The following is a 54,751-nucleotide window of genomic DNA, read 5'->3' on the forward strand; positions in this document are numbered from 1 at the left end:
CAGAATCTTTTCAAAAGGCAAAAAAGAGAGCAAAGCCTTCACTGGCAGAATCGGGGCAACCCATGCTAGATATGGCCAAATGAAGCAGCCTGACCGCAATATAAGCGCCCCACGCCTCATCATTCGCCAACTTGACGATGCCGCGATCAACCGCATCGCCGCCGGTGAAGTGGTCGAACGCCCCGCTTCTGCGGTCAAGGAACTGGCGGAAAACGCGCTCGATGCCGGGGCGCGGCGGATTGACGTTTCCTATGCCGACGGCGGCAAAACCCTGATCCGGGTCAGCGACGATGGCTGCGGCATCGCGCCCGAGGATTTGCCACTGGCCCTATCGCGCCACGCCACCTCGAAAATCGACGGCTCGGACCTTCTCAACATCCACACCTTCGGCTTTCGTGGTGAAGCGTTGCCAAGCCTTGGCGCGGTCGGGCGCCTCACGATCACCTCCCGCGCCCAAGACCACGACGCCGCCGAAGTGACCGTCAGCGGCGGCGAGATGAGCGCCGTCAAACCCGCCGCCCTCAACAGCGGCACCATCGTCACTCTGCGCGATCTTTTTTATGCCACACCCGCGCGCCTGAAATTCATGCGAACCGACCGGGCCGAGGCACAGGCGATCACCGATGTGGTCAAGCGCCTCGCCATGGCCGAGCCTTTCGTGGGCTTCACCCTGCGCGATGTCTCGGGCGGCGGCGAAGGGCGCGTGACCTTCCGCGCCGATCCTGAAACCGGCGATCTGTTCGACGCGCTGCATGGCCGCTTGGCCCGTATCTTGGGCGCGGAATTTGCCGAAAACGCCCTGCGCATCGACGCCACCCGCGAAGGCCTGCACATGCGCGGCTACGCCGCCCTGCCCACCTATTCGCGCGGCAGCTCCGTGGCGCAATACCTTTTCGTCAATGCCCGCCCGGTGCGTGATAAAATGCTCTACGGTGCCCTCCGCGCCGCCTATCACGACTTCCTCAGCCGAGACCGCCATCCAGCGGCCGCACTTTTCATCGAATGCGATCCCACCTTGGTGGACGTCAATGTGCACCCCGCCAAATCCGAGGTCCGCTTTCGCGATCCCGGCCTTGCCCGCGGCCTCATCGTGTCGGGCCTGCGCCATGCGCTGGCCGAGGCCGGGCACCGCGCCTCCACCACCGTCGCCGGGGCCACGCTTGGGGCCATGCGCCCCGAACCCACAGGCACGCCGCGCGTCTATCAGATGGACCGCCCCTCGGCCCAAGCCCGCGCTGCCAGCTATCAGGCCCAAGCGCCGGGGTTCGCCGATATGCAAGCCGAATGGTCCGCGCGGGTTGAGCCAGAGGTTGTGGAGAACCCCACGCCCGACACCCCGCCACGCGAAGACCTGCCGCTTGGCGCCGCCCGCGCGCAGGTGCATGAAAACTACATCGTCGCCCAAACCGCCGATGGCATGGTCATCGTCGACCAACACGCAGCACACGAACGTCTGGTCTATGAGAAGCTCAAACGCCAGATGGACGAAAACGGCGTCACCTCGCAGGCCCTCCTGATACCCGAAATCGTTGAAATGTCAGACGGCGACGCCGCCCGCCTGCTGGAACTGTCCGACGACCTCGCCCGCCTCGGCCTGCATATCGAAGGCTTCGGCCCCGGCACAATCGCCGTGAGGGAAACCCCGGCGATCCTTGGCCAATGCGATGCACGCGCGCTGGTGCTCGACATCCTCGATGAACTGGCCGACCAAGGCGATAGCCTCACCCTACGCGCCCGTATCGAAGCGATCCTGAGCCGCGTCGCCTGCCATGGCTCGATCCGCTCGGGCCGCCGCATGCAGGCCGAGGAAATGAACGCCCTTTTGCGTGAAATGGAGGCCACCCCCCACTCCGGCCAGTGCAACCATGGCCGCCCCACCTATGTCGAGCTCAAGCTCGCAGATATCGAAAGGCTCTTCGGTCGCACATGATCCAGATCGGCGAAAGCACCTATTCCTTGAGTGATCCGCTTGTCCTGCTTGCCCTTGCGGGCGCGGCGATTTTATTACTCATCGTGATCCTGCTGATCATGGCTGTCCGCGCCGCCGGGCGCAGCGCCAACATGACGGCCCCACTTGCCCGGCAAATGGGCGATTTAGGCCTTCGCGTTCAAAGCCTTAGCGACGGACAACAACAGCTTGCTGGCGGCCTCAACCACGTCTCCGAGGCACAGGCGGCGGCGCAATCCAACATGCTGCAATTGATGGAAAAGCGGCTCGCACAGGTCTCGGGCCAGATGAATGAAAACCTGCAAGGCTCCGCCCGACGGACGGCGCAAAGCCTTGGGGAATTGCAACAACGCCTCACCGCCATCGACAAGGCACAGGAGAACATCACCAAGCTGTCGGGCGATGTGCTGACGCTTCAGGACATCCTCAGCAACAAGCAAACCCGTGGCGCTTTTGGTGAGATTCAACTGCACGACATCGTGCAAAAGGCGCTGCCCTCGGACAGTTTCACACTCCAACATACGCTATCGAATGGTAAGCGCGCCGACTGCCTGATCCACCTGCCCAATCCCCCAGGCCCGATCTGCATCGACAGCAAGTTTCCGCTTGAGGCATATGAAGCTCTGCGCAACGCCAGTACCGATTGGGAGGTGAACGAGGCCGCCAAATTCCTGCGGACCTCCGTGAAAAAACACATCAAGGATATCTCCGAGAAATACATCCTCGACGGCGAAACCGCCGATGGCGCGCTGATGTTTCTGCCATCCGAAGCGGTCTATGCCGAACTGCACGCCAACTTCCCCGAACTGGTGCGCGAAGGGTTCAACGCGCGGGTCTGGATCGTGTCACCCACGACCTGCATGGCCACCCTCAACACCATGCGCGCCATCCTCAAAGACGCCCGCATGCGCGAACAGGCGGGCGCGATCCGGCGCGAATTGGGCCTGTTGTTCGCAGACGTCGACCGCCTCGGTACCCGCGTCGAAAACCTCGACCGACATTTCAATCAGGCCGCCAAGGATATCTCCGACATCAAGATTTCCGCCGACAAGGCCGGTCGCCGCGCCAAGCGGCTGGACAACTTCGATTTCGAAGAACTCGCGCCCGAAACCGAACCGACCATCGTGAAGCTGCCCAAGGGCAATTAACTCACATCGTCTCCAGACAATGCCGCCGGAACGCGCGTTTGAGCATATCCAACTCCTCGCGCAACAGGGTCATCTCGGCGCGGATGTCATGGCTCAGGGCCTCGCCCGCCAGCAGGGAAAAGCTATTCAAAACCTCACTGCTTTTCGCATCCTTGATCAAAAAGGTCTGCACCCCGTCGGCGATCATCTCCGCCGGGACAGGCACCCGCACCACCCAAAGGCTCTCCTCGGGTTTCTCGGTCACCTCCACGCCCGGCACGCGTTTCTCAAGATGCGTCACCTCGACCTGTGGCTGCGTATTGCCCTCGCCCGCACGGGTCAGGACACCCTCCCAGACCCCTTCGAACAGCCGGGTTTTCGTCAATGTGAATTCACTCATTGCTCATGCTCCGTCAAAACTCGGCTCTGGGGCGGCGGCTGAAGGTCAGGTCACGCAGGACAACCTGGCTCATCTGCGGGTTCTCGAAAATCAGGTCGATCCACGCCCGCTCGATCCGCTTTTCATTGAGGTTGGAATAAGCCAGATCGAACTCCACCATGATCTCATCGGAATGCAGCGGCAATTCCCGTACGATCTGTTCGGTGTTCGGCCCATGCTTGATGTTCAGCCGCGCGAAGATTTCCAGCGGTTTTTCCATCTCGACGATCGTGTCCATGCGAATGAGATGACGGCGGCTCAGCCCCTGCACCGCCTCGGGTGGCATATTCAACACCAAAGACAGAAACGACCCATCGAAATTGAAAACGTCCATCCGCAGACCGAAAGGTGCAAGGTCCGCCTCGCGCAGGTTGCGAAGTTGGCGCAGGGTCAATTCCGAATGTTGACAGTCGTGAAACAATGTCACTTCGCTGCCCAGCATGGATTTGCTTTGTACCGACGACATGCCCGGCACGGCCAATGGTTCGCGCCACAGGGCGGGCCGCCATGCCCAATCCGTGCCATGCGGTTTGGAAAACGTGTTGGACCCGATCATCGGCAGCGCCATCCGGCTATCCGCGACCGAGATCAATTCATTCAACCAATAGCGTAGCTTGCGGGCGCGCGCACGCTCGGAACGCAATTCGCTCATGCGCATGCCGTGAACAGACTGCGCGGCCTTTTTCCACCGGCGCAGTCCCCGCCGGTCCGAGGCCCATTTCAGTAGCGATTTGCGCGACTGCGGCATGCGTGATCCCTGTATTCCGATCTTATCCCTAGCGGATAAAAGTTAACGCCTCCATAGCATTAACCGGATTCCGGAAACAATCCACCCAAGAAACCCGCAAAGGCCTTTTGTCGTCTCCAAGCCTACTCGATCAAGGAGCGCGAGGAGACCTGAGAAGGCCTCGCTTCCATGCTGGCCTCGCGAAGGGATTCAGCCAAAGTCAAAAGCAGGCGCCGGCCGGCTGGTCCGGTCAAATCACTGCCCTTGGGCGCATAAACGGCTAGCCCGACAAGGTGGCCATTGATGACCATGGCCCCGCGCCAATGACGCGGGTCGCCTTCCGGCAATCGGCTCTGGCCTCCGTCAGATACCCGAACAAGCGCCACACCATCGCCATCCTCAACCGCTGTCACTTCGACAGGCGCAAACGTCGCGGCGAGGTCTGCCGCGCGCGGCTGTTCCGCCCGGCTACGTTTCGACAAAACGGATATGGTCATGAAGGCAGGTTGCACAGGGGAATAGCCTTCCCCGGTCAAGCTGCTGCAGGATGCCAACGGCGCAACCGTAGCCGCAGGGCGCCGCGTCACATGCGCCGTATCCACGCAATAGCCATTCGGCGCGCGCACCACGACGTCCCCACCATATAATGGCAATTCACGAATTGCCTCCGGTTTGTCGCTCTCTGCCTGCAAAAGGCCAAGAGCGCCGATACCACCTTCACTCATACAGGCAGATAGAAAAAACATGGCGACCAACGTGGTCGCCATGCGCATCCGCCCTCGAATGTCAGAGATCCATGTAGACATGACGCTCGGCCTTGCCGCCGGGATGGGTGACCGCCCCCTTATAGGTCTCGCCCACCAGCTTCGCGAACTTCCAGACAGCGCCGGTGGCATAGATCGTCTCGCGCGGGCCAGCCCAGTTTGCCTTGCGCTCGGCAAGCTCCTCATCGGAAAGGTCCACACTCAATTCCCCGGCAACCGCGTCAATCGTAACCATATCGCCGTTCTTCAACAAAGCGATCGGCCCACCATGTGCGGCTTCCGGGCCAACGTGCCCCACACAGAAACCCCGCGTCGCGCCCGAGAACCGGCCATCAGTGATCAGGGCCACTTTCTTGCCCATGCCTTGGCCCGACAGCGCGGCGGTGGTCGCCAGCATCTCGCGCATCCCCGGCCCACCGGCGGGGCCTTCGTTGCGGATGACGATCACTTCGCCTTCCTCATACCCACGTGCCTTCACGGCCTCAAAGGCCTCTTCCTCGCATTCGAACACGCGCGCCGGGCCGGTGAACCGCTGGTGCTGCGTCGGGATGCCAGCCACCTTCACGATGGCGCCATCGGGGGCAAGGTTGCCCTTCAGGCCAACGACACCGCCGGTTTTGGTCAAGGGCTGTTCGATGGGGTAGATCACCTTGCCATCCGCCTCACGGTCGATCAGGTCCAATTCCTCACCGATGCTGCGGCCCGAGGCGGTCACGCAATCCTCATGGATCAGGCCCGCCTTGCGCAACTCCTTCATCACCACGGGGATACCGCCCGCCTCGTACAAATCCTTGGCCACATAGGTGCCGCCGGGCTTGAGATCGACGAAATAGGGCGTCTCGCGGAAGATGTCGCAGACATCGCCAAGATAAAACTCGATCCCCGCCTCATGGGCAATCGCCGGAAGGTGCAGCCCCGCATTGGTCGACCCACCGGTGCAGGCCACAACGCGCGCCGCGTTCTCAAGGCTCTTGCGGGTGACAACGTCACGCGCCCGGATGTTTTTCTCCAAAAGCTGCATCACGGCCCGGCCCGAGGCCTCGCCATACTGGTCGCGGCTTTCATAAGGCGCGGGCATACCCGAGGAGTTCATCAGGGCAAGGCCAATCGCCTCGCTCACGCAAGCCATGGTATTCGCGGTAAACTGCCCGCCACAGGCCCCGGCCGAGGGGCAGGCCACACGCTCAAGCACATCCAGGGCCTTGTCTGACAACTCACCGTTCTGGTGCCGGCCCACGGCCTCGAACATATCCTGTACCGTCAGGTCACGGGTGCGGAAATCTTCCGGAATCTCGTCAATCTGCGGCGCTTTGCCGGGCAGGATCGAGCCACCGTAAACAAAGACCGACGGCACATTCAGGCGCACCATGGCCATCATCATGCCGGGCAGGGATTTGTCACAGCCCGCCAACCCCACAAGCGCGTCATAGCAATGGCCGCGCATGGTCAGCTCCACCGTGTCGGCAATCGCCTCACGGCTGGCAAGGCTCGAACGCATCCCCTCGTGGCCCATGGCGATCCCGTCGGTTACGGTGATCGTGGTGAATTCGCGTGGGGAGCCATGCGCCTCTTTCACACCGCCCTTCACCGCCTGCGCCTGACGGTTCAGCGCGATGTTACACGGCGCCGCCTCGTTCCAGCAGGTCGCGACACCCACCAAGGGCTGGTGAATCTCTTCCTCGGTCATGCCCATCGCATAGTAATAAGACCGATGCGGCGCACGCGCCGGGCCTTCGGTCACATAACGGCTGGGCAGCTTGGATTTGTCGAATTTGGTCATGATGGGCCTCCCCGGAAACATTCACCCCTTGGAATAGGCGAGCGGCGGGGCGGACACAAGCCACGCCCGCGCGACCAAACAGGTTTTTCGCATATCCCACAGGTTCCGATTGCAGTGTTCCGGCCCCACCCCTAGCTATGAGGCATGAGATACGACGCACATGAACGGCTTGTGGCTCCGGCCCGCGCGACCGCTCAACCGCTGCTCTTGCTGGTTGGGCTGGTCATGACGGCACTGGTATTCATGGCCCTCAATCTCGGCTATTCGGTTGTCCACAGCACCCTCATCGGACCCGAGGCATGGGAAAGGCTCGCACTGGAACTGGCCGATGGAAGCTCACCGCGTGCGGTGCTGATCAACCTGTTTCTCTTCGCCATGCTTATCGTCGCGCTTTCAGCCACGCTGCGCGCCCTGCACAACCGGGGCCTGCTTTCGGTCATTGGCCCGCCCGCACTCGCCATGCGCCAGTTCCGCCAAGTTGGCCTCGCCGTGCTCGCCCTCTATGCCCTTCTCAGCCTCCTGCCTTCCGGCGAAACGCTGGCTCCAACAGCCAACCTCGCGCCCGGCAAATGGCTGATGTTGCTCCCCCTCGCACTGCTTGCGCTCTTGATCCAAACCGGGGCCGAAGAACTGGTGTTTCGCGGCTACCTGCAATCGCAAATCGCCGCACGGTTTTCACACCCCGTGGTCTGGCTTTTCATTCCCTCGGCGGTGTTCGCCTCGCTGCATTTCGACCCCTCGATGCACGGCGCCAACACCTGGCTCGTGGTCGGCTGGGCCGGGCTTTTCGGGCTTGCCGCCGCCGATCTTACGGCACGTGCCGGCACGCTCGGCCCGGCCATCGCGCTGCATCTCATCAACAACTTCAGCGCCATCGTTCTGGTCGCACCCGAAGGAAATTTCGACGGTCTTGCCCTTTATACCTACCCATTCTCTCTCGATGACAGCAGTGCCATATGGGCCTGGGCGCCTGTCGATATCATGACACTGTTTTGCAGTTGGCTCGTGGCCCGCCTCGCCTTGCGTCGCTGATTGCAATTCCCGCCGCGTCACCTTATTTCGGGGCAGGCAACAATCAGGGACCAAAGCGGCATGAACTGGATCACCAACTACGTGCGCCCACGCATCAACTCGATCTTCTCGCGCCGCGAGATGCCCGAGAACCTTTGGTCCAAATGCGATGACTGCGGCACCATGCTGTTTCACCGCGAACTCAGCCAAAATCTGAACGTCTGCACCAACTGCGGGCATCACATGGCGATCACTCCGCGGGAACGCTTTACCGCCCTCTTCGACGGCGGCACATTCGCCGAGGTCAAAGTGCCCGCGCCCACGGCCGACCCGCTGCATTTCCGGGATCAGAAAAAATACCCCGACCGCATGAAAGCCGCGCAAAAATCCACCGGCGAGAAAGAGGCCATGCTCGTGGCCACCGGCGAAATGGGCCGCACCCCCATCGTCGCCGCCGCACAGGATTTCTCGTTCATGGGCGGCTCCATGGGCATGTATGTGGGCAATGCCATCATCGCCGCCGCCGAAGAGGCGGTGAAACTCAAACGCCCGCTTGTCCTGTTTTCCGCCGCCGGCGGTGCCCGCATGCAAGAGGGCATCCTCAGCCTGATGCAAATGCCCCGCACCACCGTAGCCATCCAGATGCTCAAAGAAGCGGGCCTGCCCTACATCGTCGTGCTCACCCACCCCACCACCGGCGGTGTCACGGCCTCTTACGCAATGCTGGGCGATGTGCATATCGCCGAACCCAATGCCCTGATCTGCTTCGCCGGGCCGCGCGTGATCGAACAAACCATTCGCGAAAAGCTGCCCGAAGGCTTCCAACGCGCCGAGTATCTGCTGGATCACGGCATGCTCGACCGCGTGACCCCGCGCACCGAAATGCGCAATGAATTGATCACCATCACCCGCATGCTGATGGGCATGCCACCCGCTGTGCGCGGTGACCTGCCCGCGCCCGACCCGTCAGAACTGGCCGAGGCAGGCAAGACCGACGCCTCCAAAGAAGACAGCAAGCCGGAATGAGCGGGCCAACATCGGACATCATCCTTGACCGGATGATGTCGCTCCACCCTAAAATCATCGACCTCACGCTCGATCGCGTCTGGCGGCTTCTTGAGGCATTGGGCAACCCGCAAGACGCCCTGCCGCCGGTGATCCATATCGCCGGCACCAACGGCAAGGGCAGCACCCAAGCGATGATCCGCGCCGGGCTTGAGGCGGCGGGCAAATCGGTCCACGCCTATACCTCACCGCACCTCGCACGCTTTCACGAACGTATCCGGCTGGCCGGTGAACTGATCTCGGAACCCGACCTGACCGCCGTCCTCGATGAATGCTATGCCGCCAACAACGGCGATGACATCACCTATTTCGAGATCACCACCTGCGCCGCGCTCCTCGCCATGAGCCGCGTGAGCGCGGATTACACCCTGCTCGAAGTTGGCCTTGGCGGGCGGCTCGACGCCACCAACGTCGTGGCCAATCCCGCCCTCACCATGATCACGCCCGTGTCCATGGACCACGAACAATTCTTGGGCAACACGCTGCCCAAGATTGCAGGCGAAAAGGCCGGGATCATCAAGCGCGGCGTCCCCTGCATCGTCGGCCCGCAAGAGGACGAGGCTATGGAGGTGATCGAGCAAACCGCCCGCCGCCTCGGTGCGCCAGTTTTCGCATATGGCCAGCACTGGCATGTCACACAGGAAAGGGGCCGCCTGATCTATCAGGATGAAACCGGTCTGCGCGACTTGCCGCTGCCCAACCTGCCCGGTGACCACCAAATCCAGAACGCAGGCGCAGCCATCGCCGCCCTGCGGTATCTTGAGATGGGCGATACCGCCGTCGAAGGGGCCGTCACCTCCGCCCAATGGCCCGCCCGTATGCAACGCCTAGCCACGGGCCCGCTGATCGAGGCCGCCCCGCAGGCCGAGCTTTGGCTGGATGGCGGCCACAACGCCGCCGCGGGTCAGGCGCTTGGCCGCCTGCTGGCCTCGCTGCCCAAACGCCCCACGCACCTGATCTGCGGGATGCTCAACACCAAGGACATCTCGGGTTACCTCGCCCCGCTCGCGGAACAGGCCGACAGCCTGACGGCCATTTCCATCCCCGGAGAGGCCAATACCCTGCCCGCCGAGGATACCGCCAAGGCCGCCCGCGCCGTTGGCCTGCCAGCACAAACCGCCAACACGGCGCTCGAGGCGATCACGGCGATCACCGCCGAAACACCCGCAGCGCGGGTGCTTATCTGCGGCTCACTCTATCTCGCCGGGGCGATCTTGCGAGAAAACGGATAATCGCCCTTTTGCCAAACCCTTGAAACGATTCGGAAAACTCTCATGCCCTTAAAAAACAGGGGCAAAAGCGGTGTTTTCCGAATCACTCTATATTGACGGGTTTGCCATTATTCGCCTATATCTTGAGTAATCATCTATAGCTTGTTGTCACATCGGGCAGTAATTCAGGTGTGTCAGGAGAAAACGCCGCAACGAAAACCGCACCGGTTTGCCATGCCACCCGCGGCGCCAACAACACCTCCGGCACCTGTTCGAATGTAAGGGCCATTGTCGCATGATCCGTATTGTCTTGATTTCCGCCGGGTTCATTAGCATCACCGTGGCACTCATCCTGATGCAGCCATCGACTCCGCGTCACGCCGCGAATGAGCCAGAGGCGGCACAGCACGACCCGGCTGTCACGCGACAAGACACCGATTTCGAGACCCTCACAGCTCTCGACATCACCACAGACCCGGGCACGGAAAAGATTGCACCTGAAGTTCCTGACACGGTCGCGCCAAAGGTCACGGATGACAGGCATCTCGAAACCATGATCCTTGGTGCCCTCAAGCAAGGCCAATCCGAGGAGTACATCGGCGCGCTGGTGAACGACGCCGCCGACAAGGGCAAGGTAAATCTCCCCGAAAGCCTGATTACCTCCGATGGCCGCGTGGATACGTCGGCCCTGCTCGCGACCCTCTCGCAACCGGTCGACCCCGGGCATTACACGCACACCGTCGCACCGGGCGATACTCTGGCCTCAATTTCCTACCGCTACTATGGCCGGACCGAGCATGGCACCGCGATTCTGGCCGCCAATACCGATACGCTTCCGACTGAAAGTCATCTGCGCGTCGGCCAGACGCTCGTTATCCCGAAACTCCAATAGAAATTCCAGTCAACTGGCAGGAGTGAATGAGGGGCCGGTGCAACGGCCCCCTTTCATTTGGGGTGCCCATACGGGCCAAGGCCTTCGCATTACGACAAAGATTGGCGGCCAAGCGGTTTCCAAACCGCTTGCACAAGGATTTTCGAAAATCCTTGGTCGCGCAAAACGTCAGCAGGCCCGGTCACACGGCATCAATCAGCCTCGAACGTCACGCATCAACGGCCTTCAACCATGCCGTACCAATCTACGACGCCACGGCACATGGAACGCCACAACGATCACCACATAACAAAAGGCCCGGATCACAGGGATCCGGGCCTTTTTATTCTGTACCGTTTGGGCTGGCTTAGTGCAACTTGGCGTCCACTTGGCTGATCGCGTCGTCAATCAGCTTGTTGCCTTCGGTCGCGGTCATCTGCTTGGCCACCACGTCCTTCGCGGCACCTACAGCAATCGCAACCGCCTTGTCGCGCACTTCCTTGACAGCATTGGCTTCAGCCGAGGCAATCTGGTCTTCGGCCGCCTGAATACGGCGCGCGATCGAGGTTTTCAGATCGGCCTTGGCCTGCTCAGCGGCTTCAGCGGCTTCATCCTTGGCATGGGCCACGATGCGGTCGGCCTGTTCCTGCACTTCCTTCTGCTTGCGCTCGTAGCTGGCCAGCAGGGTCTGTGCCTCTTCACGCAAGGCGCGGGCTTCGTCCAGTTCCGATTTGATGCCCTCGGCCCGCTCGTCCAGTTTCTGACCCAGAAGGCCAGGCACCTTGAAGTAGAAGATGACACCGATGAACACCAGGAAACCAAGAAGAACCACGAAATCGGTGTTGCCCAGCGAAAAGAACGGGCCTTTCGCGGCCATTGCGGGGCTGGCCATGGTCATGGCCGCGATGAATGCGATGTATCGTGCCATATCGGTTACCCCTTCATCCGTGCGTTGATCGCCGCGGTGATGGATTTCGCGTCGGCTTTGCCACCCATGACACTGACCAATTCCTTGGCGGTGTCCTTGGCAACGTCCTTGACGCTTTCCATGGCATTGGCACGGATCTCGGCGATTTTCTTTTCGCCTTCCGCAGCCTTGGCCGCGATTTCGGCATCGGCTTTCGCCGTTGCGTCGTCCAGTTCGGCTTTGATCTCGGCCTTGGTCTGGTTGATGATATCCTGCGCCTGCGCGCGGGCATCGGCCAGTGCCTTGTTATAGGCTTCCTCGGCCTCGACGGCTTTCGCCTTGAGGTCTTCGGCCGCGGCCAGATCATTGGTGATGGTTCCCTGACGCTCGGCCAGCACGGCAGCGATCCGTGGCAGCGCGATGCGCGACAGGAAGAAGAAGATCACGACGAGCGTGACAATGAGCCAGAAAATCTGGTTGGGCCACCAGTCAAAGCAAAGCTGCGGCATGCCAACGGCCGAGCCGTCGACGACACAGGTGCTTGTGCTAGCGGTGCCCGCTGTTGTTTCGGTCGCCATCGCGTCCTCCGTCGGAACTGTGTCTCACTATCGGGCGGCCCGTTGGGCAGGCCGCCCGCGCGTAAGGATAAGGTTCCGTAGGCTTAGACGGCGAACATCAGCAGCAGAGCAACGAGGAACGAGAAGATCCCCAGGGCTTCTGCGAAGGCGATGCCGATGAACAGGGTGGCGGTTTGACCGGCAGCCGCCGAGGGGTTGCGCAGGGCGCCCGACAGGAAGTTGCCTGCCACGGTGCCCACACCGATGGCCGCAGCGCCAGAACCGATTGCAGCCAGACCAGCGCCGATATGTGCGAGTTCGCCTTCCATGATGTATCTCCTTACGATTGGAAGTTAGTAATTCAGGGTGGTGTAGGGTGCGCATTCATTGCGCACCGCAGTTGCTACGACTTAGTGCGACGGATGCAGCGCATCCTTCAGGTACACACAGGTCAGAATGGTAAAGACATAGGCCTGGATGAAGGACACCAGCACCTCAAGGCCGTACATCGCGGTGATCGCCAGAACCGACACCGGGCTGACCACGGCAATCGCGGCAAAGCCTGCGAACACCTTGATCACCGCGTGACCGGCCATCAGGTTGCCCGCCAAACGAATGGAGTGGCTGACGGGGCGCACGAAGTAGGAAATGATTTCGATCACGGCCAGGATCGGGCGAAGCGCAAGCGGCGCGCTCGACACCCAGAAAAGGCCAAGGAATCCGGCACCGTTCTTCACGAAGCCCACGATCGTCACGGTCAGGAAGACCAGCAAGGCCAGAACCACGGTCACCGCGAAATGCGAGGTGGTGGTGAAGGACATCGGGATCAGGCCAAGGAAGTTGGCGAAGACGATGAACATGAACAGGGTCATGATATAGGGGAAGAAGCCCACGGCATCCTTGCCGGCCACGTCTTCCACCATCTTGTAAATAAAGCCGTAGGCCAGTTCACCCACCGACTGCATCCGCCCGGGGATGGTCGAACGCTTCGAGGTGCCCAGAACCATGAGCAGGACAACCGCAATCACGGTCAGCGCCATCCAAAGCGTCACGTTGGTGATCGTGAACAGGCCAACCGGCCCATCGCCAAACAAGGGTTTCACGATGAACTGATCCATCGGGTGGAATACCAGACCGCCTTCTTCGCCCTGCGCTTCAGTCGCCATCTTTCGTCCTCTCCTCGTCGCCCGTTTCGGGCGCTGTATCGTCCTCGGCCTTTTCGGCCATATTCGCCTTCTGCATCTCGGCGGCACTGCGCATCATCGTCTGCACACCGGCCGCAAGGCCCAGAAATGTAAACAGCACCAGGAAAATCGGGATCGTCCCGAACAGGCTGTCCAGCCCGTACCCAATGCCAAACCCGATCATCAGACCGGTCACAAGTTCGATCACCATCCGCCATGCTTGTTGCGCTTGGCTATAGTGCTCTTCTTGGTGGGCTTTGGGTTGCTCCTTGTGCTTGAGCTTCGCGATCCTGCCTTCAAGCTCCTCAAGGCGCTTGCGTTGGTCCGGATCGGTCACCTTTTGCCCCTCCAAAACGGTTGGCCATGTGCTATGCCGCAGCGCGCTTCGAGTCAAGCACGCCCGCCGCGGCGCGGAAAGCACTCCAAGTCATTGAAAATTAATGAATTTCAAAAGCTCAGGGATCCCGCGGTTATTCTGCCGCAGGCCCCAATCCCGCCCATTTCCGCCTTCGCGTCATATTCAACCAAATGGTTGAGAATAAAAATTGCGAGGGTGGGCTTTATCAAAGCATACGCTCCATTCTGCGCCAACAAAGCGCCGAACCCGCTCAATGCGGCACAGGCGATCGGCGTCAGGTCAGCGCGAAAACGGCCAGCCCACCCGCAAGCCAGACAAACGCCGCAAGCGCCAGCCAATACAGCACCTTATCAAGGAGTCCGCCGTGATCGTGGTCGTGGTCATGCCCACCATGCCCGTCCGACCCGCGCCACACGAGCCACCCGAAGACTGCGGTCATCCCAAGGAACAGCAAGTTCAACCAGAAAGTATAATCAACCTCGAACCGCGCCTCGGGGTCGATCAACCCTTTCGAGGCCGCCTGCGGATCAAGCCCCACAAACGCAAAGGCGTAATGGATCACCAGCGCCGTGATCACCAGCGCTGCAAGAAAGAGGGCCGCAATATAAAGCGCCATTTTCCAGCCGTAGAACCGCGCATGCACGCGGATGACGGGAAACACCACCAGATCCGAAAAAATGAAGGCCATGATCCCCGCCACACTGACGCCGTTGGCGAAAAGCAGACCAGCAAGGGGAATATTGCCCATCGACCCGATGAAAGTGAAAAATGCCGCGACCGGACCGATAAGCGTATGCGAAACAACCTCAGCAAAGCTCCGCGCCCCCTCTTCGCCGGTGCCGGGGAAGAGCCACGTGAAAAACTCCGTCGGAACGAAGGCCGCAATGATGCCGGCGACCGTGAAGCCCACGGTCACGTCCTTCCAGACCATGTGCCATTCCATCAGATAGGCATGTGCCAGTTTGCGCCATAGCGCCGGTTTCTCTAACAGGTCGCTGGGGTCTTCGGGATCATCGTCGTCCCCGGCTTCCAAAGAGTGGCGCACGCTTTCGATCAGGGGCTGCGGCCGCCAAAGCGCAACAAGCCCCCACATCACACCAATCAGGAATAGACCGCCAACATACTCGGCCACAACAAAGTGCCAGCTCAGGAAAACCGAAATAATGATCCCAAGCTCGATCACCAGATTGGTCGAGGCCAGCAAAAAGGCCATCGAAGACACGAAGCTGGCCCCCTTGGCAAACAAGGCCCGCGTCGACGCCAAAGCGGAAAAACTGCACGAGGACGACAAGAAACCGAAAAAACTGGCCAGCGACATGGACTTGAGGTCGCCGCCCCCCATCGCCTGCCGCATCCGGTCACGGCTGACGAACAGCTGAATTATCGCGCTGATAAGATAGCCCAGCCCGAAGGCCCAGAAGGCGACCCAGAAGAACCCGAGTGTCGTCAGGGCCGCCTCGGCCCAAGTTTGAGTGAAGTCCATGACCTGTCCTTTGGCGTTGCGATGTCAACGCAGCCCGACTGCGATCAGTTCCCTGAACTCTGTTCCAACCCCTTGCACGGGTGCCGTCCCGAAACGCCGAAACCAGAAGAATGACGCCCTCGCGCATCCTCGCGAGGGCGTCATTCTGTCCAAAGCCTTGATGCTCCGGACGCCCGGGTGGGCCTCAACACATCTGCAACAGGCACTGGCTATGCCAAGCCACAGCGCCTTGGCGCGCCGTTAGCCCCCTAGCGCACCACGAAAACCGAACATTTCGCATGCTGCGCGATGTAGCCACCGTGCGAACTGAATACATGCTCCAAAACCCCCGGCTCGTGGCTGGCCATGATCACCAGATCGGCGCCGGTGCGTTCGATCTCGCGCATCAAGGCACTGGTGGTCTCGATCTCGGGGTCGTGGCTGATCACCGGATCACCCTCCACCGGCACGCCAAACTTACCGGACAGTTCCTTGGCAAACCCCTTCACGGTCTCGCTGAACTCCTCCGGAGTATGGCCCAGCTTCCCCGGAAGCGCGCCGCCGACGCTGACCACCTCGATCGTGGCCCCATGCCGCTTGGCCATATCGCCCGCCACCTCAAGCGCTTTACTCAGGCTGTCTTTATGAACCAAATCCACCGGCACCATGATCTTGCTGAACATAAACTATCCTTTCGCGTTTCCAATTTTGATCGCGCATCCACCGTAAAAGGACGCGCAAGGCACGACCTTGCGGCAGATCAAACAGCCTAAAGCAGTTGACGCCACCGCAAACGCGCGGCTTAACAAGACCCATGGCCAATGACCTCGATACAGTCTTCCACGCGCTCGCCGATCCGACCCGGCGGGCCATTCTGGCCATGCTGCTTGAAGACGACATGGCCGTAACCGACGTGGCCGCCCCTTTCGATAAAAGCCTCGCCGCCATCTCCAAGCACCTCGGCATCCTCACCCGCGCAGGGCTCATCAGCCAAGAACAGCGCGGCCGCGTGAAATGGTGCAAGCTGGAACCCGACGCCCTGCGCGACGCCAGCATCTGGATGCAGGGCTTCGGGCAATTCGAGGCCGTGAACCTTGACGCCTTTGAGCGCTTCCTCGCCAAGGAACTGCCCGAGGATGGTTGATGCATTCGGCCCCCTGCCCGCCGCACAGGTGGAAACCCTGCAAGGCGCCACCGTTGTCCCGATGGGAGAAGGCCGCGAACAGGCCTGCGGCGTGCTGCGCGCCGATGGCTCGTTTTGCGAAATCTCCACCACCCGCCTCTCGGCGGGCCGAATGACAGGTATCCCACAAGCGCCCGCAACCGCCACAACCTTGCCCGGTCGTCACCTCTATGCCGGGCTGGGGCGGCATCACTTCGGTCATTTCCTCGTGGAAACCATCACCCGGCTCTGGGCTCTCGATCATCAGGCCACGCCCTGCGACGGTCTCGTCGTGATCCCCAAGCACGGCATTGATTTCGGCGCGGTGATGCGCCGCCGCTTGGGCGAATTCTTCGATCTGTTGTCTGGTGGCTTGCCGGTCCGCATTGCCGATACGCCCCTTCACGTCGAAACCCTTTACGTACCCACCCAAGGCTTTGGGCACATGAACTGGCTCACCGCGACGCCCCAGTTTCGCCAGCATATCCGCCAACGGCTCACCTCGCAGATCACCCCCGAAGGCCCTGAAAAACTCTATGTCGCGCGCACCGCCCTCAAGGATGCCGCCCAGGCCATGGATCAAGAAGATCGCGTCGTCACCCTGATGACGCGTGCCGGCTACACCATCTTCCACCCGCAAGATCACTCGCTCGCCGACCAGTGCAGCCGCTACATGGCCGCCAAACAGATCGTCGGCCCCGATGGATCGGCCTTCCACCTCGCGCCCTTCGTCTTGCAGAAAGGTACGCGAGTCGGCCTCATTCAACGCCGTCACCGGCAGGATGTCTTCGACGCGCTCGTTGCGCAAATCCACGCCTTCTGCGAGGCTGAGCTGGTCACGCTCAACCCCCTGTTGCCACCCGGCCAAGGGCGCGATCCGGACAAGCCCCAAGTCTTTTTCCGCCAGTTGAAACGCGGCCTGAGAAACTCAGGCTTCCTGTGATCCATGCTCATCCTTGAGCAACAAAGCCAAGGCCAAAAGGACGACGGCGATTCCGGGCAATAGCTTCAATGGCGGCAGGCCTTCGCCCAGCGCCGCCATCCAGACGATCACCCAAACCGGCGTAAGATAGATATAGGCCATGACCTTCGCACTCGGCAGGCGCAGCGAGGCATATTGCAACAACACGAAAGTTGCAGCCGTCGCCATGGCCGCGGTATAGCCAATCGCGATCCAGACAATGAGCGGCAGGTTCGCCCAATCGGTGGCGCGAATATCGCTCCAGCCGACCAGCAGGATCATCGCACTGGCCGCCACAAGCGCGCCGAAAGAAAAGGCAATCGGGCTTTCACCCCGGTTCAGGCGCGGCACCAAGGGCGTGTAAAGCGCATGCGCCACACAGCCTGCGAAATAAAGCGCCACCCCCGGTCCGATCTCGAACGCCAGAAACGCCTGCAAATCGGCCCGGAACACCACCCACACCGCACCCAGCGCGCCAATTGTCAGAGCCAGCGCCATCCGCCGCGTCATGATTTGCCGCAGCAGAATGTACCCAAACAGCCCCGAAATCGCCGGGGTCAGGGTAAAGACCGTCGAAAGGCTCACCGGCGGCGCGGTTTTGAGCCCCTCGAACATGGTGACGAAATAAAACCCCATCAGCCCGCCCAGAACCACGAAGCGCCAAGGCGCGCGAAACTGCGCGGGGTGCAAGCCCACGCGCAGATGCGCCGCCACCCCCAGAATGAGGGCCGCCAAGGCAAACCGCAGGGCGTTCATCGCGGTCGACGCGATATAAGGGCTCGCCAATGAGCTGAGCGCAAATGACCCCGCGATCAGCCCGGAAAACAGCAGCATCGCCAAATGGCCACGCGCCGCGTCGCTCATAGGGCGGCCCAATCCGCGGCGCGCTCCTTGAGGAAAGACAAGAAAGCCTGCACCTTGCTGGTGCGGTGCAAATCCATATGCGTGACCAACCACAGGGGGGCCGACCATTCTTCACGTGGCGGAACCACCTCGGTCAGCCCACCAATTTCAGCGGCGTGAAGCCGCGACATGAAGCCAATCCCCGCCCCCTCCTGAATGGCGCGGCGCTGTGCATGTACGTCCCCACTACGGAACACCACACGCTCATGCGGTATAGTTTCGCGCATCCACCGGAAAAAGGGCGCGCGCGAATTTGGATCATCAACGCCCACGAACCAATGGTCGGCCAAATCCGCCTCGCCCTCGGGCAGCCCGTGCCGCGCGATATAGCCGTCACTGGCAAACAGAGTAAATTCCTGCGTCACGAAGGGCTGCACCACGTTGTCGGGCTGATCCGGCGCGGCACCTGCCCGCACCGCCACATGCGCCTCGCCATATTCCAGCCGGAACAATCGGTCGCCCGTCAGGTAGCGCACCACGATCTCCGGATAGGCCTGCTGAAACTCGGTCAGCACCGGCACCAACAAATGACTTACGCTGCCCAATGAGGTCACCACCAGATCGCCGGACACGTCATTGCCGCGCCCCTTGATCCGCCCCGAAAGCTGCGCGAACTGGTCATCCGTCGCCTGCGCCACACGCATCAGGTCCTCGCCCGCCTCGGTCGGTGTGTACCCCCGCGCATGGCGTTGAAACAGCTTCACGCCCAACCGTTCCTCCAAGGCGTCGATATGGCGGATCACCGTCGCATGGTGCACTCCAAGAACCTCCGCCGCGCCGCTCACCGTGCCAACCCGCGCCACATTGAAGGCCGTGCGAATCTCGTCCCAGTTGTCCATGATGTCTCATCCAGGTTCGTGCAATTTCAAACATTGCCTGTTGAATTGGTCGTATTGCGTTTATTTAAGCACAATGCAAATTAATCCTCAATATCCAAAAGCAACCCAACGAGGACCCGCATGACAACCCTACTCCGCATCGACAGCTCGGCCCGCACGCAAGGCTCCGTCACCCGTGACCTGACCGCCCGCATCACAAAGGCCCACACCGGGGCGCAGGTGATCCACCGCGACCTTTTGCAAACACCCGTGCCGCAAATCACCGAAGGCTGGGTCACCGCCAACTTCACACCGCCCGAGGACCGCACCACAGCCCAAGCCGAAACGCTGGCCTTCTCTGATGAGCTACTGGCCGAGCTTGAGGCGGCCGAGACCATCGTCATCGGCCTGCCCGTCTACAATTTCGCCCCGCCCGCCGCGCTCAAGGCTTGGGTCGATAACGTCGCCCGCGCAGGCCGCAGCTTCCGCTACACCGCCGATGGCCCCGAGGGTCTTCTGACCGGCAAACGCGCCATCCTCGCCATGGCTTCGGGCGGCACCGCCCAAGGCTCCGAGATTGACTTTGCCTCAACCTACATGCGCCACATCCTCGGCTTTATCGGCATCACCGACGTCACCGTGGTCGCCGCCGATCAAATGGCGCTGGATGCCAAGGCCAGCCTCGCCCGCGCCAACGCCCAAATCGCGCAGCTTACCAAAGCCGCCTGACCGCAGGCACCGGGCCCGCCCCCACGCGGGCCCGACTTGACTCCGCCCCTCCCACACAGTAAAGCCGCCTCAACTTTCCGGAAGTCCACGATGCTTCCGGTCCCATGGGCATAAGCCCGGGATCGCCCCCCACCAGCGAGTTTCGCCCGTGGGGGCCTTTGTGATTTGGCACGTCCCTACCTACCTTGGGGGCAGAACTTGAAACCGGCGAAGGAGGCCGCGACATGTTTGAAAATCTGTCCGAACGCCTGTCCGGTGTCTTCGACCGGCTGACGAAACAAGGCTCGCTCACCGAGGAAGACGTCAAAACCGCCCTGCGCGAGGTCCGCGTCGCCCTGCTCGAAGCTGACGTCTCGCTGCCCGTCGCGCGCGACTTCGTCAAGAAGGTGCAAGAACAGGCCACCGGCCAAGCGGTCACCAAATCCGTCACCCCGGGCCAACAGGTCGTCAAGATCGTCCACGACGCGCTTGTCGATACCCTCACAGGTGCCGAAGACCCCGGCGCGCTGAAAATCGATAACCCCCCCGCCCCCATCCTCATGGTCGGCCTTCAGGGCGGCGGTAAAACCACCACCACCGCCAAACTGGCCAAACGCCTCAAGGAAAAAGACGGCAAGCGCGTGCTCATGGCCTCGCTCGACGTCAACCGCCCGGCGGCCATGGAACAGCTGGCGATCCTCGGCACGCAAATCGGCGTCGATACCCTGCCCATCGTCAAGGGCGAAAACCCGGTCGCCATCGCCAAACGCGCCAAGACCCAGGCCAGCCTCGGGGGCTATGACGTCTACATGCTCGACACCGCCGGTCGCCTCTCGATCGACGAAGAACTGATGGCACAGGTCGAAGCGGTGCGCGATGTCGCCAACCCGCGCGAAACCCTGCTGGTGGTCGACGGCCTGACCGGCCAAGACGCGGTCAACACCGCCCAGAACTTCGATGACCGGATCGGCATCTCCGGCGTGGTCCTCACCCGGATGGATGGCGACGGGCGCGGCGGTGCCGCCCTTTCCATGCGCGCCGTCACCGGCAAGCCGATCCGCTTCGTGGGCTTGGGCGAAAAGATGGACGCCATCGAGACCTTCGAGCCCGAGCGCATCGCCGGCCGCATCTTGGGCATGGGCGACATCGTCAGCCTTGTCGAAAAGGCGCAGGAAACCATCGAGGCCGAACAGGCCGAAAAGATGATGAAGCGCTTCCAGAAGGGTCAGTTCAACATGAACGACCTCAAGATGCAGCTTGAACAGATGCAAAAGATGGGCGGCATGGAAGGTGTCATGGGCATGATGCCCGGCATGGGCAAAATGGCCAAGCAAATGGAAGGCGCCGGCATCGACGACAAGATCATTTCGCGCCAGATCGCCCTGATCCAGTCGATGACCAAGAAAGAACGCGTCAACCCCAAACTCCTGCAAGCCTCGCGCAAGAAACGCATCGCCAAGGGCGCAGGGCTAGAAGTGTCGGAACTCAACAAGCTGCTCAAGATGCAGCGGCAGATGGGCGACATGATGAAGAAGATGGGCAAAGGCGGCATGCTGAAACAGGCCATGAAAGGCATGTTCGGCAAAGGCGGCACGGGCGGTCCGGGCCCCGAAGACCTGCAAGGCATGGACCCAAAGGCCCTCGAACAAGCCGCCAAGCAAATGGGCGGCGGTCTACCCGGCGGCGGCTTGCCCGGCTTGGGCGGCGGCAAGGGCCTGCCCCCCGGCCTTTCCGGTTTCGGAAAGAAAAAATGACGCTGCCAGCAACCATATCGACCGAGCGGTTAGTCCTCCGCCCCTTCGAGATGCGCGATCTCGACGGCTATGTCGCCTATTACACAGGCGACCGCACCGACGGCGTGGGTGGCCCTCAGTCGCGCCAGAACGCAGTCAACCGGTTCTTTGCCATGGCGGGCCAATGGGCGTTGCGCGGCTACGGGCGCTACGCCATCAGCCTGCGCGACACCGCCATCGGGCACGCCGGCGTTTTGCATTGCGATCCCGCCGACCCAGCGGAATTGACATGGACACTTTGGACCGCCGCACAGGAAGGGAAAGGCTATGCGACCGAGGCCGCACAGGCCGTGTTGGCGAAATGGCATGGGCCCGCGCTGATCGCCCGCATCGCCCCAGAGAATGCCGCCTCCATCCGGGTCGCCGAACGCATTGGGATGCACTTTGATCCAGAGGCATCACCACCCGGCTATGCGCCGTCCATGCACACCTACAGGGCCGATACCGAGGCCGAAGGGCTAGGGCGATGAACGGCAGCTTCCCCATCCCCACGCTTGAGACCGAGCGCCTGATCCTCCGCGAACCCCGCGAGAGCGATTTCGAGGCCGAGCGCGATTTTTACGCCTCGGACGCCTCGCGCTTTGTCGGCGGGCCGCTGCCCGAACAACAGGTCTGGCGCAACCTCGCCATGCTGATGGGCCACTGGGCCTTCCGCGGCTATGGGTTCTGGGGTCTGGAAGATAAAGAAACCGGGACCTACCAAGGCCGCGTCGGCCTGTGGTTCCCGCAAGGCTGGATGGAACGCGAAATCGGCTGGACGCTGATGCCCCACGCCACCGGCCAAGGCTTTGCTACGGAAGCGGCCATTGCTGCCCGCGCCCATGCCTATGACGTTTTGGGGTGGGACACGGCGATTTCCCAAATCGACCCGGCGAATGAGGCATCGAAATCCGTCGCCCGCCGCCTCGGCGCCAGCTTTGAAAAGATGTATGACGACCCCATCTATGGGCCGGTCGAAATCTGGCGTCACCTCGCGCCTGCCGATCTGGAAAACGGTGGAATGGAGGCCTACGCCTGATGCCAACCTCGTCCATCCCCACGCTGGAAACCCGGCGGCTCGTCTTGCGCGGGCCTGAACCGGATGACTACCCCAACTTCAAGGCAACGTTCTCGTCCTACCGCGCCCGCTTCATGGGCGGGCCTTTGAACGCCTACGAGACATGGATGCTCTACGCCGCCGAAATCGGTCATTGGAACATTCGCGGCTTCGGCATGTGGATGATCCACGACAAACAGACCGACGAAACCTACGGCATGGCCGGCGGCTGGTTCCCCGCCAAATGGCCCGAACGCGAAATCGCTTGGATCATCTGGCCTGACAAGGCCGGGCACGGCTACGCGCTTGAGGCCACCAATGCCGCGCGCAAGTACTTCTACAACGAACTCGGCTGGGATGGCGCGGTCAGCTATATCGACCCCAAGAACCTCGATTCCATCCGGCTGGCCGAACGCCTCGGTGCGGTGAAGGATAAAGAGGCCGCCACGATTGATGGCAACGACGCCGTCTATCGCCACCCCTCGCCCGAGAAGCTGAAATCGGGTCAGATCGCCGATGGGATCGAGCTTGAGATCAGCCACTACTGCGACCCCCTTTTCAAGCCGAAAGGGTTCGCCATTGACTGAGTTTCGCCGCCATATCACGCCGCGTTTCGTACGACTCGTACGACTGGTCTTCGGACCGGCCCGATTTTCGTACGAAACTCAGGGGGTCTTCGTACGACTCGTACGATCCTTCCCTGCCTTCGGAGGTGCCCATGTCTGATGACGCAACCGCCCGCGCCGCGGCCCTGCTCAAGGGGCATCGCGAAAGCATCGACCGCCTTGATGCGATCCTCGTCTATACCTTGGGCGAGCGCTTCAAGCACACCCAGGCCGTGGGAAAACTCAAGGCCGAACACGACCTTCCCCCGTCCGATCCGGCCCGCGAAGAGGCCCAGATCGCACGGCTCGAAGACCTGGCAAACCGGGCCGACCTGGACCCGGAGTTCGCCAAGAAGTTCCTGAACTTCATTATCGCCGAGGTGATCCAGCATCACCGCCAACAACAATCGTAAAGCTGGTTTGAAATCCAGCTAACCCACGCCATTCAAAGGAGAAATCAACAATGGCCATGAAAATCCGCCTTGCCCGTGGTGGCAGCAAAAAGCGCCCCTTTTACCGCATCGTCGCCGCCGACAGCCGCATGCCGCGCGATGGCCGCTTCATCGAGAAGCTGGGCACCTACAACCCGCTTCTGCCGAAAGACAGCGAAGAGCGCGTGAAAATGAACATGGAGCGCATTCAATACTGGCTCGACCAAGGCGCACAGCCCTCGGACCGTATCTCGCGCATGCTGGAAGCTGCCGGTGTCATCGCCAAGAAAGAGCGTAACAATCCCAACAAAGGCACCCCCGGCAAGAAAGCCCAGGAACGCGCCGAAGAGAAAGCCGCCAAAGCAGCAGAAGCCGCCGAAGCCGCTGCTGCCCCGGCTGAAGAGGCGCCCGCCGAAGAGGCCGCCAGCGAAGAATAAGCTGGTTAAGGCACTGGAATGTCTGACTTTTCCCCCGACTTCCAGAACCGCCTTCGGGATCTGATGCGGTGGCGGCGCGACGTGCGCCGCTTCCGCACCGACCCGGTGGACGAGGACGTGCTTGCCGCCTGCCTCGACACATTTTGCCTCGCCCCATCCGTGGGGTTAAGCGAGCCGTGGCGCGTTGTCCGCGTCGAAAGTGCTGCGGCCCGTGCTGCGGTGCTTGAGAATTTCACCCAAGCCAACGATGCGGCCCTCGCAGGCTACAGCGGCGAAAAAGCCAAACTTTACAGCACTTTGAAGCTTTCAGGAATGCAAGAATCGCCGGTGCAACTGGCGATTTTCTGCGATGAAAGCACCGACAAGGGCGCAGGCCTCGGCGCAGGGACAATGCCCGAAATGCGCCGCTATTCCGTCGTCGGGGCGATCACCCAATTCTGGCTCGCCGCCCGCGCCCATGGCCTTGGCGTCGGCTGGGTCTCGATCCTTGATCCCGAGCGCTTGAATGCCGACCTAAATATCTCAAAAGATTGGGTTTTGGTGGGCTATCTCTGTGTCGGTTGGCCGGAAGAGGCCAGCGAGACGCCCGAGCTTGAAAAGGCCGGGTGGGAAGATCGGCGCCGCCACCTGCCGATCGAGGACCGCTAGAATGTTCCGCATCATCCGCCTTGTCATGCTTTGCTTGATCACCTTTGTCGCAGGTATTCTCTTCGAACGCCAAGCCCACGGCGAACGCTGCACAGCCAAGGGCGGCACCATGAATGGCCCCATCTGCACAGGAGCGGTGCAATGACCGATCAAATATGCCTTGGCGCAATCGCCGGTGCCTTTGGTGTAAAGGGCGAGGTGCGTCTCAAAAGCTTCACCAGCCAACCTGAAGACGTGACCGCCTACGGGGCTTTGACCACCGAAGACGGAAGCCGCGAATTCACCGTCACCCTGACCGGCCAAACCGCCAAAGGGGCCTTGGTTGTTAGGCTTTCCGATGTTTTAACCAAGGAACAGGCCGACGACCTGCGCGGTGTGCGCCTGTTTGTGCCGCGTGAGCGTTTGCCCTCGCTCCCGGATGATGAATTCTACCACGCCGACCTGATTGGGCTTGAGGTCTACGACACCGCAGGTGGCAGCCTTGGCCGGGTGAAAGCGGTCCTCAACCATGGGGCCGGTGATTTGCTTGAGGTGCATGGCCCCGCGCTCAAATCTACCGTGCTTCTGCCCTTCACGCGTGAGGCCGTGCCAACCGTCGACCTGACCCAAGGCCGCATCATCGCAGACCCGCCCGAGGGCCTTTTCCCCGCTCCGGAGGACAAATGAGCAATACGCCCAAGTCCCACGGTCGCAAATCCATCTCGGCCAATCTAAAACCCCAAGACCTGATGGCGGAAAACCCGCGTCTGGCGCGGGCATGGCGGGCGCAGGTCATCACCCTTCTGCCGCAGGCCTTCCCGGGTGTCTTGGGCGAAAGCCTGACAGGCCGCGCCCTCAAGGACGGGCTTTGGCAGCTGGATACTGTCGATTTGCGGCGCTTCGGCGAAGGCAAGCATCGCAATGTCGATGATACGCCCGCAGGCGGCGGCGCAGGCATGGTCCTGCGCCCCGATGTCATGGGCCGCGCCATTGACGAGGCCCGCAGCACCATGCCCCCCGCCGCGCCCCTCGTCTACCTTAGCCCCCGGGGTCGTCGCTTTGATCAGGCCATGGCGCGCGACCTGTCACAAACACCCGGCGTCACGCTGATATGTGGCCGGTTCGAGGGTATGGATGAACGGGTGATCCAGCACTACGGCATCCACGAGGTTAGTCTTGGGGATTTCGTCCTCACAGGAGGCGAGATCGCCGCGCAGGCCCTGCTCGATGCCACCGTGCGCTTGATCCCCGGGGTTCTGGGCAATGCCGACTCGACCGAGGAAGAAAGCTTTTCCGAGGGTCTTCTGGAGCATCCGCAATACACCCGTCCGCCCGAGTGGAAGGGCCACAAGATCCCCGATGTGCTGATGTCGGGCCACCACGGCGAGATCGCCAAATGGCGCCACGAACAGGCCAAGGAAGTCACCAAATCCCGCCGCCCCGACCTTTGGGACGCCTACCAAAAGCGCGAGGCGGAATAAGCCGCCTCGGCCCTTGCCAGACAGGTTTTTTTTGCCTAAAAGCCGCCCATCCCGCTCAGGATTCTGAGTCGGGCGTGTTTTCTGTTGCGCCTGTGCCTTCGGGTTTCTTCATCCGGGCAGGCAAGACCGCACCGAACGGACGACACGAAACAGCAGATAACGCCGATCTGATCTCTGGCGGGCGCGACACGCGGACCCGGACGAAGACCAAGAGCTCTCAGGCCGCACCACACCTTTGCGGGACAAACCGCAAGCAATGTTAGGAGATGATCAGATGGACCTGATCGCACAACTCGAAGCCGAGCAAATCGACGAGCTCGGTAAGACCATCCCGGATTTCAAAGCCGGTGACACCATCCGCGTCGGTTACAAGGTGACCGAAGGCACGCGCACCCGTGTTCAGAACTTCGAAGGCGTCTGCATCAGCCGCAAGAACGGTTCGGGTATCGCCGGAACCTTCACCGTGCGCAAGATTTCCTTCGGTGAAGGCGTGGAACGTGTGTTCCCGCTTTACTCGACGAACATCGAAAGCATCACCGTAGTACGCCGTGGCCGCGTTCGCCGCGCCAAGCTGTACTACCTGCGTTCGCGCCGCGGCAAGTCGGCCCGTATCGCCGAAGACACCACTTACAAGCCCAAGTCCGGCGCATCGGCATAAGGAGCGGCACGATGAAAAAAGACATTCACCCCGATTACCACTTCATCGATGTCAAGCTGACCGATGGCACCGTTGTTCAAATGCGCTCGACCTATGGCGCAGAGGGCGACACCCTGTCCCTCGACATCGACCCCTCGGCACACCCGGCATGGACCGGCGGCGGCACCCGCCTGATGGATACCGGCGGCCGCGTGTCGAAGTTCAAGAATAAATACGCCGGTCTGGGTTTCTAATCACCCTTTCCGATGTAATGCCAAAGACGCCGCCCTCCCCGGGGGCGGCGTCTTTGTTTGTCCGGGCATGACGAAATCTAAACCAATTGCCGCCACCCTGCGGGCCAGATCGTGCAGGAAAGGGTTGGTATGGCTGTCAAAGACCGGAGCATTTCGCAAACACTCGACTTGGCCAAGCGCGCGCAACGACGCGGTGCAATAGACGAAGCGCGCGCGTACTATGAACAAGTGCTTTCCCGTTTTCCGGCCAATCGCCGTGCAAAAGACGGGTTACTCTCACTCGACGCACCCAACCCCAAGGCGCGCGGCGTAGATCAGGCGCAGATCGACACTGTCATATCGCTCTATCACGCGGGCGAGTATGACACTGCGCTCAAGCAAGCCACGGCCCTGCATCGGCAAGCCCCGGACATTTCAGCCTTGTCGGATATCCGCGCGGCCTGCCTGCGCGCCTTGGGCAAACCGGAACAGGCCCTTAGAATCTATCAGGCAGCGCTTCAATCCCGCCCCCATGACGCCCAGCTTTGGCGCAACTGCGGTGCAGCTCTGAGTGACCTGCAAAAACTGTCCGAAGCCGAGCGATGTTTCGTCAAAGCCTGCGACTTGGCCCCCGATACCGCCGATCTTTGGTATGTCCTTGCGCAATGCCGCGAACGGCGCGGCCATCACCGCCCCGCGTATCACGCTGTAACTCGCGCGATCGAACTGAACCCGTCGCATGTGGACGCCATCAATCTTCTGGGGACACTGCTACGTGATTTGGGCGAAGTCGACCTTGCCCGCCGGGCCCATGAACAAGTGCTCCAGACAAGCCGCGCGCGCCCAGCAACAAGCGCGGCTCAAGCAAATCTAGGTATTCTCGCCGCTGCACAGGGCGACACGAAGGCGGCACGAAGCCATTACAGTGCTGCAATTGAAACCTGCCATGACAACATACAAGCACACCGCAACCTCGCACGCCTGACCCGATACTCCCCCGGGCACCCCCATCTGAAAACGCTTCGCACCCTGTCGAGGCAAACGAATATCCCATGCTCCGATCGGGCGTTCTTGCATTTCGCTCTTTTCGAAGCACTCGATCAGATCGACGAAAGGGAGGAGGCGTTCGACCATCTCAAACGCGGCAATACACTCCGCCACCAACAGCTTCGCTATGACATCTCGCGTGATGTTGCGCTGTTCAAGTATCTTGACCTCCTGACCCAAGACATCCCAAGGACAGCACCCGCCACCTCAGGGCCACGCCCGATCTTCATCGTCGGCATGCCACGCTCGGGAACAACACTTACCGAGCGCATTCTTTCAGGCGCGCCCGGAGTTCACTCTGCGGGTGAAATTCCATCTCTCGGGATCGCGGCATCCGCGATCCTGCGACAGGTGCGAGATGACGGTCGCAAGCACTTGGCGCCTTCCGACCTCGGAACACTTGCGACCTCCCTACGATCAGACCTGGCGCTTTACGCGCGCGACCGCCCGACCATCACCTGCAAAACACCGCTCGATTTTCGGTGGGCCGGATTGGCTTTGGCCGCAATGCCAGACGCGCAGGTTGTTCATATTGTTCGCGACCCGATGGAGACATGTTGGTCAAACTATCGAACGTGCTTCACGTCAAACGGGAACGGGTTTGCCTACGACCAAGAGAACCTTGCCGCATTCTATCACTTGCACGCAGACCTCATGCAGACATGGCAAGACCGGTTCCCCGATCGCATTCTCACGTTGCCATACGCGGAACTTGTTGCTGACTTCGAGGCACGGGCACGAGGATTGGTTTCGTTTTGTGGGCTTGGCTGGTCGGATGACTGCCTGCGCCCCGATGCGGCCAAAAACCCTGTCCTGACGGCAAGTGCTGCACAGGTGCGCAAGCCCGTGTACAACGGCAATCGGCGCGACTGGCAGCGATACGAAGCATATCTTGCGCCCTTGGCCAAGGGGCTTGCGCAAAAGACGCGCATCAACAAGAACCAACCTTGATCGCATCATCTGGGGCTTTCCAATTTAGCACCCGGCAGATAATGTGTTGCCACCGTCACGGGCTAACACGTGAGTCAAAGGGGGTTGGGGGATATGGCGCATATTATCGTCGTCGGAAATGAAAAAGGCGGCGCGGGCAAATCCACAGTGTCCATGCATGTGGCCACGGCCCTTGCACGCATGGGCCGCAAGGTGAGCGCGCTTGATCTTGACCTGCGCCAGAAGACCTTTGGCCGCTACTCCGAAAACCGCCGGAAATTCCTTGAGAAATCAGGGCTTAACCTTGCCAGTCCTTACTACCACGATCTTCCCGAGGTGGACCCGGAGACGCTGAAGCAGGGGGAAAACATCTATGACCGGCGCCTCTCTGCGGCCGTTGCCGAACTGGAGCCCGACAGCGACTTCATCGTGATTGATTGTCCGGGGTCGCACACCCGGTTAAGCCAGGTGGCGCATAGCTTGGCGGATACTCTGGTCACGCCTCTCAACGACAGCTTTGTGGATTTCGACCTTCTGGCGCATATAGACGACGATGGGAAAAAGATCCTTGGCCCCTCCGTCTATTCGGAAATGGTGTGGAATGCCAGACAGTTACGCGCCCAAGCTGGCTTGAAGCCGATTGATTGGGTGGTGGTGCGGAACCGGTTGGGGGCGCAGCAGATGGTTAACAAGAAAAAAATGGGCGAGGCCTTGGAAAACCTGGCCAAGCGTATCGGGTTTCGCACGGCCCCCGGCTTCAACGAGCGGGTCATCTTTCGCGAGCTTTTCCCACGTGGCCTGACCCTGCTGGATCTCAAGGATATCGGGGTGAAGCAGCTCAATATTTCGAACGTGGCCGCACGACAGGAATTGCGTGACCTGATCCGGGAACTCAACCTGCCCGGTGTCAACGCGGACTTCTGACGTGCGCCAAGAGCCTGTGAAACCTTTTTGATAACAAGGCCTTAAACAGGCGGCCCCGTGCGCGGCTGCGGCCTGTTACGCATCCGGCGGCGATGCATCAACACCCATAGGTTCGACACGAAAAGTACGCCGATGACAACCACGCCCCCCGCAAGCGCCCAAGGCCCCGGGTCTTCCCCGACGATGGCCCAGACAAGGATCGGGGCCAACACCGATTCCAGCAAGATGAGCAAAGCGACCTCGGCGGAGCTGATGTAGCGAGGGCCAAGGGTTAACAGGGTGGTCGATACGGTAATGAAGGCCCCATGGGCGAGAATCAGGTTCCACTGCGCCTCCCACGCGGGCAGTGGGTCAGCCAGCGGCCAGACCACGAGCGAAGCCCCGATATAGGCCAATGGAATCGCCGGAACCATAGATGTTGCGCGCACCTTGCGCACGGCGGTCATCGCCGCGGCAAAGCTGGCCGAGACGCAAAGCGCCACCAGATCCCCCGACCAATGCGCGCCGTGGGTCTCGCCGGAGCCCCATGCGATGACGCCGAGCCCCACGAAAACGCCCATCATGGTTAACACCATGCGGCGGCTGACAGGTTCGCCCAAAAAGACGCGGCTGAAGATCGCGGCGAAGACCGGCATCGAGGCGATGATGAAAACCACATTGGCCACGCTGGTCCATGTCACGGCCAGAACGAAGCCCGGCGCTGTGGCGGCGATCAAAACCGTGTAGATCAACCCCGGCATACCGGTTTTCAAAACCGATTTGAAACCGCTAATCCCTTGAAAAACAATCAATCCCAGAAGGATGAGCGAGCCCGAAACCATGCCACGCCAAAAGGTGATGGTGGGCGCGCTGGCGTCGATCAACCGGACAAAGAGCGAGTCCGGGACAACAAACAGCACCCCAAGCGTGGTAATCAGCAGGCCTTTGACGTGGTCATTCATGGCGCACATCAGTTCACAGTTTTTTAAGCAAAGTAAAGACGCGCGAAAAAAGATCGAACGTACGAGTCGTACGTTTTAACCACGATTTTCGTACGAAAATCGGGGGGTCGCGGAAAACGATCGTACGGGTCGTACGTTTCGTACGGAACGCGGGGCCAAAGCGGGTTTGGCGGCGCAAGCCGGGTTAGCCAAAATGTAAATACGCACGAGCAAGCCGCGCATCGGCGGGCCGCGGTACGGCGGTCCACCCTTGGGCTGATGCGCTTTATCTCAGCCACTGGCGCATAATATCCAATTGACGCGCCTTGACCAACCCAATCGCCGTGCCGAGGGGGCGGCCCACTTCTCGGCGATTGCGAGCAATCGCCTGCCAGCCAATGGACGATGCGCGGCGGCGCGTACCGCGCCTTGATTCCGCGCAGGCGATGTTCGCTGTGGGCCGAGCCGATTCTGAAACCGTCACACCGGCTTGGCCTCGGGCTTGGGCTTAAGAACCTCCAAGGGCCGCCGCACGGTTTCGCGCAGGCCCGGGCCAGAGGGGGCTTGCACGCGCTTGGTGACCTCGACCATCAGCACTCCGCCCGCCGCCACCGGGGACAGTTGATTGCCCAGTTGCTCCCACATCCCGGCGGTCTTGCGCCAGAAGCGGCGGCTTGACGGCGGCTGGTAAAGCGTCGTGCGATGGCGCAGCGGCATGAACTGATGCGCTTTAAGCTGATTTTCCAACTGCGACTGCGAATAGGGGCGGCCATAGCCGAAGGGGGTCGCATCGCTGCGTGACCAAAGGCCGGCGCGGTTCGGCACCACGAACAGGACCGAGCCCCCCGGCCCCAGCACCCGCCAGCATTCTTCCAAAAGCGCCGAGGGTTGTTCGCTGGTCTCAAGCCCATGCACGACCAGCAGCTTGTCGACATGCCCTGTTTCAAGAGGCCAGCGGGTTTCTTCACACAGGACCGAGACATTCTCCATCCCCTGCGGCCAGCCAATGACACCCTGCGGCCCCGGCATCAATCCGATGGTTCGACGCGCATCGGCCAGATAGGGGCGCAGGAAAGGCACGGCAAAGCCATAGCCTACAACGGTTTGCCCCTGCGCCTCTGGCCAGAGGTTCAACACGGATTCGCGCACGGTTTTCTGCGCCGCGCGCCCCAATTGACTGCGGTAATAAAAATTCCTGAGGTCTTGCACGTCGAGATGCATTGCAGCCGCGTCTATGTTCCTTCAGTCTTGAGGGTAACAATAACCGGCAATTGGGGAAACACCATGACATTAGAGTTTGAGACCGTTCCGTGCCTCTCGGACAACTATGCCTATCTGGTGCATGACCCCGACACGGGGGCGACCGCGGTGGTCGATGTGCCCGAGGCGCAGCCCATTCTGGATGCGCTCGAACGGCGCGGCTGGACGTTGACGGATGTGTTGCTGACGCATCATCATTGGGATCACGTGGATGGGCTGGCCGCGCTTCTGGAACAGGCCCCGGCCTTGGTTACCGGCGCGGCGGCAGATGCGCATCGCCTGCCCCCGTTGGACATCGAGGTGCGCGAGGGCGATGTCGTGAAGATCGGCAACGAGGCGGGTACGGTGATTGACGTGTCGGGCCATACCGTGGGCCATATCGCCTTTCACTTCCCGGCCTCGAAACTCGCCTTTACCGCCGATAGCCTCATGGCGCTTGGATGTGGCAGAGTGTTCGAAGGCACAATGCCGCAGATGTGGGAAAGCCTGTCGAAGCTGGCCGCGTTGCCGGAGGATACGGTGATCTGTTCGGGCCACGAATACACCATGGCCAATGCGAAATTCGCTCTGAGCATTGATCCGGACAACCCGAGGCTTATATCCAGATCAAAGGCGGTCGAGGAGGCCCGATCAAAGGGTGAGCCGACTGTCCCTTCGGTGCTCCGAGAGGAGTTGGAGACCAATCCCTTCCTGCGTGCCGGTGACCCGGGCCTTCAGGCCGCGATTGGCATGGAAGGTGCGGAGCCTGCGGATGTCTTTGCCGAAATCCGTACCCGAAAGGACAGGTTTTGACCCGTCACCTGACGCAAAAGGTGCATCCGACACGAAAAGTGAGCGGGTGTGACCAGAAAATCCTTGAAGCCATGGCAATATCGACCAAACTTTAAGGTTATGAGGCCAAGGTTGGTGGGCTCGCTCATCAACCCAGATCAGAAGGAGCACCCGACGTGCCTTCATTCTCGAACACCCTGGAACAGGCGATTCACGCCGCGCTGGCGCTGGCCAATGCGCGGCAACACGAATTTGCAACTCTGGAGCATCTGCTTCTGGCGTTGATTGACGAACCCGACGCGGCGCGCGTGATGAAAGCCTGCAGCGTGGATACAGAAGACCTTCGCAGTACTCTGGTCGAGTTCATCGACGAGGACCTTTCGAACCTCGTGACCGAGATCGAAGGCTCGGAGGCGGTGCCGACCGCGGCCTTCCAACGGGTCATTCAGCGTGCGGCGATCCATGTGCAAAGCTCGGGCCGGACCGAAGTGACCGGGGCGAATGTGCTGGTCGCGATCTTTGCCGAGCGTGAATCGAACGCCGCCTATTTCCTGCAAGAGCAGGACATGACGCGCTACGACGCGGTGAATTTCATCGCCCATGGTGTGGCCAAGGACCCGGCCTATGGCGAAGCGCGCCCGGTGCAGGGGGTCGATGGCATGGGCGAGGAAAGCGAAAGCGCGGCGCAGGAGTCCGATGCGGTGGAAGCCGGGGAATCGGCCTTGGCCAAGTATTGCGTGGATTTGAACGAAAAGGCCCGCGCGGGGGATGTGGACCCTCTGATTGGCCGCGATTCCGAAGTGGAGCGCTGCATTCAGGTGCTCTGCCGGCGGCGTAAGAACAACCCGCTTCTGGTGGGCGATCCGGGCGTGGGCAAGACGGCGATTGCCGAAGGCTTGGCGCACAAGATCATCAAGGGCCAGACGCCCGAGGTGCTGTCGAAAACCACGATCTACAGCCTCGATATGGGCGCGCTTTTGGCCGGCACGCGCTATCGCGGGGATTTCGAAGAGCGGTTGAAGGCCGTGGTGACCGAGCTGGAGGACCACCCCGACGCGGTGCTCTTTATCGACGAGATTCATACGGTGATTGGTGCGGGGGCCACGTCGGGCGGGGCGATGGATGCCTCGAACCTGCTGAAACCGGCGTTGCAGGGTGGCAAGCTGCGCTGCATGGGCTCCACCACCTTCAAGGAGTTCCGCCAGCATTTCGAGAAGGACCGCGCATTGAGCCGCCGGTTCCAGAAAATCGACGTGGTCGAACCCACCACCGATGATGCGATCAAGATCCTCAAGGGCCTCAAGCCCTATTTCGAGGAGCATCACAGCGTCAAATACACCAATGACGCCATCAAATCGGCGGTGGACCTCTCGGCGCGGTATATCAATGACCGCAAGCTGCCCGACAAGGCGATCGACGTGATCGACGAGGCGGGCGCGGCGCAACACCTGATGGCGGCTTCGAAACGTCGCAAGAGCATCGGGGCCAAGGAAATCGAAGCCGTGGTCGCCAAGATCGCGCGCATCCCACCCAAGAACGTCAGCAAGGACGATGCCGAGGTTCTCAAGGATCTCGAAGGCTCGCTCAAGCGGACGGTCTTTGGCCAAGACAAGGCCATCGAGGCGCTGTCGGCGTCTATCAAACTGGCCCGGGCAGGCCTGCGGGAGCCGGAAAAACCCATCGGCAACTACCTCTTTGCCGGGCCGACGGGCGTCGGCAAGACCGAGGTGGCCAAGCAATTGGCCGACCTGCTGGGGGTGGAACTGCTGCGGTTCGACATGTCGGAGTACATGGAGAAGCACGCCGTCAGCCGGTTGATCGGCGCGCCGCCGGGATACGTGGGCTTTGACCAAGGCGGCCTGTTGACCGATGGCGTCGATCAGCATCCGCATTGCGTGCTGCTTCTGGACGAGATCGAAAAGGCGCACCCGGATGTCTTCAACATCCTGTTGCAGGTGATGGACCACGGTAGCCTGACCGACCATAACGGGCGCACGGTGAACTTCCGCAACGTGGTCTTGATCATGACCTCGAACGCGGGCGCCGCCGAGCAGGAGAAATCCGCCGTGGGCTTTGGCCGCGATCGTCGCGAGGGCGAGGATACCGCCGCGATCGAGCGGACCTTCACCCCGGAATTCCGCAACCGTCTGGATGCGGTGATCTCCTTCGCGCCGCTGCCCAAGGAGGTGATCCTGCAAGTGGTCGAGAAATTCGTGCTGCAGCTTGAGGCGCAACTGATGGATCGCAACGTGACCATCGAACTGACCAAGCCCGCCGCCGAATGGCTGGCCGAGAAGGGCTATGACAGCAAGATGGGCGCGCGGCCGCTTGGACGGGTCATCCAGGAGCACATCAAGAAGCCGCTGGCCGAGGAATTGCTGTTCGGCAAACTGGCCAAGGGTGGCGTGGTCAAGGTGGGCGTCAAGGACGGCAAGATCGACCTGAAGCTTTCCGGCCCCGACCGTCCGCGCCTGTCGGGCAAGAAGCCGCCGCTTCTGACCGCGGAGTGATGAACGCGTTGCGGCACAGCCTTGCCGCATTGTTATGGACGGTCGCCGCCCCGGTGGCGGCCGATCCCCCGGCCCTGAGCCTGCCGATTGACTGCACGCTGGGCCAATCCTGCTACATCGAAGACTACGTGGATGCGCGCCCCGGCGAGGGGCAGCGCGATTATACCTGCGGTTTGAAATCCCGCGACGGGCATCGCGGCACCGATATCGTGCTGTTGTCGTTCGAGGACATGGCGCGCGGCGTCGATGTTCTGGCCGCGGCCCCCGGTGTCGTGGACGCCACCCGTGACGGGATGGCCGATGTTGCGGTCAGTGCCGAGACACGCGAAGCGATACGCGGGCGCGAATGCGGCAATGCGGTGCGGATCGACCATGGCGAGGGCTGGCACACCCTGTATTGCCATTTGCAGAAGGGCAGCTTGCAGGTTGAGAACGGCACGCGGGTTGAGGCCGGTGACGTGCTGGCGCGCGTCGGGCTAAGTGGGCTGACCAACGTGCCGCATGTGCATCTGGGCGTTTTGAAAGACGGGCAGATTGTGGACCCCTTCAACCCCGAGGCCCGCGATACCTGCGGCGCGGCGCAAGGTGATGGGCTGTGGCTGGACGCGCCGGGCTATGACCGGGCGGGCCTGTTCACCGCCGGGTTTTCCGGCGATGTGCCAAGTTTTGAGGCGGTAAAATCGGGCCGCGCGCGCATTGAAACCGCGCGGGGTGGATCAAACCTTGTGCTCTATGGGCATGTGTTTTTCGCAGAGCCGGGGGACCAATTGCGCTTTACCATCACCGGGCCTGATGGCGAGGTCTTTCGCAACGAAGTCACACTAGACACCCCGGAAACACAGCTTTTCCGCGCCATGGGCCGTAAGGCGCCTGACGGCGGCTGGCCCGCCGGGGCGTACCGGGGGTATGTGACCCTGTCGCGTGAAGGGCGTATTCTGGCCACCCGGCACGCGGATGTCGAGGTGCGACGGTAACGCCGAACTCTTTGAAGGATTTCGCGCTTCGCACCACATGCGCTTCAATAAAAACTCTGTGGATCAATATCCACGGCCAGCCGCAAATTCGTGGGTGGCTTCAACTGCCCCACCCATTGCGCCACCGCACCTTGCAGGGCCACGCCCTTGGGGGCCTTGACCAACAGCCGCACCCGATGCCGCCCACGCACCCGCGCAATCGGCGCAGGTGCCGGCCCGAAAACTTGCGCGCCAACCGCCCGCACCGGCCCATCCCGCCGCGCCAGTTCAGCGGCGAAATCAAACACCTCCTGCGCATCGGTCGAGGACAGGATGATCCCGGCCATGCGCCCATAGGGCGGCACCCCCGCCTCCCGCCGCGCCGCCGCCTCGGCCTTCCAAAAGCCTTCTTCATCTCCCGACAGAATGGCCCGGATCACCGGATGCTCGGGCTGGAAGGTCTGCAACAGCGCCGTGCCCCGCGCCTGCGCGCGCCCCGCGCGCCCCGCCACCTGCCGCATCAGTTGAAAGGTCCGTTCCGCCGCGCGCAAATCTGACCCTTGCAGGCCCAGATCCGCATCAATCACCCCGACCAGCGTGAGGCGCGGAAAGTTATGCCCCTTGGCCACCAGTTGCGTGCCGATCACGATATCGATGTCGCCCTCGGCAATCTCGGCAATCTGCGCCTTCAGCGCCCGGGCCGAGCCGAACATGTCCGAACTCAGCGTCGCAATCTTGGCATCGGGGAACAGCGCCTGCGCCTCCTCGCTCAGCCGCTCCACCCCCGGCCCGACCGCCGCCAGCCGGTCCTCCGCCTCGCATTCGGGGCACACCTCCGGCACCGGCTTGGTCTCACCGCACTGATGGCAAACCAGCCGTTTCTGAAACCGATGCTCCACCATCCGCGCGTCACAATGATCGCACCCGATCTGATGCCCACAGGCCCGGCAAATCGTCACCGGCGCATAGCCACGCCTGTTGATGAACAACAGCGCCTGTTCGCCCTTGGCAATCCGCGCATTGACCGCCGCCTGAAGGCTGGGCGAAATCCACCGGTTCGAGGGCAGGCTTTCCGCCCGCATATCAATCGCCCGCATCTCGGGCATCACCGCCTCGCCAAAGCGCGCGGTCAGGTCCAGCCGCCGGTACTTCCCGGCCTCCGCATTGGCCCAGCTTTCCAGCGAGGGCGTGGCACTGGCCAAAATCACCTGTGCGCTACAAAGGCTCGCGCGCAGCACCGCCATATCGCGGGCATTATAAAGCACGCCTTCTTCTTGCTTGTAGGAGGTGTCGTGTTCCTCATCGACGACGATCAACCCCAAGTCCCGGTAGGGCAAAAACAACGCCGAGCGCGCGCCAACCACCACCTCACAGCCGCCTTGGCCCACCATCTTCCAGATGCGCCGCCGCTCGGTCATGGTGGCACCCGAATGCCACTCGGCGGGCTTGGCGCCAAACCGCGCCTCGACCCGTGTGATGAACTCGGCGGTCAGGGCGATCTCGGGCAACAGCACAAGCGCCTGCCGCCCCTGCCGCAGGGTTTCGGCCACGGCCTCAAGATAGACTTCGGTTTTGCCCGAGCCTGTCACCCCGCGCAAAAGCGTGGTGCCATAGGCCCTGCTTTCAATCGCCTCGCGCAGCACCGAAACCGCCGTGGCCTGATCTTCTGTCAGGGCCTTGCCGCCATGCGCGGGATCAAGCGGCGCAAAGGGCAGATCACGCGGCGCTTCCTCCTCGGCGACCGCCCCTTGCGCCACCAAGCCCTTGACCACGCTGGTCGACACCCCGGCCATCTCGGCCAGTTCCTTGAGGGTGAAGGACAGCCCGCCATACTCCTCCAGAACGTCCAGAACCCGGCGGCGCGCATCGGTCATCCGGTCCGGCGTGCCATGGCCCAGCCGGTAAATCTTCTGCATCGACGGCGGATTGCTCAACCCCGGCGCACGGCTCGCCAACCGCAGCATCGCGGGCATCGGCGTCAGGGTATAGTCCGCCGCCCGGCGCAAAAATTCCTGCATCTCGCCCCGCATCGGGGCCACGTCCAGCACCCGGATCACATGCCGGACTTTGGAAATATCGAAATCGCCGCGCCCCGGCCCCCAGACCACGCCCAGCACCTTGCGCGGCCCAAGCGGCACCTCGACAAAGGCCCCGATATGACAGCCCCCCTCCGGCGCGCGGTAGTCCAACAGCCGGTCCAGCGGTTGCGTGGTCAACACGCCCACCAACTCGCCTTCGACAAAATAGGATTTACCGGGCGCGGACACGTACACTCTCCATGACAGGGGTTTCGGCAGGTCACTCTATGGGGTAAACGCAGGGATGAAAAACCCCAACCCGCGCAAAGGGACCTCCACAGATGAAATTTTTCGTTGATACCGCCGACGTCGACGCCATTGCCGAGCTGAATGAACTGGGCATGGTCGACGGGGTCACCACCAACCCCTCGCTGATCCTCAAATCCGGCCGCGACATCCTCGAAGTGACCCGCGAAATCGCCGATATGGTCGATGGCCCGGTCAGCGCCGAGGTCGTCGCAACCGAGGCCGAGGCGATGATTGCCGAGGGCCGCAAACTGGCCAAGATCGCCGATAACATCGCCGTCAAGGTGCCGCTCACATGGGATGGCCTCAAGGCCTGCAAGGTGCTTTCGGGCGAAGGCAACATGGTCAACGTCACGCTGTGCTTCTCGGCCAATCAGGCGCTTCTGGCCGCCAAGGCGGGGGCCACCTTCATCTCGCCCTTCATCGGGCGCCTGGATGACATCAACCTTGATGGCATGGAACTGATCGCCGACATCCGGCAGATCTATGACAACTACGGGTTCGACACGCAAATTCTCGCCGCCTCGATCCGCACCGTCAACCACGCCTTCCAATCGGCCCAGATCGGCGCCGACGTGATGACCGCCCCGCCGGGTGTGATCAAGGCGATGGCCAAGCACGTACTGACCGACAAGGGGCTTGAGACTTTCTTGGCGGATTGGGAAAAAACGGGGCAGAAAATCCTGTAACCTCGTGCTATAACCCCGCAAAACAAGACGAGGGACAAATGAGCAGCACCCCCCAGATCGACGACACACTGCGCGAGCGTATCATCGCGCAGCCCGATGTTATCCTTGAGGATCAAGACCTTATGCGCGCCCTCATCGCCGCGAACGAGCGCGCGATGGGCGGCAATATCGTCGACCTGCGGGGCATTGCCATGGAACGGCTCGAGGCGCGTCTTGACCGCCTTGAAGACACCCACCGCTCGGTCATCGCCGCCGCCTACGAAAACCTCGCTGGCACCAACCAGGTACATCGCGCCATCCTGCGGATGCTCGACCCGGTGGAATTCGAGGCTTTCATCAAGGACTTGGGCGGCGACGTGGCCGAGATCCTGCGCGTGGATAGCGTCAAACTGGTGCTGGAAACCGTGCAGGATGACAGTGACCCGGCCATCAAACGGCTGGGCGATGTCCTCTCGGTCGCCGAACCGGGGTTCATCCAATCCTATCTGACCGGCGGGCGCAATTCGGACCCCCGGCAAGTCACCCTGCGCCAAATCCACGAAGGCGACGCACGGATTTACGGCCAGGACGCCAATTTCGTGCGGTCCGAGGCCTGCCTGCTGCTGGATTTCGGCGAAGGCCGCCTGCCGGGGATGCTCGCCATGGGCGCCGAAGACCCGCACCAATTCACCCCGCAACAGGGCACCGATCTTCTGGCCTTCTTCGCGGGTGTCTTCGAACGGGCCATGCGCCGCTGGCTGTCATGATATCGCCCGCCGCCCGCGACGCCCTGCAAGGCTGGCTGGAGGCACAAAAAGCCCTGCAAGGGGCCTCCGACAACACGCTCGATGCCTACGCCCGCGATGTCGCGGGCTTTCTGGCCTTTATGAGCCAACACAAGGGCGCGGCCCAAGGCATTGGTCCGCTGACCAAGATCACCACCTCCGACATGCGCAGCTGGATGGCCTTCACCCGCGGCCAAGACGTCGGCCCGCGCTCTCTTGCGCGCAAACTCTCGGCGGTCAAAAGTTTCTACCGCTGGCTGTCCGAGCGTGAGGGGTTCGACCCCACCGCCGTTCTCTCGGCCCGCTCGCCCAAGTATCAACGCAAACTGCCCCGTCCGCTGGCCCCCGAGGCCGCGCAGGACGTGCTGGAGACCACCGAAAGTCAATCGCTCACCCCTTGGGTTGCCGCGCGTGATCAGGCGGTCGTCACCCTGCTTTACGGCTGCGGGCTGCGCATATCCGAGGCGCTTGGCCTGACCTGCGATGTCCTGCCCATGGGCGAGGCGCTCAGGATCAAGGGCAAGGGCGGCAAGGAGCGTGTCGTGCCGGTCATCGCCCCCGCAAGCGAGGCGGTCGAGCGCTATACCCACCTTTGCCCCTTCCCCACTGAGCCCGGCGCGCCGCTCTTTCGCGGCGTCCGCGGCGGCGCGCTCAACCCGCGCATCGTACAAAAGGCGCTGGAAAACGTGCGCAACCAACTGGGCCTGCCGTCCAGCGCCACACCCCACGCCATGCGCCACAGCTTCGCCACCCATCTGCTCAACGCGGGCGGCGACCTGCGCGCGATCCAGGAATTGCTGGGCCATGCCTCGCTGAGCACGACACAGGCCTATACCGCGGTCGACACCTCGCGCCTGATGGAGGTTTACAACAAGGCCCATCCCAAGGCATGAGTGCGAGTTCCATCAAAGAGGTGCGGAGGCACTGAATGAAACGGCAAGTACAGGCACTCTTCGTGCATTTTCTCACCGCCAGTGGCGCGGTTTTCGCCATGCTGGCCATGCTGGCCGCCGTGGACGAAAAATGGGATCTGATGTTTCTCTGGCTTGTCGTGGCCTTCGCCGTGGACGGAATCGACGGGCCACTGGCCCGCCGGTATCTGGTCTGGCAGAACGCGCCACGCTTCGACGGGGTGCTGCTCGACCTGATCATCGACTACCTGACCTATGTCTTCATCCCGGCCTTCGCGCTTTTCAAATCCGATCTTCTGCCGGGTTGGACGGGCTGGGTGGCGATCATCCTGATCACCTACGCCAGCGCGCTTTATTTCGCCGATACGGATATGAAGACCAAGGATAAATCCTTCTCCGGCTTCCCCGGCTGCTGGCAAATGGCGGTGCTGGTCATGTTCGCGGTGCAACCGCCGATCTGGCTGATCCTCGTGCTGGTCAGCGCGCTTTCGGTGGCCATGTTCCTGCCGCTGCGCTTCATCCACCCGGTGCGCACCAAGCGCTGGCGCGCGCTCTCGCTGCCCATGGCCTTCGCCTGGACTTTCTTCGCGGGCTGGGCGGCCTGGGTCGATTTCCACCCCGAAAGCTGGGCGCATTGGGGCCTAGTGGTGACAAGTCTTTACCTGCTCTTCGCCGGTATCGCGCAACAACTCATTCCCGAACGCCGCCGGTAACCGGGGCCGGAAACACCTGCCGCGGATGCCCCCATCGCCTCTGCACTCAGGGCGAAAGCGCCAATAATTCCATGGTCTCGATCAGATCCAGATAGTTGCCCCGGCTTATGAATTGCCGAACTTTCGGGCGGGCACGCGGGTGCATGAGCGGCACAAGTTCGCGCCGATGCTCCTCGTTGCCCTCGTGGTAGGATTTGTTCAGGGCCGCGTCGCCACCTTCGGAAAGCCGCATGCCCTCGATCCCGCGCATACGGGTGTTCGTTGTACTCAGGCGGATACGGCACCTTTCGCTGGGTGATCGGGCGTCATCATGGGCTTGGGGAATGTGCCGCAAACCGAATGCATGGCCCAGTTCATGCGTCACGACACCCAGTTCGTCGATCGCTGGCTTGTCCGACCCCGGCGCCGTCAACGACACCGCGATCGTGCGGTAGAGGTAGTCCGGCGCACTGCCATCGGTGGGAACCTCGGGGCGTTCGGCCTTACCAAGCAGCCCGATCCAACTGTGCGGCATGAAGACAACCGTGGCATCGTAGTCGCGGCTTATGCCGACGCCTGCCATCGCGTCATGCGCAGCCTTGAGCAATATCCCGCGCGCTTCGCTGCGGGTCTCCCCGAGGATGATATTGGCAAAGCGGAGTTGCTTCTCTGTCCAGGACTCATTGGGGCACAACACGTTATCCTCCCCTGCGAACATATCCGGAATATCCTCCGCCTCGAAGGTCGGAAAGGCGCTGGCCACGCGGTCATAGAGGTCAGGTGGAAACGCGATTGTGCCAAGCGACTCGTATGTCACGTTCTGAACCGGGAATTGCTGACGCGTGAAGCGCTCGGCGGCTTGCGCGGCCCGCGCCCCCTCGGCCAGCATGTCAGGCGGAACGCCATCACGCCACGGGCCGATCTTGGCGAAGATATAGCCGATGTTCAGGTCCTTTTCGAGCGGGCTCCAGTCCACGGGTTCCTCCGCCGAAAAGACACGCGGCGCCCCGCACTCGCGGTTCGGCTCCACCTCGATGCGCACCGCGTCCAGCTCTTCGTGGCTGGGCGTCCAGCCGTGCAGGTTGGCGGTATGCTCCGCATTGCGCCGCGTGGGTGCGGTGATCATATCGGGCCTTTGAAAGTCGAAACCTTCGACAGGCCGCGTCAGCATCGGCCCATCGGGGAAGGCCGCATCCTTGGCCCGCACGTCGGCCTGCATATCCGTCACCTGCCAAGCCGGGTCGATCTCCTCATCTCCGGCCCAGTTGACATAGGCACGAATGATCGCAGGTTTGTCGCGAACAAGCGGTGCGTCGATCGCCACCTGAAAGCTGTTGCTTTCAATGCCCTGCTCGGGGGCCAGAAAGGCGGGCAGGCCAGCCACCTCGTTGTCTTCCTCCAGATCGACCATCGTCGCGAAGCCGAAAGACCTGTCCACGGCCAGCGTCGCGCCTTCGCTGCCCCGAAGCCCACCGCCGCCGCCTTTGACGGTCACGCGATAATGCACCCCGTCACGCAACGGTTCATCCAGAACAAGCGCCACGGTTTCCGGATTCACGAGGCGCAGGGCGACTGGAACTTCCGTCATCCCGCCCCCGGCACGCTTGGTTTCAAGCCGCACGGCCCCCCCTTGCAAGGACAATGGGTCAAGCGGCCGGTTGAACCCAAGCCGGACCCCCGGTGCATCCCACGAGATATTGCGCGCTTGCCGCGATGGGCTGTGCGACACCAGACGCAATACCTTGTCTTGCGCCGCCGCCGCGTCGGACGGGGCCTGCGCGATCTCGAAAGGCGGATGCGAAAAGCCGGAATTGCGCATGTTGGGCGCCGAGAACCGACCCGTGATGCGCAGGGTCTCTTGCTGGCTGTCCTCGTCAACATCCACCCGGCCGGGCCCTCTGTCACTCCATGTGCGGCGCTGGCGGGTCACGGTCGTGCGCCCGGACATGTCAAAGCGCCCGATGACCGCCGTTTCGGTGATCCGCTCGATCGTGACGCGCCCCTTGAATGTGCCACCGCTTGCTTCGGTCCGGGTTCCGGCCTGACCGACGCCGTCCATATCGCAATTCATCTCGCGCACCTCGCGCCCGATGGTGGCATCCAGCCGAACCGCCGACTGCGATATCCTGTCCAGAAAGGCCGCCCGGAGCTCATGGCACATGCGCTTTTCGAACGCCTGCTCCCGGCGCAGGTTCTCGGTATTGGGCTGGCCATAGGGGCGCGGAAGAATGGTTCCCGTCCATGCCGTGTAAAGCGTACTTGGATCGTCACGGCCCGAACTGCTGACCGCGCGGGCATCATAAGTGCCCCCTGCCCTAAGGTCCCCCGGACCCGCATCGTCCAGCGCGATCACAAGATGTGCACCGCTGTTGCGCGACCATCCGCCGACACCCCCATGCTTCAGGCTCAGAGGCTGGCCCAATCCACCGCTTTGAAAGGCGATGATATTTGGGCTGAAAAGCTCGAAAACCGTTCTGCGCGTGCCCCCGCTTGCGATGGGAATGTCGGCCTCTTCCCCCATCATGCCTTCAAGCATCTCGACCGCGGCGGGGTCGAGACCGGGAACACCCTCGCTGCCCCCGCTGCGAAGAACCGCCAAATGACGCGCACAGGCGGCGCCACCCGCGCTGATCCCGCCGGACAGGGTCATGCTGGCTTGTCCGGGCAAGAGGTCGGCGTTGGCCCCGCCCGCGAAGGCGCCCGGCTTCAAATTCCCGAAAACGTCAAGTGTCTGTGGCGGGTTGATCGCCTCCAGCATGCCAGCAACCGAGCAAACAGGCACTGCCGGCATGTCCTCGACATCACAGCTTTCCTGCGCAAACCCCGGGCTGACCGCAAGGCACATCAAGGCCCATCCACCAGCAATGCGCCGGATCACCCCGCGCATCATTGGTTGCCCATGTTCATCATGTCCCCGAAATCGACAGGGGCGGCGGGCAATTCGAAATCCCCCGCTGGTCCGGCCTCATCGGTCAGCGACAGCACGCGAAACCGGTCTCCAAAGGTCAGCGCGGCAAGGCCACGATCCTGCATCTCGGTCATCAGGGGGTTGGGCGCTTCGCCGCTGATCTGGCGGATAAACCGCATCTTGAGCGCCTGATGCTCAAGAAGGCGCGGATCGTCGGTCAGAACCGCCGACACGGTCCGGGCCGTGCCGGAATTGTCGGTCCAGTCCACGTCATAGATTTCACCTTCGATCCCGGCAACCTCGCGGGTTTCGCCGGTCGCGCGCATCTTGGAAATCTCTTCGGGAAAGACCACACCGGCCTGATCGGCACTCGGCCCGGCATTCCCGCCTGCCCCGCCCATTTTTTTGAGTTGGCTAAGCGAAAAAACCATCACTTGCCCGCTGGCCACGGTGACCGAATAAATCTCGTCACCTTTCAAAAGCATGTAGGCGTCCATCCCCTCTATATCCATGCGAAGCGCCTCCGCGGTCCAGCGTTCGGTCATCTCCATCCGCCCCATCTTTCCCGCGTCCGCAGTGTAGGTCAGTTGCCCCTCCGCCGCGGCAAACGACACCGGGGTCAGGACCAAAGCACAGGCAGCAGCGATGTTACGAAACATGATCGTTCTCCTTTTGAGTTTATTGGGGAACAACACGCCCCGGCAGGGGGGTGTCAAAGGTGACGCGGCCATAGGCGCGGGGCCGGTCCGTGCCGCATGTGAATTGCGCCGCCCGACGGTCGGCCAATTCCCGCGCCACCGCGTTCGCCCCTTGCGTCGCGGTCGCATCGACCAGACCGACGATGCAACTTTCCTCTCCCGCGTCTTGGGCGGCCGTGCTTACGACAAGCAACTCGCGTGCGGCCTCGTTTGGCCCGACTGTCCATCGGTGGATCGTCGCAAACGGCCTCATCCGGCCCTCAATCATCCGTCGCCGCCATTCGATCGTCGTGCTCACGTCGCTGAAGGTGGCGAAACTCTCCCACGGGCCGAAACGCGCGGCGCGGCCATAATCCATGGATATCCGCAGGTCACTGTCGGCCAGCATCACCCGCATCCCGTCAGGGCCGGGGCAAACGATACGCGCGCCCATCGCGGCCTCGTCTGGCGGTGCGGGCTGGCCGACCCGTTCACAATCGCGCGCCCAGTCGTGGCTGGAATATACGCTATCCACCTGCTGCGCCGAAAGCACGCTCGGCAAAGCGACGGCAAGGCAAAGGCTGATCGCCGACAGTCTCACTCGGATGGCTCCACCGGCACGTTCGAAAAGCCTAGCGTGACCGTCCCGGCACCATCGACCTGTTCATGCGCCCCAAGCCGCGCGGTCAACTCCCCCGAAAGGCTGCCGGCATCACGCGACAAGCGGCCCTCGGCGCTGACCGGTACGCCCGCGAAGCTGACGGAAACCGGTGCCTCCGGCCCCGCCTCGAAGCTGCCCTCATGACCCGCCGGAAAGACCAGCTCGATTTTTGGCCCGAACTTGCCCAATGAAAGCGTCAAGGTCTGGTCATCGCTCACCGCCTTGGCCGGCGTGAAGAAGTTGATCAGCGGATCGTCCGGCATCGACTCGTCCAGTGCGGTCACCGCCGCGGTTGTCTTGACCAAGACGACCTCGGCCCCGGCCTCATAGGGAATCTCATTGAACCGGGCCGATAGCGTGACCGCGTCGGCCGGGTCATCGCGTGACACGAAGGTGATCTCGACGACGCCGGTGATTGCGGTCTGGTCCCGACGCTCCAGTGTCAGGCTGCCCCCGCCTTGCGAGGTATAAGTCGCCGGACGCGGGGCGTTCGGGCCGGCATCCCGGACGCTCATCCACAGATAGGCCGATGGCATATCCTCCGCGCTGGTCGGTCCGATCTCGTGCCGGCCCGGTCCGATGCCCTTGGGCAAACCAAGGCTCAGCGAAAGGTCCACGGTCTCGCCCTTCCAGTTTGCCACCCCGGCAAGCGAAAGGCTCCAAGGGCCTTGGGCGTTCGTCGCCTGATTGCCGTCCATCTCAAACTCCGAGCGGTTGCACGGCGCGTCGGCACGTTGCGGGGCGACATCACCCTCGACCACACCCGAAAGCGCCATGCGATAGGCCCCCGGCGCAAGGTCGCCGCCATCCGTGGTGGCTGGCAATGCCGCGACACCCGGGGCGCGACGACAGGCGGTTGAATCTATGACCGTCGCCCCATCGGTGTCGAGCCAGACCAGTTTGTCACGCTGCCAAGGCAAATGCCAAAGCATGCTTTGCGGCCCGGATCGCGGATCGCCCGGACCCTCGTAGCTGATGTCGGGCGAGTTGCCGCAGATATTGCTCCCATCGCCAACGACCAGCGGCAAGAGCCCGTCTTGATAGGAGGGAAGCCGGGCCTCGTTGCAGATCGACAGGCGCGCACCGGCCTGCGGGTTGACGGCAACCGTGCCTTCAGGATCAATCCAGACCGGCCCCGGCTGCACGGCGGCACGCCCGCCCGAGAAAGGCGCGGCGGACTTGATTGAACCTGTGCCGCCATCGGGCAAGGTCATCTCCTCGATCGCCCAGTCCGAGGCCCCCATATAGCCGGCCTCATCGTTCAGGCGCACGGGCGCTAACCCGCCCTCATATCGGCCTGCGTCCTGCAAGAGGAACTTGCGGGGCAGGACCAGCTCGCCGGAGGTGTCAACATAGCCCCAAAAGCCGTCGTTGATCGCGGCGGGTGCCCGGCCTTCCGAGAAATCACCACCGGCGTGGAACTCGGGGGCAATCGCCCAGTCGCCGCTCGTGTCGATCCAGCCGACGGCGCTCTTTTTGCCGCGCGTCACGCGCGCCCATGCCAGCCCTTCGGAAAAACTGCCAAGGTCAAGAACCTCCTCGCCCGACAGCCCCGGCGGGCTCCAGCGCACGCCCGTCGCGGTAACATAATGCGCGGCACCGCCTTCGGGGGTCGCGGCGCTGCATCCTTGTGACATCGGCTTGTAGGGCGACAGCGCAAAAGCCTCCCCCGCGATCACAACACGGTCAGCATCGTGCGCGCCCGGCTCCACGATGTAGTTGCCGCTGCGGTCGATCAGGCCCCAGCCCGCGCCGGTCTCAACCGCCGCAGCACCTTCCGAAAATGGCCGTGCCTGACGCCACTCGGGCGCAAGCCGCCACTCCCCGTCTTGCCCCACGAAGCCCCATTTGCCGTCCTGCGGCAATGGATAAAGCGGCGCGCCTTCGGCATCGGGCGATGTCCCACAGGGTTGCGCTGTGGCAGCACCCGTCGTGGCAGCGATAACCGCGCCAACCCATGCGCCACGCTTGCAGGCCGTTGCGCCCCACATCACTTCACCTCCATGATCTCGATACGGTCGAATTCGGCAACCGTCTGCTCCTCCCCCAGCGTTCCGGCGAACAGTGCCGGGTCGCCTTGCGTGCGCAGGATCTGGATCGGGTCGGTCTCGATGACCTCCGGGCCGCCCTCCTGCATGCTCCAGCCGTTCATCGTCAACCGTCCGACATAGTCGCGCCCACGCTTCGAAATGGTCAGGCGGGCGCCCTTTTCCTCGAAATCCCGCAAGATCTGCGCAAGGTCATAACCGCGCAGATCACCGGCGATCTCGACCTCGGCACGCGTTTCGGTGCCGCCCGACATGGCCCGCAACCGCAGCCACAAATCGTCGTTCGAGTTGCCCTGCCGATAGACATAGGCCGAGATCGTATTGTCCACGTCGGCATGACGTCCGACCTGAACGATGGCACGCCGCCCGCCAAGCGTCTGCACCTCGCCCATCCGCGCGGTGAAATCGGCGCTCAGATCCCAATCCCCCTCGGGGAATTCGGCCGCCGTCCAGCGAAAGACATTCGGTTGATCCTCGGCGTCACCCATGTAGCCCGGCGCAACGGTCATCGTGACCAAAACGCCGTCATCAACGATGAAGCCCGAGGGGTCGGGATGGTCAACTGTCCAGTCCGGGCCGAGTTCGGCGCGCTCGAAGTCATCAACGAAAAGCGGCCCCGCCGGTTCAGGCTCGGGCTCGCTGACCTGTTGCAGCGCGCCGGTCAGGGACGATGCATCGGAAGCCGGAATGTACCGCCCGCCCGTCGCCTCGGCGAGGCAGGCAAGCTGACCTTCGGCGTCTTCGACATCAAAACCGATGACATGCGCATTGAAGCCGGACAGCGAGCCTGCAAGTTCCTCGCCCAGCGCACAAAGATCGGCGCCACAATTCTCAAGCCCGTCCGTCACAACGATGACAGACCCATTCTCCCCGACCAGATCGGCAGCGGTACGCACAGAGGCCCCCACAGGCGTCTTGCCGCGCGGCGTGACCGCCTCAAGCGCCGCCTGCACGGCCCCTCGGTCAAGCGGACCGGGGTTCAGCAGCGTTTCAATGTCGCTACAATCGCCCTCGCGCCGGTGCCCATAGGCCATCAGGCCAATCGCCTGACCATCGGGCCAATCCGCCATCATCCGCCCGATCGCGTCGCGCGCGATCTCGATCTTGGCGGTCCCGTCGATCTGGCCCCACATGCTGCCGGACCCATCGAGGACCACCATCGTTCCACCCTCGTCCTGCGCCATGGCCGTGCCTGTCAACGCCGCAAAGCCGATCAATCCAGTCATAAAACGATTTGCAAACACGCGTGCCTCCTATGTGTTTTCGATGGCCACGATGGCAGCTTGCAATCGCGGGGGCATGGGGCATTTGCCCTATTTTTTGAACATGTTAGGGTCCGAAGGATGCGCATTGATTTGAAAGAAGCCATCGCGCTCGCCGATCTCCAGCGGCGGCTTTTGGCCCTCGACCCGGTGCCGGACAGCGTTGACGGTCTGCTCAAGGATATCGCGGAACTGGTGCAGGCGGATTCGGCCATGGCGGCATGGCTGAACGAGGGGACACCCCTGTTGACCACATGGAAGGCAGGCCCACAGATCGAAGCCTATTTCTTCCAGACCTTCGCCGGGGTCGACCGCGACGGCAATATTCGGTCAACCGACCCGGCACTGGATCGCATCAACCTCACGCGGCGGCAAATGGGCAGTGGCGTCTACCACGAAAGCGCCTTTGCCGGTCGCGACGTGATCGAGAACGCCGCCTTCCACCGCGAGGCCTTTCGCCCGGCTGGCATGAACCACGTCGTCGGTATGACGACCCGTCTGGCGGTGGGCGAAGCGGTCTTTGCCATGGGCTACGAAGACGGCGACGCGCCCGCCTTGGTCAGGGGGCATGCCGAGATCATACTCAACCTGCTGCTCCCGGCCTTCACCAACGCCTTTGGGGCTCTGGACCGGCAGGCACGCAATTCCGAACGATTGCAGCGCGCCATTTCGGAAAGCGACCTCGATATAAGCCTTCACGATGACGCCGATGACTCCCGGGCCTATCTGAACCTGCCCTTGCCGGGGCCGGAGACCGGCTACCTCGCCATCTCGCCGCCGGACGCGGCGACACTCGCGGCACGGCTGGCCGAGAATTTCGGCCTCACGAAACGGCAAACAGATGTCGCGATATGTCTGCTGGATGGGCTTTCGACCCACGAAGCCGCCGCCCGTATGGGCATCAGCGTCAACACCGCCAGGCGCCATTGCGAGGCGGTCCTCAATCGCACCGGCGCACACCGCAGGGGCGAGTTGAACCGCATAGCGCGGTCAGGCGCGCGATAACATCAGGCAGCGGCCATCCAATGTCGTTCATGGCCGATCAAAAGCGCAAGCAACCCCCGTGGTGCGCCGGACGTACGAAACGCGCGCAGCTTTCGTACAGCTTTCACCGCACGGCCTGTTAATCTGCCGGGGTGCGGGAAAAAATACCGACGTGATACCGACGTGAAACCTATGCGATGCAGACAAGGGGTTTTTGCGGTTAACCAATGGGTTAGACCCGATTCGCGTTGGCGTTCACCGGATCGCAAGCCGCTGCCCCAGACTCACCCCCTCCGGCGTGATCCTCGTGTCATAGACCAGCGCCTCCACCCCGGCCGCGCGCGCCTCCGCAAAAGCCGTCGCATAGGCCGGGTCAATATCCTCGGCCAACCGGAAGGTTTGGGCATCCGTACGCTGCACAAGGTAAAACATCACCGCCCGATGCCCCGCCTTCGCCATCGCGGCCAGTTCCGCCAGATGCTTGGCCCCGCGTGCCGTGACGCTATCGGGAAACTCCGCCACGCCGGGCGCGCGCGACAGTGTGACCGACTTCACTTCAACATAAGCGTCAGGCAGTCCAAGTTCTTGAAGTAAAAAGTCAATTCTACTGTTCTGCCCGTATTTCACCTCGGCCCGAACCCCGCCATAGGGGGCGAATTCCGCCACCTCGCGCGCCTCGAACGCGGCCCGAAGCGCGCGATTGGGAAGCGAGGTATCGACGCCCGTGAAATGCCCGGTTTCATGCTCCACCAGCCGCCAGCCGAACTTCAGCTTCTTCTTGGGGTCGTCGTTGGGCTCCACCCAAATCCGCATCCCCGGCTCGGCCAGCCCCATCATCGACCCGGGGTTGGCACAATGCGCCGTGACCTCGCGCCCGTCTTCCAACCGGATATCGGCCAGAAAGCGTTTATAGCGTCGGATCAGCGTGGCCGGCACAAGAGGGGTTTGAAAGCGCATGACAGCAGGCCTATACCCAAGACAAGCGCCAATCAAGGAGGCCACAATGCCCAACCCAACCGCCGCCATGCTGGTCATCGGGGATGAAATCCTCTCGGGTCGCACCCGGGATGCCAACATGCACCATCTGGCCACGGAGCTCACCCATTTTGGCATTGATCTCAAGGAGGTACGCGTTGTCTCGGATGATGCCGACGCGATCACGCAGGCGGTCAAAACCCTCAGCTCCACCTATGATCATCTTTTCACATCCGGCGGCATCGGCCCCACCCATGACGATATCACCGCCGACAACGTCGCCCGCGCCTTTGGCCGGTCCATCGACATACGCGACGATGCCCGCGCCATCCTACAGGCGCATTATGACCGCCAAGGGATCGAATTGAACGAGGCTCGTCTGCGCATGGCCCGCATCCCTGATGGTGCCACCCTGATCGAAAACCCCATAAGCGCCGCACCGGGCTTTACCCTTGAAAACGTGCATGTCATGGCCGGTGTGCCCAAGATATTCGAGGCCATGCTGGCCTCCATCCTGCCCACCCTCACAGGCGGCGCGCCGATCCTTTCACAAAGCCTGCACATCATGCGCGGCGAAGGCGACATCGCCGGGCCGCTACGTGACCTCTCGGAACGCTACAACGATCTGTCGTTCGGCTCCTATCCCTTTCAACGCAATGGTATTTTCGGCGCGCAGGTGGTGATCCGCGGCAGCGACGGCGCCCGGGTCGATGCTGCCATGGCCGAGCTTTCCAAGGCCTTCCCCGAATGACACCCGACGCCGACACGCTCTATGCGGTGACCGAGGCCACATGGCCCCCGGCCAAGGCTTGGCGTGAGGGGCCGTGGACCCTTCGCGATGGCGCCGGTGGCGGCAAGAGGGTTTCGGCGGCCACCGCCGAAGCGCCCGTCACTGCAAGCGACCTGCGCCAAGCCGAAGCCGCCATGCGCGCCATGGATCAAGCCCCGCTTTTCATGATCCGCCAAGGCGACAAGGCGCTCGATGCCCTGCTGGCAGACCAAGGCTATCGTATCATCGACCCGGTCAACCTCTACCTCGGCCCGGTTGCCCCCCTGATAGAAGAGCCCCCGGCGCGCGCCACCGCTTATGCCATCTGGGAACCGCTTGAAATTCAAAGGGATATCTGGGCCGAAGGCGGTATCGGCCCGGCACGCTTGGCGGTCATGCAGCGTGCGAGAGCCCCCAAAACAGCGATTCTCACCCGCAACGGTCAACACCCGGCGGGCGTGGCCTTTGCGGCAATCCACGACGGCATCGCCATGATGCACGCGCTTGAGATCCGCGAGGTGGACCGCCTCACCGGCCAAGGCCGCAACGCCACCAAACAGGCCGCGCTTTGGGCGGCGCAGAACGGCGCGGATTATCTCGCCACCCTCTGCACCCAAGCGAACAGCGGCGCAAACGCCCTCTACTCTTCCCTTGGGATGTCCCCTGTGGGACAGTATCACTATCGCATCAAGGAAGAAGGCCCCGACGCATGAGCACATCCGACCAACCCACCGCGCTGAACCTGCCCATGGTCGACCCGCTGCCCGAACCCACGCAGAAATATTTCGACGTCTGCCAGGACAAGCTCGGCATGATCCCCAATGTCCTGAAGGCCTATGCCTTCGACATCGACAAGCTCAACGCCTTCACCGCCATGTATAATGACCTGATGCTGGCCGACAGCGGGCTCAGCAAACTGGAACGCGAGATGATCGCGGTGGTGGTCAGTTCCATCAACCGCTGCTGGTACTGCCAGGTGGCCCATGGCGCGGCGGTGCGCGCCTTGTCCGGCACCCCCGAACTGGGCGAAGCCATGGTGATGAACTGGCGCATGGCCGATCTCGACGCCCGCCAAACCGCGATGCTCACCTTTGCCGAGAAGATCACCAAGGCCAGCTCAGAGACCACCGAGGAAGATCGCCAAGCCCTGCGCGACGCGGGCTTTTCCGACCGCGATATCTGGGACATCGCCAATGTCGCGGGCTTTTTCAACATGACCAACCGCGTGGCCAGCGCCACGGGCATGCAACCCAACACCGACTACCACGCACAGGCTCGCTGACCCTTGCGCGCGCTCTTACGCATACCGCTCTGCGCGCTGGGCATGCTCTGGGCCACCGGGCTTGCCGCCCTCGATCTGGATTTGCCCGGCGCGGCCACGATGACACGCGAAAGGATCGAAGAGGCCGGCACCTATCGCCTGCCCATTGGCCCCTACAACGACGGCCAACTACCCGTGCTTGAAGTCGAGGGCCACGTGACCCAACAATCATGGCGCCTCGAAGCCCAAGGCATGACCACCCTGCAGATCATCGACCCGTTGCGCGAAACCATCCGAAACCAAGGCTACGAGGTCCTGCTCGATTGCAGCGGGCCGGAATGCGGCGGCTTCGATTTCCGTTTCAACACACGCGTGCTGCCCGCGCCCGACATGTTCGTGGATTTGTTCGATTACCGTTTTCTTTCCGCGCGCAAGTCAGGGGAAGAGTCAAAACCCGACTATCTCAGCCTCATGGTCAGCCGTTCTGGCGCCACCAATTATGTCCAGCTTATGCATGTCCAACCCAATGGCGGTGCGGCGCTCTCGATCACCGCAAACCGTAATTTGCCACGCGCAGGGTCAGACACACCACTGGCCAAACAACTCTTGGCACAAGGCCACATCATCCTGTCGGATCTGGATTTTTCCACCGGCTCATCCGATCTCGGGCCGGGCCCCTTCGCCTCGCTGCAAGCGCTCGCCGGGTTTCTCAAGTCCGATCCCGCTCGCCGCATCGCGCTGGTGGGTCACACCGACACGGTCGGCGCGCTTGATCGCAATATCGCGCTGTCCAAGCGCCGTGCGGCCTCGGTTCTCGAACGTCTGGTCTCTGCCCATGACGTCCCCCGCACCCAGATCGCCGCCGAAGGCATGGGCTATCTCGCCCCCATCGCCAGCAACCTCACAGCCGAAGGCCGCGAAGCCAATCGCCGCGTCGAAGCCGTGCTCCTGAACGCCGAATAAACGCATTCTTCTGTTCAAAAATATCCTGGGGAGTTTGAGGGGCAAAGCCCCTCATCCAAATCCAAACATCTTGCGGCGCAGCCGCGCCTTTTGATCACAAAGCCCCCTCTGGCCACTTGCCGCAAAACGCATTAAATAGCCCTAAAATGATCAGACTTCCGAGGTTCAAAAAGCCCATGAGCGACCACAAGGGACGCATCACGCGCGATGGCATCCGCATCCACGAGGCAGCGGATTTCGCCGGTATGCACAAGGCCGGGGCCTTGGCCGCGCAAATCCTCGATGACGTGGCCGAACATGTTTTC

The 54,751-nt window shown here is 62.1% G+C and carries 59 protein-coding genes (1 of these 59 cut by a window edge); 36 read left to right on the forward strand and 23 right to left on the reverse strand.

The window, feature by feature from the left end; all coding sequences use genetic code 11:
* Window positions 1-79 precede the first annotated feature (79 nt).
* On the forward strand, window positions 80-1,930 hold the full coding sequence (gene mutL, locus QZ498_RS09855; protein WP_294621788.1) for a DNA mismatch repair endonuclease MutL: 1,851 nt from the start codon (window positions 80-82) through the stop codon (window positions 1,928-1,930).
* Window positions 1,927-3,096 carry a DNA recombination protein RmuC gene (locus tag QZ498_RS09860; RefSeq protein WP_294621791.1) on the forward strand — a complete coding sequence of 390 codons (1,170 nt, stop codon included), beginning with the start codon at window positions 1,927-1,929 and terminating at the stop codon, window positions 3,094-3,096. The genes mutL and QZ498_RS09860 overlap by 4 nt, the downstream gene beginning before the upstream one ends.
* Window position 3,097: 1 nt before the next feature.
* Here QZ498_RS09860 and QZ498_RS09865 read toward each other — a convergent pair whose 3' ends face one another.
* The 4 genes from QZ498_RS09865 to ilvD all read right to left on the reverse strand — a co-directional run bounded on the left by QZ498_RS09865 (window position 3,098) and on the right by ilvD (window position 6,785).
* On the reverse strand, window positions 3,098-3,475 hold the full coding sequence (locus QZ498_RS09865) for a hypothetical protein (RefSeq protein WP_294621793.1): 378 nt from the start codon (window positions 3,473-3,475) through the stop codon (window positions 3,098-3,100).
* Window positions 3,476-3,488: 13 nt separating this feature from the next.
* Window positions 3,489-4,262: a DUF6478 family protein gene (locus QZ498_RS09870; RefSeq protein ID WP_294621794.1), complete on the reverse strand. Its 774-nt coding sequence runs from the start codon at window positions 4,260-4,262 to the stop codon at window positions 3,489-3,491.
* A gap of 122 nt (window positions 4,263-4,384) precedes the next feature.
* Window positions 4,385-5,047 carry a hypothetical protein gene (locus QZ498_RS09875; RefSeq protein WP_294621796.1) on the reverse strand — a complete coding sequence of 221 codons (663 nt, stop codon included), beginning with the start codon at window positions 5,045-5,047 and terminating at the stop codon, window positions 4,385-4,387.
* On the reverse strand, window positions 5,028-6,785 hold the full coding sequence (ilvD, locus tag QZ498_RS09880) for a dihydroxy-acid dehydratase (RefSeq protein WP_294621798.1): 1,758 nt from the start codon (window positions 6,783-6,785) through the stop codon (window positions 5,028-5,030). The genes QZ498_RS09875 and ilvD overlap by 20 nt, the downstream gene beginning before the upstream one ends.
* Window positions 6,786-6,929: 144 nt before the next feature.
* Here ilvD and QZ498_RS09885 point away from each other — a divergent pair, with 144 nt between their 5' ends.
* The 3 genes from QZ498_RS09885 to QZ498_RS09895 are packed head-to-tail and all read left to right on the forward strand — an operon-like array spanning window position 6,930 to window position 10,093.
* A complete protein-coding gene (locus tag QZ498_RS09885; protein WP_294621800.1) occupies window positions 6,930-7,817 on the forward strand; it encodes a CPBP family intramembrane glutamic endopeptidase in 888 nt (295 codons plus the stop codon).
* 60 nt (window positions 7,818-7,877) lie between these two features.
* On the forward strand, window positions 7,878-8,822 hold the full coding sequence (gene accD, locus QZ498_RS09890; protein WP_294621802.1) for an acetyl-CoA carboxylase, carboxyltransferase subunit beta: 945 nt from the start codon (window positions 7,878-7,880) through the stop codon (window positions 8,820-8,822).
* Entirely contained in the window at window positions 8,819-10,093 is a 1,275-nt protein-coding gene (locus QZ498_RS09895) for a folylpolyglutamate synthase/dihydrofolate synthase family protein (protein ID WP_294621804.1), read from the forward strand. Before accD ends, QZ498_RS09895 begins: the two co-directional genes overlap by 4 nt.
* Before the next feature lie 130 nt (window positions 10,094-10,223).
* Here QZ498_RS09895 and QZ498_RS09900 read toward each other — a convergent pair whose 3' ends face one another.
* A complete protein-coding gene (locus QZ498_RS09900; protein WP_294621806.1) occupies window positions 10,224-10,361 on the reverse strand; it encodes a hypothetical protein in 138 nt (45 codons plus the stop codon).
* Window positions 10,362-10,367: 6 nt separating this feature from the next.
* On the opposite strand from QZ498_RS09900, the gene QZ498_RS09905 reads away from it, so the two are divergent.
* Window positions 10,368-10,964 carry a LysM peptidoglycan-binding domain-containing protein gene (locus tag QZ498_RS09905; protein ID WP_294621808.1) on the forward strand — a complete coding sequence of 199 codons (597 nt, stop codon included), beginning with the start codon at window positions 10,368-10,370 and terminating at the stop codon, window positions 10,962-10,964.
* Between the two features lie 346 nt (window positions 10,965-11,310).
* Here QZ498_RS09905 and QZ498_RS09910 read toward each other — a convergent pair whose 3' ends face one another.
* The 7 genes from QZ498_RS09910 to QZ498_RS09940 all read right to left on the reverse strand — a co-directional run bounded on the left by QZ498_RS09910 (window position 11,311) and on the right by QZ498_RS09940 (window position 16,094).
* The gene (locus QZ498_RS09910) at window positions 11,311-11,871 is read right to left on the reverse strand and encodes a F0F1 ATP synthase subunit B (RefSeq protein ID WP_294621810.1); all 561 of its coding nucleotides are present in this window, start codon (window positions 11,869-11,871) and stop codon (window positions 11,311-11,313) included.
* Window positions 11,872-11,876: 5 nt separating this feature from the next.
* Window positions 11,877-12,428, reverse strand: coding sequence for a F0F1 ATP synthase subunit B' (locus QZ498_RS09915; protein WP_294621812.1), 552 nt, complete (start codon window positions 12,426-12,428; stop codon window positions 11,877-11,879).
* Between the two features lie 83 nt (window positions 12,429-12,511).
* A complete protein-coding gene (locus tag QZ498_RS09920; RefSeq protein ID WP_294621814.1) occupies window positions 12,512-12,736 on the reverse strand; it encodes a F0F1 ATP synthase subunit C in 225 nt (74 codons plus the stop codon).
* A gap of 81 nt (window positions 12,737-12,817) precedes the next feature.
* The gene (locus QZ498_RS09925; protein ID WP_294621816.1) at window positions 12,818-13,573 is read right to left on the reverse strand and encodes a F0F1 ATP synthase subunit A; all 756 of its coding nucleotides are present in this window, start codon (window positions 13,571-13,573) and stop codon (window positions 12,818-12,820) included.
* Window positions 13,563-13,928 (reverse strand): AtpZ/AtpI family protein, encoded by a 366-nt coding sequence (locus QZ498_RS09930; RefSeq protein ID WP_294621818.1) that lies wholly within the window; start codon window positions 13,926-13,928, stop codon window positions 13,563-13,565. Before QZ498_RS09930 ends, QZ498_RS09925 begins: the two co-directional genes overlap by 11 nt.
* 295 nt (window positions 13,929-14,223) lie before the next feature.
* Complete coding sequence (locus tag QZ498_RS09935) at window positions 14,224-15,432, reverse strand: permease (RefSeq protein ID WP_294621820.1); 1,209 nt, start codon at window positions 15,430-15,432, stop codon at window positions 14,224-14,226.
* Between the two features lie 248 nt (window positions 15,433-15,680).
* Window positions 15,681-16,094 (reverse strand): universal stress protein, encoded by a 414-nt coding sequence (locus QZ498_RS09940; RefSeq protein WP_294621822.1) that lies wholly within the window; start codon window positions 16,092-16,094, stop codon window positions 15,681-15,683.
* A 131-nt stretch (window positions 16,095-16,225) separates the two neighbouring features.
* Here QZ498_RS09940 and QZ498_RS09945 point away from each other — a divergent pair, with 131 nt between their 5' ends.
* Complete coding sequence (locus QZ498_RS09945; protein ID WP_294621824.1) at window positions 16,226-16,555, forward strand: helix-turn-helix transcriptional regulator; 330 nt, start codon at window positions 16,226-16,228, stop codon at window positions 16,553-16,555.
* Entirely contained in the window at window positions 16,548-17,516 is a 969-nt protein-coding gene (locus QZ498_RS09950; protein WP_294621826.1) for a glycosyltransferase family 61 protein, read from the forward strand. Before QZ498_RS09945 ends, QZ498_RS09950 begins: the two co-directional genes overlap by 8 nt.
* On the opposite strand, the gene QZ498_RS09955 is transcribed toward QZ498_RS09950, so the two are convergent.
* On the reverse strand, window positions 17,502-18,398 hold the full coding sequence (locus QZ498_RS09955) for a DMT family transporter (protein ID WP_294621828.1): 897 nt from the start codon (window positions 18,396-18,398) through the stop codon (window positions 17,502-17,504). The two genes, QZ498_RS09950 and QZ498_RS09955, sit on opposite strands and share 15 nt — an antisense overlap.
* A complete protein-coding gene (locus QZ498_RS09960) occupies window positions 18,395-19,276 on the reverse strand; it encodes a LysR family transcriptional regulator (RefSeq protein ID WP_294621830.1) in 882 nt (293 codons plus the stop codon). The genes QZ498_RS09955 and QZ498_RS09960 overlap by 4 nt, the downstream gene beginning before the upstream one ends.
* Before the next feature lie 120 nt (window positions 19,277-19,396).
* Between QZ498_RS09960 and QZ498_RS09965 the strand changes: the two genes are divergently transcribed.
* The 15 genes from QZ498_RS09965 (at window position 19,397) to QZ498_RS10035 (ending at window position 30,144) form a co-directional block, all read left to right on the forward strand.
* Window positions 19,397-19,984: an NAD(P)H-dependent oxidoreductase gene (locus QZ498_RS09965; protein WP_294621832.1), complete on the forward strand. Its 588-nt coding sequence runs from the start codon at window positions 19,397-19,399 to the stop codon at window positions 19,982-19,984.
* A 224-nt stretch (window positions 19,985-20,208) separates the two neighbouring features.
* Window positions 20,209-21,717: a signal recognition particle protein gene (ffh, locus tag QZ498_RS09970; RefSeq protein ID WP_294621834.1), complete on the forward strand. Its 1,509-nt coding sequence runs from the start codon at window positions 20,209-20,211 to the stop codon at window positions 21,715-21,717.
* Window positions 21,714-22,226 carry a GNAT family N-acetyltransferase gene (locus tag QZ498_RS09975; protein WP_294621836.1) on the forward strand — a complete coding sequence of 171 codons (513 nt, stop codon included), beginning with the start codon at window positions 21,714-21,716 and terminating at the stop codon, window positions 22,224-22,226. Before ffh ends, QZ498_RS09975 begins: the two co-directional genes overlap by 4 nt.
* A complete protein-coding gene (locus QZ498_RS09980; protein ID WP_294621838.1) occupies window positions 22,223-22,774 on the forward strand; it encodes a GNAT family N-acetyltransferase in 552 nt (183 codons plus the stop codon). Before QZ498_RS09975 ends, QZ498_RS09980 begins: the two co-directional genes overlap by 4 nt.
* The gene (locus tag QZ498_RS09985; RefSeq protein ID WP_294621840.1) at window positions 22,774-23,379 is read left to right on the forward strand and encodes a GNAT family N-acetyltransferase; all 606 of its coding nucleotides are present in this window, start codon (window positions 22,774-22,776) and stop codon (window positions 23,377-23,379) included. The genes QZ498_RS09980 and QZ498_RS09985 overlap by 1 nt, the downstream gene beginning before the upstream one ends.
* Window positions 23,380-23,510: 131 nt before the next feature.
* Window positions 23,511-23,810 (forward strand): chorismate mutase, encoded by a 300-nt coding sequence (locus tag QZ498_RS09990; RefSeq protein ID WP_294621842.1) that lies wholly within the window; start codon window positions 23,511-23,513, stop codon window positions 23,808-23,810.
* 50 nt (window positions 23,811-23,860) lie between these two features.
* The gene (rpsP, locus tag QZ498_RS09995) at window positions 23,861-24,265 is read left to right on the forward strand and encodes a 30S ribosomal protein S16 (protein ID WP_294621844.1); all 405 of its coding nucleotides are present in this window, start codon (window positions 23,861-23,863) and stop codon (window positions 24,263-24,265) included.
* An 18-nt stretch (window positions 24,266-24,283) separates the two neighbouring features.
* Window positions 24,284-24,913, forward strand: coding sequence for a 5,6-dimethylbenzimidazole synthase (gene bluB, locus QZ498_RS10000; RefSeq protein WP_294621846.1), 630 nt, complete (start codon window positions 24,284-24,286; stop codon window positions 24,911-24,913).
* Window position 24,914: 1 nt separating this feature from the next.
* On the forward strand, window positions 24,915-25,058 hold the full coding sequence (locus tag QZ498_RS10005; RefSeq protein ID WP_294621848.1) for a hypothetical protein: 144 nt from the start codon (window positions 24,915-24,917) through the stop codon (window positions 25,056-25,058).
* Entirely contained in the window at window positions 25,055-25,579 is a 525-nt protein-coding gene (gene rimM, locus QZ498_RS10010; protein ID WP_294621849.1) for a ribosome maturation factor RimM, read from the forward strand. The genes QZ498_RS10005 and rimM overlap by 4 nt, the downstream gene beginning before the upstream one ends.
* On the forward strand, window positions 25,576-26,373 hold the full coding sequence (gene trmD, locus QZ498_RS10015) for a tRNA (guanosine(37)-N1)-methyltransferase TrmD (RefSeq protein WP_294621851.1): 798 nt from the start codon (window positions 25,576-25,578) through the stop codon (window positions 26,371-26,373). The genes rimM and trmD overlap by 4 nt, the downstream gene beginning before the upstream one ends.
* A gap of 274 nt (window positions 26,374-26,647) precedes the next feature.
* Window positions 26,648-27,031 carry a 50S ribosomal protein L19 gene (rplS, locus tag QZ498_RS10020; protein ID WP_294621853.1) on the forward strand — a complete coding sequence of 128 codons (384 nt, stop codon included), beginning with the start codon at window positions 26,648-26,650 and terminating at the stop codon, window positions 27,029-27,031.
* Window positions 27,032-27,042: 11 nt separating this feature from the next.
* Complete coding sequence (rpmE, locus tag QZ498_RS10025; RefSeq protein ID WP_154149950.1) at window positions 27,043-27,264, forward strand: 50S ribosomal protein L31; 222 nt, start codon at window positions 27,043-27,045, stop codon at window positions 27,262-27,264.
* A gap of 129 nt (window positions 27,265-27,393) precedes the next feature.
* Window positions 27,394-29,241 (forward strand): tetratricopeptide repeat-containing sulfotransferase family protein, encoded by a 1,848-nt coding sequence (locus QZ498_RS10030; protein ID WP_294621857.1) that lies wholly within the window; start codon window positions 27,394-27,396, stop codon window positions 29,239-29,241.
* 93 nt (window positions 29,242-29,334) lie between these two features.
* Window positions 29,335-30,144 carry a division plane positioning ATPase MipZ gene (locus QZ498_RS10035; protein ID WP_294621859.1) on the forward strand — a complete coding sequence of 270 codons (810 nt, stop codon included), beginning with the start codon at window positions 29,335-29,337 and terminating at the stop codon, window positions 30,142-30,144.
* 41 nt (window positions 30,145-30,185) lie between these two features.
* On the opposite strand, the gene QZ498_RS10040 is transcribed toward QZ498_RS10035, so the two are convergent.
* Together QZ498_RS10040 and QZ498_RS10045 are read right to left on the reverse strand one after the other, a co-directional pair.
* Entirely contained in the window at window positions 30,186-31,085 is a 900-nt protein-coding gene (locus QZ498_RS10040; RefSeq protein WP_294621861.1) for a DMT family transporter, read from the reverse strand.
* Between the two features lie 459 nt (window positions 31,086-31,544).
* Entirely contained in the window at window positions 31,545-32,285 is a 741-nt protein-coding gene (locus QZ498_RS10045; RefSeq protein ID WP_294621863.1) for a methyltransferase domain-containing protein, read from the reverse strand.
* Window positions 32,286-32,348: 63 nt separating this feature from the next.
* On the opposite strand from QZ498_RS10045, the gene gloB reads away from it, so the two are divergent.
* From gloB to QZ498_RS10060, 3 genes are all read left to right on the forward strand, one after another.
* Entirely contained in the window at window positions 32,349-33,116 is a 768-nt protein-coding gene (gloB, locus tag QZ498_RS10050) for a hydroxyacylglutathione hydrolase (RefSeq protein ID WP_294621865.1), read from the forward strand.
* A gap of 155 nt (window positions 33,117-33,271) precedes the next feature.
* On the forward strand, window positions 33,272-35,605 hold the full coding sequence (clpA, locus tag QZ498_RS10055; RefSeq protein WP_294621867.1) for an ATP-dependent Clp protease ATP-binding subunit ClpA: 2,334 nt from the start codon (window positions 33,272-33,274) through the stop codon (window positions 35,603-35,605).
* The gene (locus QZ498_RS10060) at window positions 35,605-36,579 is read left to right on the forward strand and encodes a M23 family metallopeptidase (protein WP_294621920.1); all 975 of its coding nucleotides are present in this window, start codon (window positions 35,605-35,607) and stop codon (window positions 36,577-36,579) included. The genes clpA and QZ498_RS10060 overlap by 1 nt, the downstream gene beginning before the upstream one ends.
* Window positions 36,580-36,623: 44 nt before the next feature.
* Here QZ498_RS10060 and QZ498_RS10065 read toward each other — a convergent pair whose 3' ends face one another.
* Window positions 36,624-38,825 (reverse strand): primosomal protein N', encoded by a 2,202-nt coding sequence (locus tag QZ498_RS10065; RefSeq protein ID WP_294621869.1) that lies wholly within the window; start codon window positions 38,823-38,825, stop codon window positions 36,624-36,626.
* Window positions 38,826-38,917: 92 nt separating this feature from the next.
* Here QZ498_RS10065 and fsa point away from each other — a divergent pair, with 92 nt between their 5' ends.
* From fsa to QZ498_RS10085, 4 genes are read left to right on the forward strand one after another with little or no spacing between them, the layout of a single operon-like run.
* Window positions 38,918-39,571, forward strand: coding sequence for a fructose-6-phosphate aldolase (gene fsa / locus QZ498_RS10070; protein ID WP_294621871.1), 654 nt, complete (start codon window positions 38,918-38,920; stop codon window positions 39,569-39,571).
* A 38-nt stretch (window positions 39,572-39,609) separates the two neighbouring features.
* Complete coding sequence (locus QZ498_RS10075) at window positions 39,610-40,317, forward strand: DUF484 family protein (RefSeq protein ID WP_294621873.1); 708 nt, start codon at window positions 39,610-39,612, stop codon at window positions 40,315-40,317.
* Entirely contained in the window at window positions 40,314-41,228 is a 915-nt protein-coding gene (locus QZ498_RS10080; RefSeq protein WP_294621876.1) for a tyrosine recombinase XerC, read from the forward strand. Before QZ498_RS10075 ends, QZ498_RS10080 begins: the two co-directional genes overlap by 4 nt.
* Window positions 41,229-41,263: 35 nt before the next feature.
* Entirely contained in the window at window positions 41,264-41,959 is a 696-nt protein-coding gene (locus QZ498_RS10085; RefSeq protein WP_294621878.1) for a phosphatidylcholine/phosphatidylserine synthase, read from the forward strand.
* Window positions 41,960-42,005: 46 nt separating this feature from the next.
* On the opposite strand, the gene QZ498_RS10090 is transcribed toward QZ498_RS10085, so the two are convergent.
* Genes QZ498_RS10090 through QZ498_RS10110 form a run of 5 tightly spaced genes read right to left on the reverse strand, consistent with a single transcriptional unit; the run spans window position 42,006 to window position 49,458 of the window.
* Window positions 42,006-44,828: a hypothetical protein gene (locus QZ498_RS10090; RefSeq protein WP_294621880.1), complete on the reverse strand. Its 2,823-nt coding sequence runs from the start codon at window positions 44,826-44,828 to the stop codon at window positions 42,006-42,008.
* Window positions 44,825-45,505, reverse strand: a complete 681-nt coding sequence (locus tag QZ498_RS10095) for a hypothetical protein (protein WP_294621882.1) — start codon at window positions 45,503-45,505, stop codon at window positions 44,825-44,827. Before QZ498_RS10095 ends, QZ498_RS10090 begins: the two co-directional genes overlap by 4 nt.
* Window positions 45,506-45,524: 19 nt before the next feature.
* A complete protein-coding gene (locus QZ498_RS10100) occupies window positions 45,525-46,124 on the reverse strand; it encodes a hypothetical protein (protein ID WP_294621884.1) in 600 nt (199 codons plus the stop codon).
* Complete coding sequence (locus QZ498_RS10105; protein WP_294621886.1) at window positions 46,121-48,175, reverse strand: WG repeat-containing protein; 2,055 nt, start codon at window positions 48,173-48,175, stop codon at window positions 46,121-46,123. The genes QZ498_RS10100 and QZ498_RS10105 overlap by 4 nt, the downstream gene beginning before the upstream one ends.
* The gene (locus tag QZ498_RS10110; RefSeq protein ID WP_294621888.1) at window positions 48,175-49,458 is read right to left on the reverse strand and encodes a VWA domain-containing protein; all 1,284 of its coding nucleotides are present in this window, start codon (window positions 49,456-49,458) and stop codon (window positions 48,175-48,177) included. Before QZ498_RS10110 ends, QZ498_RS10105 begins: the two co-directional genes overlap by 1 nt.
* A 117-nt stretch (window positions 49,459-49,575) precedes the next feature.
* On the opposite strand from QZ498_RS10110, the gene QZ498_RS10115 reads away from it, so the two are divergent.
* Entirely contained in the window at window positions 49,576-50,499 is a 924-nt protein-coding gene (locus QZ498_RS10115; RefSeq protein WP_294621890.1) for a helix-turn-helix transcriptional regulator, read from the forward strand.
* 234 nt (window positions 50,500-50,733) lie between these two features.
* Here QZ498_RS10115 and sfsA read toward each other — a convergent pair whose 3' ends face one another.
* Entirely contained in the window at window positions 50,734-51,435 is a 702-nt protein-coding gene (sfsA, locus tag QZ498_RS10120) for a DNA/RNA nuclease SfsA (RefSeq protein WP_294621892.1), read from the reverse strand.
* 46 nt (window positions 51,436-51,481) lie between these two features.
* Here sfsA and QZ498_RS10125 point away from each other — a divergent pair, with 46 nt between their 5' ends.
* The 5 genes from QZ498_RS10125 to map all read left to right on the forward strand — a co-directional run.
* Complete coding sequence (locus QZ498_RS10125) at window positions 51,482-52,204, forward strand: molybdopterin-binding protein (protein WP_294621894.1); 723 nt, start codon at window positions 51,482-51,484, stop codon at window positions 52,202-52,204.
* Window positions 52,201-52,935, forward strand: a complete 735-nt coding sequence (locus QZ498_RS10130) for a GNAT family N-acetyltransferase (protein WP_294621896.1) — start codon at window positions 52,201-52,203, stop codon at window positions 52,933-52,935. Before QZ498_RS10125 ends, QZ498_RS10130 begins: the two co-directional genes overlap by 4 nt.
* Window positions 52,932-53,504: a peroxidase-related enzyme gene (locus tag QZ498_RS10135; RefSeq protein ID WP_294621898.1), complete on the forward strand. Its 573-nt coding sequence runs from the start codon at window positions 52,932-52,934 to the stop codon at window positions 53,502-53,504. The genes QZ498_RS10130 and QZ498_RS10135 overlap by 4 nt, the downstream gene beginning before the upstream one ends.
* A 3-nt stretch (window positions 53,505-53,507) precedes the next feature.
* Window positions 53,508-54,446 carry an OmpA family protein gene (locus QZ498_RS10140; RefSeq protein WP_294621899.1) on the forward strand — a complete coding sequence of 313 codons (939 nt, stop codon included), beginning with the start codon at window positions 53,508-53,510 and terminating at the stop codon, window positions 54,444-54,446.
* Window positions 54,447-54,622: 176 nt separating this feature from the next.
* A protein-coding gene (map, locus tag QZ498_RS10145) for a type I methionyl aminopeptidase (RefSeq protein WP_294621901.1) crosses the window boundary here: on the forward strand, window positions 54,623-54,751 show its start. It continues 681 nt past the right edge of the window; 129 of the gene's 810 nt are visible here — the first part of the coding sequence; it begins with the start codon at window positions 54,623-54,625; its stop codon lies off the right edge, out of view.

Source organism: uncultured Roseovarius sp. (assembly GCF_913057115.1).
GTDB lineage: Bacteria > Pseudomonadota > Alphaproteobacteria > Rhodobacterales > Rhodobacteraceae > Roseovarius.

Bases quoted from the DNA above. Each gene is read 5' to 3' on its own strand.
- QZ498_RS10095 (WP_294621882.1), bottom strand. From the start codon at position 45,505: ATGTTTCGTAACATCGCTGCTGCCTGTGCTTTGGTCCTGACCCCGGTG.
- QZ498_RS09875 (WP_294621796.1), bottom strand. From the start codon at position 5,047: ATGTCTACATGGATCTCTGACATTCGAGGGCGGATGCGCATGGCGACC.
- ilvD (WP_294621798.1), bottom strand. From the start codon at position 6,785: ATGACCAAATTCGACAAATCCAAGCTGCCCAGCCGTTATGTGACCGAA.
- QZ498_RS09900 (WP_294621806.1), bottom strand. From the start codon at position 10,361: ATGGCCCTTACATTCGAACAGGTGCCGGAGGTGTTGTTGGCGCCGCGG.
- QZ498_RS09950 (WP_294621826.1), top strand. From the start codon at position 16,548: ATGGTTGATGCATTCGGCCCCCTGCCCGCCGCACAGGTGGAAACCCTG.
- QZ498_RS09915 (WP_294621812.1), bottom strand. From the start codon at position 12,428: ATGGCGACCGAAACAACAGCGGGCACCGCTAGCACAAGCACCTGTGTC.
- QZ498_RS09885 (WP_294621800.1), top strand. From the start codon at position 6,930: ATGAGATACGACGCACATGAACGGCTTGTGGCTCCGGCCCGCGCGACC.
- QZ498_RS09860 (WP_294621791.1), top strand. From the start codon at position 1,927: ATGATCCAGATCGGCGAAAGCACCTATTCCTTGAGTGATCCGCTTGTC.
- QZ498_RS09935 (WP_294621820.1), bottom strand. From the start codon at position 15,432: ATGGACTTCACTCAAACTTGGGCCGAGGCGGCCCTGACGACACTCGGG.
- QZ498_RS10060 (WP_294621920.1), top strand. From the start codon at position 35,605: ATGAACGCGTTGCGGCACAGCCTTGCCGCATTGTTATGGACGGTCGCC.
- QZ498_RS09945 (WP_294621824.1), top strand. From the start codon at position 16,226: ATGGCCAATGACCTCGATACAGTCTTCCACGCGCTCGCCGATCCGACC.
- QZ498_RS10085 (WP_294621878.1), top strand. From the start codon at position 41,264: ATGAAACGGCAAGTACAGGCACTCTTCGTGCATTTTCTCACCGCCAGT.
- QZ498_RS10090 (WP_294621880.1), bottom strand. From the start codon at position 44,828: ATGATGCGCGGGGTGATCCGGCGCATTGCTGGTGGATGGGCCTTGATG.
- QZ498_RS09895 (WP_294621804.1), top strand. From the start codon at position 8,819: ATGAGCGGGCCAACATCGGACATCATCCTTGACCGGATGATGTCGCTC.
- sfsA (WP_294621892.1), bottom strand. From the start codon at position 51,435: ATGCGCTTTCAAACCCCTCTTGTGCCGGCCACGCTGATCCGACGCTAT.
- QZ498_RS09960 (WP_294621830.1), bottom strand. From the start codon at position 19,276: ATGGACAACTGGGACGAGATTCGCACGGCCTTCAATGTGGCGCGGGTT.
- QZ498_RS09940 (WP_294621822.1), bottom strand. From the start codon at position 16,094: ATGTTCAGCAAGATCATGGTGCCGGTGGATTTGGTTCATAAAGACAGC.
- QZ498_RS10045 (WP_294621863.1), bottom strand. From the start codon at position 32,285: ATGCATCTCGACGTGCAAGACCTCAGGAATTTTTATTACCGCAGTCAA.
- QZ498_RS10105 (WP_294621886.1), bottom strand. From the start codon at position 48,175: ATGTGGGGCGCAACGGCCTGCAAGCGTGGCGCATGGGTTGGCGCGGTT.
- QZ498_RS09920 (WP_294621814.1), bottom strand. From the start codon at position 12,736: ATGGAAGGCGAACTCGCACATATCGGCGCTGGTCTGGCTGCAATCGGT.
- QZ498_RS09905 (WP_294621808.1), top strand. From the start codon at position 10,368: ATGATCCGTATTGTCTTGATTTCCGCCGGGTTCATTAGCATCACCGTG.
- QZ498_RS10030 (WP_294621857.1), top strand. From the start codon at position 27,394: ATGGCTGTCAAAGACCGGAGCATTTCGCAAACACTCGACTTGGCCAAG.
- QZ498_RS10125 (WP_294621894.1), top strand. From the start codon at position 51,482: ATGCCCAACCCAACCGCCGCCATGCTGGTCATCGGGGATGAAATCCTC.
- QZ498_RS09965 (WP_294621832.1), top strand. From the start codon at position 19,397: ATGACAACCCTACTCCGCATCGACAGCTCGGCCCGCACGCAAGGCTCC.
- QZ498_RS09955 (WP_294621828.1), bottom strand. From the start codon at position 18,398: ATGAGCGACGCGGCGCGTGGCCATTTGGCGATGCTGCTGTTTTCCGGG.
- QZ498_RS10135 (WP_294621898.1), top strand. From the start codon at position 52,932: ATGAGCACATCCGACCAACCCACCGCGCTGAACCTGCCCATGGTCGAC.
- QZ498_RS09975 (WP_294621836.1), top strand. From the start codon at position 21,714: ATGACGCTGCCAGCAACCATATCGACCGAGCGGTTAGTCCTCCGCCCC.
- QZ498_RS09985 (WP_294621840.1), top strand. From the start codon at position 22,774: ATGCCAACCTCGTCCATCCCCACGCTGGAAACCCGGCGGCTCGTCTTG.
- QZ498_RS10080 (WP_294621876.1), top strand. From the start codon at position 40,314: ATGATATCGCCCGCCGCCCGCGACGCCCTGCAAGGCTGGCTGGAGGCA.
- QZ498_RS09865 (WP_294621793.1), bottom strand. From the start codon at position 3,475: ATGAGTGAATTCACATTGACGAAAACCCGGCTGTTCGAAGGGGTCTGG.
- rimM (WP_294621849.1), top strand. From the start codon at position 25,055: ATGACCGATCAAATATGCCTTGGCGCAATCGCCGGTGCCTTTGGTGTA.
- QZ498_RS09990 (WP_294621842.1), top strand. From the start codon at position 23,511: ATGTCTGATGACGCAACCGCCCGCGCCGCGGCCCTGCTCAAGGGGCAT.
- QZ498_RS10075 (WP_294621873.1), top strand. From the start codon at position 39,610: ATGAGCAGCACCCCCCAGATCGACGACACACTGCGCGAGCGTATCATC.
- rpsP (WP_294621844.1), top strand. From the start codon at position 23,861: ATGGCCATGAAAATCCGCCTTGCCCGTGGTGGCAGCAAAAAGCGCCCC.
- QZ498_RS09910 (WP_294621810.1), bottom strand. From the start codon at position 11,871: ATGGCACGATACATCGCATTCATCGCGGCCATGACCATGGCCAGCCCC.
- QZ498_RS10115 (WP_294621890.1), top strand. From the start codon at position 49,576: ATGCGCATTGATTTGAAAGAAGCCATCGCGCTCGCCGATCTCCAGCGG.
- QZ498_RS10005 (WP_294621848.1), top strand. From the start codon at position 24,915: ATGTTCCGCATCATCCGCCTTGTCATGCTTTGCTTGATCACCTTTGTC.
- ffh (WP_294621834.1), top strand. From the start codon at position 20,209: ATGTTTGAAAATCTGTCCGAACGCCTGTCCGGTGTCTTCGACCGGCTG.
- rplS (WP_294621853.1), top strand. From the start codon at position 26,648: ATGGACCTGATCGCACAACTCGAAGCCGAGCAAATCGACGAGCTCGGT.
- mutL (WP_294621788.1), top strand. From the start codon at position 80: ATGAAGCAGCCTGACCGCAATATAAGCGCCCCACGCCTCATCATTCGC.
- QZ498_RS09870 (WP_294621794.1), bottom strand. From the start codon at position 4,262: ATGCCGCAGTCGCGCAAATCGCTACTGAAATGGGCCTCGGACCGGCGG.
- bluB (WP_294621846.1), top strand. From the start codon at position 24,284: ATGTCTGACTTTTCCCCCGACTTCCAGAACCGCCTTCGGGATCTGATG.
- rpmE (WP_154149950.1), top strand. From the start codon at position 27,043: ATGAAAAAAGACATTCACCCCGATTACCACTTCATCGATGTCAAGCTG.
- QZ498_RS09980 (WP_294621838.1), top strand. From the start codon at position 22,223: ATGAACGGCAGCTTCCCCATCCCCACGCTTGAGACCGAGCGCCTGATC.
- trmD (WP_294621851.1), top strand. From the start codon at position 25,576: ATGAGCAATACGCCCAAGTCCCACGGTCGCAAATCCATCTCGGCCAAT.
- accD (WP_294621802.1), top strand. From the start codon at position 7,878: ATGAACTGGATCACCAACTACGTGCGCCCACGCATCAACTCGATCTTC.
- QZ498_RS09925 (WP_294621816.1), bottom strand. From the start codon at position 13,573: ATGGCGACTGAAGCGCAGGGCGAAGAAGGCGGTCTGGTATTCCACCCG.
- fsa (WP_294621871.1), top strand. From the start codon at position 38,918: ATGAAATTTTTCGTTGATACCGCCGACGTCGACGCCATTGCCGAGCTG.
- QZ498_RS10035 (WP_294621859.1), top strand. From the start codon at position 29,335: ATGGCGCATATTATCGTCGTCGGAAATGAAAAAGGCGGCGCGGGCAAA.
- QZ498_RS10040 (WP_294621861.1), bottom strand. From the start codon at position 31,085: ATGAATGACCACGTCAAAGGCCTGCTGATTACCACGCTTGGGGTGCTG.
- gloB (WP_294621865.1), top strand. From the start codon at position 32,349: ATGACATTAGAGTTTGAGACCGTTCCGTGCCTCTCGGACAACTATGCC.
- QZ498_RS10110 (WP_294621888.1), bottom strand. From the start codon at position 49,458: ATGACTGGATTGATCGGCTTTGCGGCGTTGACAGGCACGGCCATGGCG.
- QZ498_RS10130 (WP_294621896.1), top strand. From the start codon at position 52,201: ATGACACCCGACGCCGACACGCTCTATGCGGTGACCGAGGCCACATGG.